This window comes from Amycolatopsis sp. NPDC003731 (assembly GCF_053586895.1).
This window is the reverse complement of sequence record NZ_JBSFNC010000067.1, coordinates 1-46,407: the sequence shown is the minus strand read 5'-3', so window position 1 is coordinate 46,407 and position 46,407 is coordinate 1. Positions and strand designations below refer to the sequence as shown.

Annotated in this window: 37 protein-coding genes and 2 pseudogenes; 21 read left to right on the top strand and 18 right to left on the bottom strand. The window is 68.0% G+C overall.

Annotated features, from left to right (window positions below):
- From ACWDN5_RS25940 to ACWDN5_RS25925, 4 genes are all read right to left on the bottom strand, one after another.
- The coding region (locus tag ACWDN5_RS25940; protein ID WP_449678086.1) for an alcohol dehydrogenase catalytic domain-containing protein at nucleotides 1-309 on the bottom strand (309 nt) is incomplete at its 3' end.
- A gap of 304 nt (nucleotides 310-613) precedes the next feature.
- Nucleotides 614-1,090: a MarR family winged helix-turn-helix transcriptional regulator gene (locus ACWDN5_RS25935; RefSeq protein WP_449678085.1), complete on the bottom strand. Its 477-nt coding sequence runs from the start codon at nucleotides 1,088-1,090 to the stop codon at nucleotides 614-616.
- Nucleotides 1,091-1,460: 370 nt separating this feature from the next.
- Nucleotides 1,461-2,354 (bottom strand): AfsR/SARP family transcriptional regulator, encoded by an 894-nt coding sequence (locus ACWDN5_RS25930; RefSeq protein ID WP_449678084.1) that lies wholly within the window; start codon nucleotides 2,352-2,354, stop codon nucleotides 1,461-1,463.
- A complete protein-coding gene (locus tag ACWDN5_RS25925) occupies nucleotides 2,341-3,234 on the bottom strand; it encodes an SDR family NAD(P)-dependent oxidoreductase (protein WP_449678083.1) in 894 nt (297 codons plus the stop codon). Before ACWDN5_RS25925 ends, ACWDN5_RS25930 begins: the two co-directional genes overlap by 14 nt.
- A gap of 101 nt (nucleotides 3,235-3,335) precedes the next feature.
- Between ACWDN5_RS25925 and ACWDN5_RS25920 the strand changes: the two genes are divergently transcribed.
- The 4 genes from ACWDN5_RS25920 (at nucleotide 3,336) to ACWDN5_RS25905 (ending at nucleotide 6,762) form a co-directional block, all read left to right on the top strand.
- The gene (locus ACWDN5_RS25920; protein ID WP_449678082.1) at nucleotides 3,336-3,953 is read left to right on the top strand and encodes a TetR/AcrR family transcriptional regulator; all 618 of its coding nucleotides are present in this window, start codon (nucleotides 3,336-3,338) and stop codon (nucleotides 3,951-3,953) included.
- A gap of 53 nt (nucleotides 3,954-4,006) precedes the next feature.
- Entirely contained in the window at nucleotides 4,007-4,732 is a 726-nt protein-coding gene (locus ACWDN5_RS25915; RefSeq protein WP_449678081.1) for an SDR family NAD(P)-dependent oxidoreductase, read from the top strand.
- A 128-nt stretch (nucleotides 4,733-4,860) separates the two neighbouring features.
- Nucleotides 4,861-6,048, top strand: a complete 1,188-nt coding sequence (locus ACWDN5_RS25910) for a CE1758 family FMN-dependent luciferase-like monooxygenase (RefSeq protein ID WP_449678080.1) — start codon at nucleotides 4,861-4,863, stop codon at nucleotides 6,046-6,048.
- Nucleotides 6,049-6,051: 3 nt separating this feature from the next.
- Nucleotides 6,052-6,762, top strand: coding sequence for a CE1759 family FMN reductase (locus ACWDN5_RS25905; RefSeq protein ID WP_449678079.1), 711 nt, complete (start codon nucleotides 6,052-6,054; stop codon nucleotides 6,760-6,762).
- Between the two features lie 4 nt (nucleotides 6,763-6,766).
- Here the strand turns inward: ACWDN5_RS25905 and ACWDN5_RS25900 are convergent, their stop codons facing one another.
- Nucleotides 6,767-7,276, bottom strand: a complete 510-nt coding sequence (locus ACWDN5_RS25900; RefSeq protein ID WP_449678078.1) for a MarR family winged helix-turn-helix transcriptional regulator — start codon at nucleotides 7,274-7,276, stop codon at nucleotides 6,767-6,769.
- An 86-nt stretch (nucleotides 7,277-7,362) separates the two neighbouring features.
- Here ACWDN5_RS25900 and ACWDN5_RS25895 point away from each other — a divergent pair, with 86 nt between their 5' ends.
- From ACWDN5_RS25895 to ACWDN5_RS25870, 6 genes are all read left to right on the top strand, one after another.
- Nucleotides 7,363-7,953 carry an NADPH-dependent FMN reductase gene (locus ACWDN5_RS25895; protein WP_449678077.1) on the top strand — a complete coding sequence of 197 codons (591 nt, stop codon included), beginning with the start codon at nucleotides 7,363-7,365 and terminating at the stop codon, nucleotides 7,951-7,953.
- Nucleotides 7,954-7,970: 17 nt separating this feature from the next.
- Nucleotides 7,971-8,366 carry an ester cyclase gene (locus ACWDN5_RS25890; protein ID WP_449678076.1) on the top strand — a complete coding sequence of 132 codons (396 nt, stop codon included), beginning with the start codon at nucleotides 7,971-7,973 and terminating at the stop codon, nucleotides 8,364-8,366.
- Nucleotides 8,367-8,377: 11 nt separating this feature from the next.
- Nucleotides 8,378-8,833, top strand: coding sequence for a nitroreductase family deazaflavin-dependent oxidoreductase (locus ACWDN5_RS25885; protein WP_449678075.1), 456 nt, complete (start codon nucleotides 8,378-8,380; stop codon nucleotides 8,831-8,833).
- Between the two features lie 37 nt (nucleotides 8,834-8,870).
- Entirely contained in the window at nucleotides 8,871-9,803 is a 933-nt protein-coding gene (locus ACWDN5_RS25880; protein ID WP_449678074.1) for an NADP-dependent oxidoreductase, read from the top strand.
- A gap of 18 nt (nucleotides 9,804-9,821) precedes the next feature.
- Nucleotides 9,822-10,145: a GNAT family N-acetyltransferase gene (locus tag ACWDN5_RS25875; RefSeq protein ID WP_449678073.1), complete on the top strand. Its 324-nt coding sequence runs from the start codon at nucleotides 9,822-9,824 to the stop codon at nucleotides 10,143-10,145.
- Between the two features lie 183 nt (nucleotides 10,146-10,328).
- Nucleotides 10,329-11,153: an alpha/beta fold hydrolase gene (locus ACWDN5_RS25870; RefSeq protein ID WP_449678072.1), complete on the top strand. Its 825-nt coding sequence runs from the start codon at nucleotides 10,329-10,331 to the stop codon at nucleotides 11,151-11,153.
- Between the two features lie 194 nt (nucleotides 11,154-11,347).
- Here the strand turns inward: ACWDN5_RS25870 and ACWDN5_RS25865 are convergent, their stop codons facing one another.
- Nucleotides 11,348-12,355, bottom strand: coding sequence for a right-handed parallel beta-helix repeat-containing protein (locus ACWDN5_RS25865; protein WP_449678071.1), 1,008 nt, complete (start codon nucleotides 12,353-12,355; stop codon nucleotides 11,348-11,350).
- A gap of 13 nt (nucleotides 12,356-12,368) precedes the next feature.
- Nucleotides 12,369-14,288 carry a hypothetical protein gene (locus ACWDN5_RS25860; RefSeq protein ID WP_449678070.1) on the bottom strand — a complete coding sequence of 640 codons (1,920 nt, stop codon included), beginning with the start codon at nucleotides 14,286-14,288 and terminating at the stop codon, nucleotides 12,369-12,371.
- 323 nt (nucleotides 14,289-14,611) lie between these two features.
- Between ACWDN5_RS25860 and ACWDN5_RS25855 the strand changes: the two genes are divergently transcribed.
- Genes ACWDN5_RS25855 through ACWDN5_RS25845 form a run of 3 tightly spaced genes read left to right on the top strand, consistent with a single transcriptional unit; the run spans nucleotide 14,612 to nucleotide 17,873 of the window.
- The gene (locus tag ACWDN5_RS25855; RefSeq protein ID WP_449678069.1) at nucleotides 14,612-15,280 is read left to right on the top strand and encodes a DUF998 domain-containing protein; all 669 of its coding nucleotides are present in this window, start codon (nucleotides 14,612-14,614) and stop codon (nucleotides 15,278-15,280) included.
- Complete coding sequence (locus ACWDN5_RS25850) at nucleotides 15,277-16,308, top strand: radical SAM protein (protein WP_449678068.1); 1,032 nt, start codon at nucleotides 15,277-15,279, stop codon at nucleotides 16,306-16,308. The genes ACWDN5_RS25855 and ACWDN5_RS25850 overlap by 4 nt, the downstream gene beginning before the upstream one ends.
- On the top strand, nucleotides 16,308-17,873 hold the full coding sequence (locus ACWDN5_RS25845; RefSeq protein WP_449678067.1) for a B12-binding domain-containing radical SAM protein: 1,566 nt from the start codon (nucleotides 16,308-16,310) through the stop codon (nucleotides 17,871-17,873). The genes ACWDN5_RS25850 and ACWDN5_RS25845 overlap by 1 nt, the downstream gene beginning before the upstream one ends.
- Before the next feature lie 12 nt (nucleotides 17,874-17,885).
- Here ACWDN5_RS25845 and ACWDN5_RS25840 read toward each other — a convergent pair whose 3' ends face one another.
- The 7 genes from ACWDN5_RS25840 to ACWDN5_RS25810 all read right to left on the bottom strand — a co-directional run bounded on the left by ACWDN5_RS25840 (nucleotide 17,886) and on the right by ACWDN5_RS25810 (nucleotide 27,486).
- Complete coding sequence (locus ACWDN5_RS25840) at nucleotides 17,886-19,280, bottom strand: SMP-30/gluconolactonase/LRE family protein (protein ID WP_449678066.1); 1,395 nt, start codon at nucleotides 19,278-19,280, stop codon at nucleotides 17,886-17,888.
- The gene (locus ACWDN5_RS25835; RefSeq protein ID WP_449678065.1) at nucleotides 19,277-21,127 is read right to left on the bottom strand and encodes a ricin-type beta-trefoil lectin domain protein; all 1,851 of its coding nucleotides are present in this window, start codon (nucleotides 21,125-21,127) and stop codon (nucleotides 19,277-19,279) included. The genes ACWDN5_RS25840 and ACWDN5_RS25835 overlap by 4 nt, the downstream gene beginning before the upstream one ends.
- Before the next feature lie 181 nt (nucleotides 21,128-21,308).
- Nucleotides 21,309-22,325 (bottom strand): SLAC1 family transporter, encoded by a 1,017-nt coding sequence (locus tag ACWDN5_RS25830; RefSeq protein WP_449678064.1) that lies wholly within the window; start codon nucleotides 22,323-22,325, stop codon nucleotides 21,309-21,311.
- Between the two features lie 104 nt (nucleotides 22,326-22,429).
- The gene (locus tag ACWDN5_RS25825) at nucleotides 22,430-23,137 is read right to left on the bottom strand and encodes an alpha/beta fold hydrolase (RefSeq protein WP_449678063.1); all 708 of its coding nucleotides are present in this window, start codon (nucleotides 23,135-23,137) and stop codon (nucleotides 22,430-22,432) included.
- Between the two features lie 124 nt (nucleotides 23,138-23,261).
- On the bottom strand, nucleotides 23,262-24,104 hold the full coding sequence (locus ACWDN5_RS25820) for an alpha/beta hydrolase (RefSeq protein ID WP_449678062.1): 843 nt from the start codon (nucleotides 24,102-24,104) through the stop codon (nucleotides 23,262-23,264).
- A 127-nt stretch (nucleotides 24,105-24,231) separates the two neighbouring features.
- Nucleotides 24,232-24,684 (bottom strand): hypothetical protein, encoded by a 453-nt coding sequence (locus ACWDN5_RS25815; protein WP_449678061.1) that lies wholly within the window; start codon nucleotides 24,682-24,684, stop codon nucleotides 24,232-24,234.
- 39 nt (nucleotides 24,685-24,723) lie between these two features.
- A complete protein-coding gene (locus ACWDN5_RS25810; RefSeq protein ID WP_449678060.1) occupies nucleotides 24,724-27,486 on the bottom strand; it encodes an AAA family ATPase in 2,763 nt (920 codons plus the stop codon).
- A gap of 408 nt (nucleotides 27,487-27,894) precedes the next feature.
- Between ACWDN5_RS25810 and ACWDN5_RS25805 the strand changes: the two genes are divergently transcribed.
- The 6 genes and pseudogenes from ACWDN5_RS25805 (at nucleotide 27,895) to ACWDN5_RS25780 (ending at nucleotide 32,216) form a co-directional block, all read left to right on the top strand.
- On the top strand, nucleotides 27,895-28,299 hold the full coding sequence (locus ACWDN5_RS25805) for a (4Fe-4S)-binding protein (protein WP_449678059.1): 405 nt from the start codon (nucleotides 27,895-27,897) through the stop codon (nucleotides 28,297-28,299).
- Nucleotides 28,300-28,441: 142 nt separating this feature from the next.
- Nucleotides 28,442-29,062: pseudogene (locus ACWDN5_RS25800) on the top strand (NADPH-dependent F420 reductase); the annotation flags it as partial.
- Complete coding sequence (locus ACWDN5_RS25795; protein ID WP_449678058.1) at nucleotides 29,062-29,406, top strand: UBP-type zinc finger domain-containing protein; 345 nt, start codon at nucleotides 29,062-29,064, stop codon at nucleotides 29,404-29,406. The pseudogene ACWDN5_RS25800 and the gene ACWDN5_RS25795, both read left to right, overlap by 1 nt.
- Before the next feature lie 78 nt (nucleotides 29,407-29,484).
- Entirely contained in the window at nucleotides 29,485-30,027 is a 543-nt protein-coding gene (locus tag ACWDN5_RS25790; protein ID WP_449678057.1) for a hypothetical protein, read from the top strand.
- A 689-nt stretch (nucleotides 30,028-30,716) separates the two neighbouring features.
- Nucleotides 30,717-30,905: an excisionase family DNA-binding protein gene (locus ACWDN5_RS25785; protein ID WP_449678056.1), complete on the top strand. Its 189-nt coding sequence runs from the start codon at nucleotides 30,717-30,719 to the stop codon at nucleotides 30,903-30,905.
- A 69-nt stretch (nucleotides 30,906-30,974) separates the two neighbouring features.
- On the top strand, nucleotides 30,975-32,216 hold the full coding sequence (locus ACWDN5_RS25780) for a tyrosine-type recombinase/integrase (protein ID WP_449678055.1): 1,242 nt from the start codon (nucleotides 30,975-30,977) through the stop codon (nucleotides 32,214-32,216).
- 202 nt (nucleotides 32,217-32,418) lie between these two features.
- Here the strand turns inward: ACWDN5_RS25780 and ACWDN5_RS25775 are convergent, their stop codons facing one another.
- Together ACWDN5_RS25775 and ACWDN5_RS25770 are read right to left on the bottom strand one after the other, a co-directional pair.
- Nucleotides 32,419-36,123, bottom strand: coding sequence for a YobI family P-loop NTPase (locus ACWDN5_RS25775; RefSeq protein ID WP_449678054.1), 3,705 nt, complete (start codon nucleotides 36,121-36,123; stop codon nucleotides 32,419-32,421).
- Nucleotides 36,124-36,654: 531 nt separating this feature from the next.
- Nucleotides 36,655-37,191 carry a hypothetical protein gene (locus ACWDN5_RS25770; RefSeq protein WP_449678053.1) on the bottom strand — a complete coding sequence of 179 codons (537 nt, stop codon included), beginning with the start codon at nucleotides 37,189-37,191 and terminating at the stop codon, nucleotides 36,655-36,657.
- A gap of 328 nt (nucleotides 37,192-37,519) precedes the next feature.
- Between ACWDN5_RS25770 and ACWDN5_RS25765 the strand changes: the two genes are divergently transcribed.
- A complete protein-coding gene (locus ACWDN5_RS25765; RefSeq protein ID WP_449678052.1) occupies nucleotides 37,520-37,927 on the top strand; it encodes a hypothetical protein in 408 nt (135 codons plus the stop codon).
- Nucleotides 37,928-38,136: 209 nt separating this feature from the next.
- Here ACWDN5_RS25765 and ACWDN5_RS25760 read toward each other — a convergent pair whose 3' ends face one another.
- Together ACWDN5_RS25760 and ACWDN5_RS25755 are read right to left on the bottom strand one after the other, a co-directional pair.
- Nucleotides 38,137-42,102 carry a hypothetical protein gene (locus ACWDN5_RS25760; protein WP_449678051.1) on the bottom strand — a complete coding sequence of 1,322 codons (3,966 nt, stop codon included), beginning with the start codon at nucleotides 42,100-42,102 and terminating at the stop codon, nucleotides 38,137-38,139.
- 882 nt (nucleotides 42,103-42,984) lie between these two features.
- The gene (locus ACWDN5_RS25755; RefSeq protein ID WP_449678050.1) at nucleotides 42,985-44,676 is read right to left on the bottom strand and encodes a DUF2079 domain-containing protein; all 1,692 of its coding nucleotides are present in this window, start codon (nucleotides 44,674-44,676) and stop codon (nucleotides 42,985-42,987) included.
- A 339-nt stretch (nucleotides 44,677-45,015) separates the two neighbouring features.
- On the opposite strand from ACWDN5_RS25755, the pseudogene ACWDN5_RS25750 reads away from it, so the two are divergent.
- Nucleotides 45,016-46,407: pseudogene (locus tag ACWDN5_RS25750) on the top strand (PA14 domain-containing protein); the annotation flags it as partial.

Below are 46,407 nucleotides of genomic sequence, written 5' to 3'. Positions count from 1 at the left end.
GATGACGGTGTAGTCGGCCATCGCGGCGCGGGGCGCGAACCCGATCACCGGGTCGCCGACGGCGAAGCCGGTGACGCCCGGGCCGAGCGCGGCGACGACGCCGGAGAAGTCGTGCCCCTGGCCCATCGGGAATTCCGCCGGCCACCGCTGGGCGTACACGCCTTCGCGGATGCCGACTTCGGCCGGGTTGAGCGAGGCCACCACGACCTGGACGAGGAGCTGTCCTTCGGCGGGGTCGGGGCGGGGAAGGTCGACGACGGACAGGACTTCGGGGCCGCCGTAGCGGGTGAACTGCACTGCTCGTGGCATGGGGTCTCTCCTGGTCCGGGAACGTGGTCAGATCGAAACGAGTGGGCCGTGCCCGCCGAGAGGGTGTTCTCGACGGCCGTGCCCGCTCACTTGCTGCTGTGGTCTATTCAAAGCAAATGCATGAACGTTCACGTATTACTGGCAGTTCTGTGCCCTGCGTCGTCGCCGGTGATGGGCGGTGCGCTGGTCCTGTTGCTGCTCGCACCCGGACGGAGTCTCAGTGCGATGGGCGCGCTGGACTGTCCCGGGCGCTACGTGCGCTCAGACCCGGGTCGGCGCGCTGGGCCCGGCCTCCTCTCCGGGCTCAGTCGCCGGTGGTTTCCAAGTGGCGGCGCAGCGCCGCCGTGAGCTTCTCGACGCCCGCGAGCTCCTCGGCAGTGAGTGCGTCGACGAACAGCTCGCTGATCGCTTGCAGGTGGGGCTCGGCTCCGCGGCGCAGCTCCGCGGCCCCGGTCTCGGTCAGCACGATCTCGGCCGCGCGCAGGTCTTTCGCGCTGCCCTCCCGGGTGACGAGGTCTCGACTCTCCATCCGCCGCAGGTGGTGGGAAAGCCGGCTGCGCTCCCAGTCGCACACGTCGGCCAGTGCCCCCGACCGCAGCCGGTGCCCCGGCGCCTCGTGCAAGGCGAGGAGAACCTGGTAGTCCGCGGGAGACAAGATCGATTCGCGCTGCATCCGCCGCGCCATCCGCGTCTTGAGCCGTTCCGCGGTTTCGATGAAGTCCCGCCAGATCCGCAGCTCGTCACGCGACGGCCGGCGCCGCTGTGCGCTCGCCTCGCTCATGCCCTCACCCCGTAGTTGACCCGTCAGTTGCTGACGTGTCAACAATAGCTCCGTGGGGTTGACGCGTCAATTACTCACGAGACGCGCTGCGGAGCGGTTGCCCCCGGGCGAGGCTCTTGCCCGCGCCTCGCGGCCTTGCATGCGCGCGGTCGTTGGCCGCACCGTCACGTCGTGGTCGGGGCTCGGGCTTGCCGGCTGTGCCGTCTTGCGGAGTCCACGCTCGGACCTTTCCGGCGATGGGGAATGGGCGATTCGATCGGACTCGTGTCAGTCGATCGGGGACCAGCGGTGTTCCGGCGGTGAACCATGGTGATCACAGTGGCGGATGCATTCGGTGGCAGTGTCCGTCAAATGACCGGAGGGGCGACGGTCACAGGGCACGGGCCGCGTCCGGTCCTGCGGACGGTCCGCACCGGCAGGCGCGGTCGCGGTTTTCGCTCGGCCGTGGCCCGGTCGTCGGCTGTGTCCCGGCCGGAAGCAGGGCCGGGTCGGCGGCGAGGATGCGCTGGTGCATGGCGCGCAGCCCGGGGCCGGGTAGCAGGCCGAGCTCGCGGTCGAGCAGGGAACGGATGCCGGCGAAGACCTCGAGCGCGTCGGCCTGGCGGCCGGACCGGTAGAGCGCGAGCATGAGCAGTTCGTAGGGCCGTTCTCGCAGCGGCTGCTCGTCGATCAGTTCGGCGAGGGTGTCGGGGACCTCGGCGTGCTGTCCGGACGCGAGGTCCGCGGCGGCGAGGTCTTCGACCACGGCGAGGCGCAGCTGGTGCAGCCGTGCTCGTTCACCTTCGACGAACTCGCCGTTGGCGCCGGTGAGCGGTGTGCCCCGCCACAGCCCCACAGCAGTACGGAGCGCCGCGGCTTCCGACTGCCTGTCACCGTTTCTGCGTGCCGCGCGGGCGCGGGCGCGCTGATGTGCCAGGTCGATCAGGTCGGAATTGTGGGTCGGGATGGCGTGCAGGCCGCGCGTCGATTCCAGCACCGGGATGGGAAGCGCCTTGCGCAGGCGCGAGAGGTAGGTCCGGATCACGGCTGCGCCGGCGGCAGGTGCTCCCGCACCCCAGAGCGCGGCCACCAGGTCGTCGGTGGTTGCCGGTTTACCGTCTCGCAGCAGCAGATTCGCCAGCACGGCTCGTTGCTGCGGGGTGCCGAGGTCGAGTTCGGCCCCGCCGTACCAGGCCCGGACCGGGCCGGGGATCGCGAACCGCGGAACCCTGGCCGCTACCTGGGGTGGCGGCCAGGGCGCCGCGGACTGTTCAGGCGAGTGCACGGCTGAGCAGTTCCTCGGACGCGGCCATGAACTTCTGCACGTGCTGCGGCGTCATCGTGGTCGAGGGGCGGATCGGGCGGGCCTTGCGGTCGAACATCAGCCCACTCCGCCCGTCGAGGTCATCGGTGAACAGCAGCGGCACGATCCGCGTGGCGTAGGTCTGCGGCGACTGGGCCAGCAGGCCGACGAGCGCTTCGGTCACCTTGTGGGCGAGGCTGCCTTCGCCGAGGTAGTTCGCGCGGATGCCGGTCTTGATCAGGCCGGGGTTGAGCCCGAAGAAGGCCGGTCCGGCCGGTGTCGTGGCTTCGGTGATGGTCAGAGCCTCGTTGGCGGCGACGGTGTTCATGTGCGCGCTGTTCTGGTCGTAGCTGGTCAGCGCGTTGAGGTCGGCGGGGTTGCCGACCTGGTCGCCGCCAGGGCCGGCCATGATGAACACCCGTGCGCGGGGCGCCTCGCCGAGACGGGCCGTGCCGATGCGGTCGCGCAGTCCCTGGAGGATGGCGTAGCGGCTGAGGTAGCTGACCGCCATGTCCCGCTCGACGCCGTCGGCGGTCTCTTCGCGGATCTTGGCCGCGGTGATGCCGTTGGTGAACAGGACGACGTCCTGCGATTCCGCCGGCAGCTCGTGTCCGATCCGCGCCGCGTCCTGCATCGAGGACAGATCGGCCGCCACGAAGTGCAGTCGCGCGTGCGAGGCGTCACGCAGCGTGCGCCCGACGACCGTGACGTCGGCGCCGCGCGCCAGCGCCTGCTGGGCGATGGCGCGGCCGAGGCCGTTGGTGCCGCCGATGACGGTGAGGTGCTTGCCGGCCAGGTCCAGCTGGTCGACGGAGGTCGAACGAACGACGGTTTCACGGTCCAGCGTGCCGAAGGCTCCCATGACTGCCATCCCTCTCAAGTGCGATGTGGAGTGAGTGTGTTGCTCACCGTCACAGAACCGGGGGATCCCCCGTTTTATTTCTCCGCCAGTACGCTGAGGCCGTGGAAGATCTCGACTTCATCGGCGAAGCCCCACGTCGCGAACGGGTGGACGCGGCGCGGAACCGGCGGGCGCTGGTGAGCGCCGCTCGCGCGATGCTGGCCGAGGTGGGCGCCGACAAGATCACCCTCGACGGCCTGGCGGAGCGCGCCGGCCTGGGCAAAGGCACCGTGCACCGGCACTTCGGCACCAAGGCCGGCATCTTCCTGGCGCTGCTCGACGACGAAGAAAGTGACTTCCAGCACCGAGTCCTCAGCGGTCCTCCGCCGCTGGGGCCGGGCGCGGACCCGGTGGACCGGCTGATCGCGTTCGGGCGAGCCCGGATCGAGTTCCTCGTCGAGCACCACGTGCTCGCGCGCGGGGCGATGGGAGCAAGCATCTCCGGCGGGGCGCCCCACGCGGGAATCTGGCCCGCGCACATCCGGATGCTGCTCCGCCAGGCCGGACTGCCCCCGCTGGACCTCGACAGCCTGAGCGTGCAGCTCGCCTCGGCCATGGAAGGCCCGGGTCTGCTCTACCTGTCCCTGCCCGACCAGGCACACGTCGACCAGCGGATCCTGCGGCTGGCCGACAGCTGGCAGCTGCTCGTGGACAACCTCATCGCGGGGCTGCGGCGATAGCCGTCCTGCGGCACGTATGCGTTTCGTCAACGCCGCGCTGGTTGCGTGGAGACATGGCATCGCAGCAGAGAACAGCTCTGGTCTCCGGTGGGTCGCGTGGCATCGGCGCCGGCATCGTCCGCAGGCTCACCGCCGACGGCATCCACGTCGCGTTCACCTACGTCCACTCCCGGCAGCGAGCCGACGAACTGGCCGCGCAGACCGGCGCGCTCGCCATCCAGGCCGACGGCGGTGACCAGGGCGCCATCGAAGAGTCGGTACGCCGCACCGTCGAGCGGTTCGGCGGCCTGGACATCGTCGTCAACAACGCCTTCGCCGCCGAAGTGCACCCGCTCGCGCAGTTCCCGCTGGAGGCGTTCGACCGCATGCTGGCGGTCAACATCCGCGGAGCCTGGATCGCGATCCAGGCAGCCGAACCTCACCTGGGCGAGGGCGGGCGGATCATCAACATCGGCAGCGTCTTCGCCCAGCGCCAGCCGCCGGGCGCCATGCCGGGCATCGCCGCCTACAACCTGACCAAGGCCGCGCTCGAAGCCATGGCCCGCGGGCTGGCCCGTGAGCTCGCTCCGCGCGGCATCACCGTCAACACCGTCCTGCCCGGCGCGGTCGACACCGAGGCGCTGCCCGCGCACATGGCCGAGCAGATGTCCCAGTGGGCTCCGGCGGGACGCCTCGCCACCACGGCCGAGGTGGCCGACGCGGTGTCGTTCCTGGCAGCGGAAGGCGCCGCCTTCGTCACCGGCGTCAGCCTGCCCGTCGACGGCGGCTTCGGCGCGTAGCAGCCCACGCCGCCAAACGATTGACGCTTCAATATTGACGCGTCAATCGTTCGGGGTTATGGTTGACGCGTCAGCAACTGACGAGTCAACTACCTGGCGCTCGACGCCGGAAGGGGAGGCGGATCATCATGGAATTCGGGATCATGGGTGTGGCCGACATCGAGCCGGACCCGAACACCGGCTACACCCCCAGCGAGCACGAACGCATCACCGGCGTCATCGAGTCGGCGTTGTTCGCCGAGCAGGTGGGCTTCGACGTCTTCGCCTTCGGCGAGCACCACAACCCGCCGTTCGCGGCGTCCTCGCCGGTGGCGCTGCTGTCCTACCTCGCCGCGCGGACCGAGAAGCTCACGCTGTCCACCTCGACCACGCTGATCACCACCAACGACCCGGTGCGGATCGCCGAGGAGTACGCCTACCTGCAGCACCTGGCCGGCGGCCGCCTGGACGTCATGCTCGGACGCGGCAACACCGTTCCGGTCTACTCCTGGTTCGGGCAGAACATCCGCGACGGCGTCGAGCTGGCCCTGGAGAACTACAACCTGCTGCACCGGCTCTGGCGCGAGGACGTCGTGGACTGGGAAGGCAAGTTCCGGACGCCGCTGCAGGGATTCACCGCGACACCGCGCCCGCTGGACGACGTGCCGCCGTTCGTCTGGCACGGCTCGATCCGCACACCGGAGATCGCCGAGCAGGCCGCCTTCTACGGCAACGGCTTCTTCGCCAACCACATCCTGGCGCCCAACGCGCACTTCAAACGGCTCGTCGACTTCTACCGCACCCGCTACGAGCACTACGGCCACGGCCCGGCAGCCCACGCGATCGTCGGCCTGGGCGGCCAGGCGTTCGTGGCGAAGAAGTCGCAAGACGCCTGGGCGCAGTACCGGCCCTACTTCGAAAACTTCTCCGCCTTCCGCGGCGCCAACCTCGAGCAGTTCGCCGCCGGCACGCCGCTGAGCATCGGCAGCCCGCAGGAGATCATCGACAAGACCCTGACCTTCCGCGACAGCTTCGGCGACTACCAGCGCCAGCTGTGGGCACTGGACATCCTCGGCCTGCCGCACGGTGTGCTGATGGACCAGCTGGAGCTGCTCGGCACCGAGGTGCTGCCCGTCCTGCGCAAGGAGTTCGACAGCCGCCGCGCACCCGGGGTACCGGGCACCCCGACCCACCAGAGCCTCGTGAAGGCGAAGTACGGCGACGCCGAACCGCGCCAGCCACGCCCCAACCCCAACCGCGGCGACAACCTCTCCGGTGTGTCGCCCTATCAGGACAGCGACGCGGCCACGCCCGCGAACTTCCCCCAGGAGGTGTGAGTCATGACCGACAAGACTCCAGCGAACCCGCTCCGCGTCGTGGTGCTCAGCGCGGGCGTAAGCGACCCGTCGACCACGCGGATGCTCGCCGAGCGCACCGCCGCGGCGGTGATGGACCGCCTGCGCACCGGCGACCAGCAGGTCACCGCATCGTTCGTCGACCTCGCGGCGCTGGCCGCCGACATCGGACAGTCGATCGTCTCCGCCGACCCGGTCGCGACCGTCCAGCACGCGATCGAACAGGTCGGCGCCGCCGACGGGCTGATCGTCGCGACTCCTGTCTACAAGGCCGGGATCAGCGGCCTGTTCAAGTCCTTCGTGGACCTGCTCGACAACGACCTGATCGTCGCCAAACCGGTCATCCTCACCGCGACCGCGGGAACGGCCCGCCACGCGATGGTGGTGGACGAGCAACTGCGTCCCCTCTTCGCCTTCCTGCGGGCGATGCCGGTGCCCACCTCGCTGTTCGCCGCACCCGAAGACTGGGCGGACCCGGCACTGAGCAAGCGGATCGAGCGGGCGGCCGTGGAGTTCGTCGCACTCGTCCGGGCGCGCGTCGCCGACACGATCACCGACGCGGCGTGGAAGGGCTACCAGCACAACTTCAACGGCAACGCGACCCGCGCCGAGAAGACCGCCGACGACCTCGACTTCGACACCCGGCTGATGCGCCTGGCCGCAGGAGGACCCTCCCTCGCGGACGCCAGACCGTGACGGGCTACGTGCTCTCGCGCAGCGCCTTGCGGATGGACGGTGCCAGCGGCAGGTCGCTCGCGCTGAGCGCCGCCACGATCCGGGTCGCGGTGTTCTGCAACTCCGACCGCCCAGTCCGCCCGAGCCCGTCGAAGACCAGCTTCCGGACGGTCGCCACGTGACCCGGCGCCGCCTGCTCCATCTTCGCCCGGCCGGCCTCGGTGAGCACCGCGTTGGTGAACCGGGCGTCGTCGGGATCGGTGTGGCGCTCGACCAGGCCACGCTTCTCCAGCCGCGCGACCAGATGTGAGATCCGGGACAGCTCGGCGCTGGTCAAGACGGCCAGTTCGGTGAGGCGCCGCCGGCCCGAGGGCACCTCGGTCAGCCCCGCCAGCACGTAGTACTCCAGATAGCTCAGCTGCGCGTCACGCTGCAGCTGCGCGTCCAACGCGACAGGCAACAGAACCAGCGCCGCGTGCAGCGCGCGCCACGTGCGCGCCTCGTCCGCGGTCAGCCAGTCGGGTTCCTCCGTCACCGGGTGAGCCTACGCCCGGTGGATCTTCGGGAGCCAGGCTGATAGAACTACGTGAACGTTCATGTAATCAACTCGAAGGATCACCGATGTCTGCTCTGAAGATCGCTGTCGTCCTCGGCAGCACCCGTCCCGGCCGCAACGGCAAGGCCGTCGCCGACTGGGTCCTGGCCCAGGCCGCCGGCCGCACCGGCGCCGAGTACGAGCTGCTGGACCTGCTCGACTACCCGCTGCCGCACCTGGACGAGCCGGCCTCGGCCAAGGCCGGCCCGGACCTGTACTCCAAGGACCACACCAAGGCGTGGGCCAGCAAGGTCGCCGAGTACGACGCGTACGTGTTCGTCACCCCGGAGTACAACCACTCCACCTCCGGCGTGCTGAAGAACGCGATCGACTTCCTCTACAACGAGTGGAACAACAAGGCGGCCGGGTTCGTCAGCTACGGCGGCGTCGGCGGCGCGCGGGCCATCGAGCACCTGCGCGGCGTGCTCAGCGAGCTGCAGGTCGCGCACGTGCAGCAGCAGGTCAGCTTCTCGCTGTTCACCGACTTCGAGAACTTCAGCGCCTTCAAGCCCGCCGAGATCAACGCCACCTTCGCCCAGGTGCTGTTCGACCAGCTGGAAAGCTGGGCCGGCGCGATGCGGTCGGTGCGCGAAGCCGCCGCGGTCGCGGCCGTCTGACCCGCCGCCGACAACCCGTGTCCCCCCACAACGCGTATGAGTTCTACCGTCGCTACCTCGACCTGCTCAACAACCGGCAGTTCGACGAACTCGGTGAGCTCCTCCACGAGCAGGTCACCCGCAACGGCATAGTGGTCGACCGCGACCAGGTCATCGCCGACATCCGCCACACCACCACCGAAGCGGTCCCCGACCTGGTCTGGACCCTCCGCGACGTCATCGCCGTTGACGACCGCCTGGCCGCCCGCCTCACCGACACCGGCACACCGGTGGGCGAGTGGATCGGCATCCGCCCCACCGGCGGCTCGTTCGAAATCGACGAAACCGTCTTCTACCGAATCCGCGACGGCCGCATCGACGACATGTGGTACGTCGTCGACACCATGACCGCACAGCGGCAACTCGACTCTTAAGGAGCATCGTCATGCCTCTGCACGGCGAGTACTCGCCACCGACGTTCGACCTGGCCCGCGAGCAGGTCGAAGCCTTCGAAGCGCACGACGGCGCCGGCGACACCGGCAAGAACCCGGCCGGCGCCCCGATCATCATCCTCACCAGCGTCGGCGCCAAGACCGGCAAGCTGCGCAAATCCCCGCTGATACGGATCGAGCACGACGGCGTCTACGCCGTGGTCGCCTCCCTCGGCGGCGCCCCGACCAACCCCGCCTGGTACGCGAATCTCACGGCCAACCCGCACGTCGAACTGCAGGACGGCGCGCACAAGCACGACTACCTCGCCCGGGAAGTCGACGACGAGGAGTACCAGGTGTGGTGGGAGCGGGCGATCGTCGTCTGGCCGGACTACGTCGAATACCAGAAGAAAACGGACCGGAAGATGCCGATCTTCGTGCTCGAGCGGATGGCCGGACAACCCGACTGACCCACCCGACCACCGACCCGGCAGCCAGGAGGCGATCGTGCCCAGAGCAGTGCAGTTCACCCGTTACGGCGGACCCGAAGTCCTGTCCGTCGTCGATGTCGCCCGCCCCGATCCCGCCGAGGGACAGCTCCTCGTCGAGGTCGTGGTGGCCTCGCTCAACCCGGCCGAGGTCGGCATCCGCGAGGGCGCCTTCGCCCGGGTCTGGCCGGCGGAGTTCCCGATGGGCCAGGGGCACGACTTCTCCGGCGTGGTCGCCGGGCTCGGCCCGGGCGTCACCGGCTTCGCCGTCGGCGACCCGGTGATCGGGTTCGCGCCTCGCGCCGCGATGGCCGACTTCACCGTCGTCGACGCGAACACCGCGGCCACGCTTCCCGCCGGAATCGACTTCGCGTCCGCCGCGACCATTCCCGCCTCGGGTGCCACCGGGTGGGCGGGCGTCGCGGCGGTCAAGCCGGCTGCGGGCGAGACGGTGTTCGTGTCCTCGGCATCGGGTGGTGCCGGGGTGTTCACCGTGCAACTGGCCCGGCTCACCGGTGCCCGCGTCATCGGCGGCACGTCGCTGCGCAACGCGCCGCGCCTGCACGACCTCGGCGTCGAGCCTGTCGCATACGGACCTGATCTGGGTGCCCGGCTGCAGGAGCTGGCTCCCGACGGGATCGACGCGGTCATCGACACCTTCGGCGGGGGGTACGTCGACCTCGCCATCGAGCTCGGCGTGCCCCCGCACCGTATCAACACGATCGCCGACTACGCAGCGGTGCAACGCTACGGTGTGCAGGCCCGAGGCAACGGGGACGCCATGGCACCCGGCATCTGGGCCGAGCTGGCGCAGCTGATCGTGTCCGGGAAAGTCGTCGTGCCGCTCGAGGCCGAGTACCCGCTCGAGGAGATCCGCCGCGCCTACGTCGACGTCGCCACCCGGCACGGGTTCGGCAAACGCGTCGTCCGCCTCCGCCCCGACCCTAGCTAACCCCCCGCAGGAGAAACCATGAGCGACATCGACGTGCGGGACAACCCCGCTCAGCACCGCTACGAGATCACCGTGGACGGCGCACTGGCGGGCTTCGCCGTCTACTACCTCGAAGGACAGCGGATCGTGTTCGTCCACACCGAGGTAGCACCCGCCTACGAGGGCCGTGGCCTGGGCAGCAAGCTGGCCCGCCACTCCCTCGACGACGTGCGCGGCCGGGCACTGCGGGTGGTGCCGCTGTGCCCGTTCTACGCGAGCTGGATCGCGGCCCATCCGGACTACCGCGACCTGGTCGGCGCCGGCGTTCACCCCCGGTCTGTACTGCAGAAACACGAGGAGTGAGCCGAACCCGCCGCATGGTCACGGAGTGTCGGTAACCCGACGATTCCGTCATTTGACGGGCGTTACGGCGCCGCGGCTACGGCCACGATGGTCACTGTCGAACAAGGCGGCTTGCGGAGATTCCGGGAGCCACCGTGACCGCAACGAGGCCATGCCTCACCTTCAGGGACGGAGACCACGCCGATGCCGACCATCACCACCACCGATGGTGTCGAGATTTTCTACAAGGACTGGGGCACCGGCCAGCCGATCGTGTTCAGCCACGGCTGGCCCCTCTCGGCCGACGACTGGGACACCCAGCTGCTGTTCTTCCTGCAGCACGGCTACCGGGTCGTCGCCCACGACCGGCGCGGGCACGGCCGCTCCACGCAGGTCGCCGACGGGCACGACATGGACCACTACGCCGACGACCTGGCCGCGGTGACCGCCCACCTCGACCTGCACGACGCCGTCCACGTCGGCCACTCCACCGGCGGTGGCGAGGTCGTGCACTACATCGCCCGCCACGGCGAGTCCCGCGTGGCCAAGGCCGTCCTGATCGCGGCCGTGCCGCCGCTGATGGTGCAGACCGACGCCAACCCCGGCGGCCTGCCCAAGAGCGTGTTCGACGACCTGCAGGCCCAGCTGGCGGCCAACCGCTCGGAGTTCTACCGGGCGCTGCCGTCCGGGCCGTTCTACGGCTTCAACCGGCCGGGCGTGGAGCCGTCGGAAGCGCTGATCCAGAACTGGTGGCGTCAGGGCATGATGGGCGGCGCGAAGGCCCACTACGACGGCATCGTCGCGTTCTCCCAGACCGACTTCACCGAGGACCTGAAGAAGATCACTGTGCCGACGCTGGTCATGCACGGCGACGACGACCAGATCGTGCCCTACGCCGACTCGGGCCCGCTCTCGGCGAAGCTGCTGAAGAACGGCACTCTGAAGACCTACGCCGGGTTCCCGCACGGCATGCCCACCACCCAGGCAGACACGATCAACGCCGACCTGCTCGAGTTCATCCGGTCCTGACGCGAAGACCGGACTCGGCCATGCCCGGGTGCCGCAACGGACCCAGGCCCGTCGCGGTGAGGACGCCGGCCACGGATCCGGCTCACCGCGCCGGCGGTGGTAACGGCTGCAGGGCTCCCCATCGCTGGCGTTCCCCGCCGGACGCTGGACCAGATCGCCTCGCCGCCCTCCTCGGAGGACGGCGAGGCGATCGGTCAGCTGCCCGGGGTGAGGGGCGTTTTCGACACTCCCTTGCCGCCGGTGGCGGTGTTGGACGCGCCGATCACGTTCGGCGACTTCTGGGAGATGCAGCTGCTCTGGTTGGTGGCGTTGATGCCGTAACCCTGGGCGTTGGTCAGGGTGAAGGTGTTGCCGGTGAAGATGTTGCCGCAGCCGGTCTTGGCCCAGACGTTGTGCGTCTGGAAGCCATCGAGGTACGGGTTGGTCACCTTGTTGCCGGTGATCCGGTAGCCGTCGCCCTTGACGTCGATGGTGGAGTCGCCGGAGTTCTGGTTCTTCTCGCCCGTGCCGTCGAGGGTGTTGCCCGAGATGACGCCGTCGTGGGTGCCTTCCTTGATGTCGATGCCTTCGGCCGCGACGCCGGGGCCGATCTTGTTGTCCAGTACCTGGACGTAGTTGCTCGCGTCGGGCGCGGTGCCGCCGCCGGTTCCGTAGCATTCCCAGTTGCTGTTGGCCGAGCCGAGGTAGATGCCTTCGCCGTAGCCGGGCTGCTCTTTGCCGGTGTTGTAGACCGACGAGTTCTTGATGACGCCGTAGGCGCTGCTCTTGCGGAAGTGCACGCCTTCGTAGCCGATGTCGTGGACGGTGACGCCGTCGATGGTGACGTGGGAGGCGCCGTCGAGCACGATGCCCTTCTTCGAGTCCTTGACCGTGAAGCCCTTGAGGTTCCAGTAGCTCGCGCCCTGCAGCCAGAGGCCGTAGCCGGTTTGCCCGAACGGGCAGTCGGTGTCGCCGGGGTTGAACAGCGGGTCGTGCAGGACGGCCTTGGCGCTGCCGGTGAGGGTGATCGGCGCGGACGCGGTGCCGGGTTTGGTCGCCACGAACGCGCCGCTGTAGTCGCCGTCGGCCAGCACGATCGTGTCGCCCGGCTTCGCCGCGGACAGCGCTGCCGATAGCTGGGTGGCGGTGGCGACGCTGATCGTCGTCGCCGCGGGGTGCACGAGCTGCCCGGCCAGGGACAACGCTGCCAGTAGCTTGATCATCAGGTGACCCCTTTCAGCCGATGTTCTTCAGGAACAGGGACTTGGCCGTGCTGGTCTTCGTGTCGTCGACGCCGTGGCCGTTCGTGTAGTCCTTCTGCTCGTTGTGGGCCCAGTCCGTGATCGGTGTGCCGCCGACGTCCAGGTGGCGGAACCTGGAGCCGTCCCAGCCGAACTGGTAGATCTTCGCGTGGTCGGCGTAGTACGGCGTGTACGCGGCGGCGGCGGTGATCTGCTTGGTCATGGTGTTGTTGAAGAACACGTTGCGGGGACCGGAAGATCCGGACCACTTGACCGCCTTCTGCCCGGTCGACCAGTAGATCGGGAACCACGTCGATTCGTCGGGCCCGTCGCCGCCCTCGCCGCCGCAGTGCGCGGTGCAGTTGCCCGAGCGGTGGGCGTAGGAGACCTTGTTCGTGTTGTTCTCGAACAGGTTGTTGCGCTCGTAGCCGCCGTGGATGTTGAAGTCGGAGTCGATGTCGTTGCCGATCACGACGTTGCCCGACGCCGACCACTGGAAGGTGAAGTGCCGCAGGTCGCGGGTGGTGTTGCCGGCGTAGAGCGAGTCCCAGACCCGGGAGCCGCGGAAGTAGCCGTTGCCGCCCTTGCCCTTGTTCCACGAGCCGTCCAGCTCGTTGTTCACGATCTGCAGGTTCTTGGCCTCCTCGGTGACGATCGGGTGTGAGCCGGTCATCGTCGCGTGCGTGTTGCGCACCCAGGAGTTCGCCGCCCACTTGAACACGATGCCCTGCATGGCCAGCGACGGCGCCAGGTTGCCGTAGTTGTCCTTGGCCTGCGCCTCGGTGATGCCCGGCGGGGCCACCTGGCCGAACGTGAAGTCCTCGAAGCCGACCCCGACCACCGGATCGACGATCGGCGACGCCTTCGACGCGTAGACGCTGCCGTCGATCGCAGGTGAACCGTCCGAAGTGGAGTCGACCGGGACGTCGTACTCGAGCGGCTTGTCGATCGAAACCGTGTGGTTCGTGGTGTCGATCGCGGTGATGGTGAACCACTGCTGGCGCATGTGCAGGTTCTCCAGCGGCCACGTCGTGGGGTACGCGCTCATCGACTTGTAGAAGTCGATCGAGTTCGCCGCCCGGATGTTGATGAAGCCGCCGACCTTCATGTTCGTCGTTTTCGCGCTGGTGGCCAGGTAGACGGTCTTGTCACCGGTCCGCGCCGCGAAGCCCTTGTCACCGGGCTTCTCGCGCAGCTTCGCGCCGGCCTTCCAGTGCACGTTGATCGTGCCCTCGAAGATGTCCTTCCGGTTGGCCGGGGCGGACTTGTAGTCACTGGCGTAGCTCGGGTCGACGCCGCGCGACTGCACGCGGAAGAGGCCACGGCCCGGCCACAGCCAGCCGCCGGACGCGTCCCCGTAGTTCATGTTCTTCTGGTCCCACTGGTCGCCGTCCGGCGTGAGCACGTCGTACTCGGTGTTCTTGTCGGGGGCGTAGACGAACTTCGTCTTGTCCGTGCCGGCGCCGCGCAGGATCAGGTAGTTCGCGTCGACGTGGATCTCGTGGGTGACGTTCAGCGTGCCGGCCGGGAAGGTGATCAGGCTGAGCTTCGTGTAGCTGCCCGACGGCGAGCACGACGCATGAATCTTGTCGATGGCGGCCTGGATGCCGGCCGTGTCATCGACACCGTCGTCGGGCTTGACCTTGTAGGTGCTCGCGAGCTGGGCCGCGGTGATCCGGCAGCTCGCGCTGGGGTTCACGGCGTCGGCGCCCGGCAGGTTCAGCCCGCCGCGGAAACCGGCCTTGCTCCAGTCGTAGAGGCCCGGCACCGGCGCCGCGCGGTTGCCGGCCGAGGTGTCGAGGGTGGTCAGCGCGCCGGGGCCGGGCGAAGCGGCGGCGGACCACGACGGCCCGGTGACGCCGATGGTGGCGCACAGGAGAACCGCGAGGGATGCGGCTGTTTTGTGGCGTGACAAAGAGACCTCCGGAAGATGGGGGGACGCGGGCCACCGAGCGGGTGGCCGGTGCTGCCCGAGTCGCGGGCGACAGGCGGGCTGAGACGTCAGCGTTTGCTGGATTTCCTGCCCGCGATGAGGGCGGGGGCGAAGGCCGGTCTGCTCAAAGCTCCTCCATGGCTTGCTGGTTCACACCAGGACTGCGTGAAGGCGGCGGTGAGGGAAACGCTACAGCGTGCCTGCGCATTAGTAAAGTTACTTTCCAAACTAAGGGTCGTGGAGACCGTCACGGGGCCAGTCATTTGACGGGCGCTAGGCGCTGCGGGCCCGGTGAGAATCACGGCATGTCCGTCGTGAGCTCGCCGACTTCACCCACGCCGGAAACGGTGCACGGGCCCGACGTCGGCCCGTCGTGGCCCCGGCGTGTCGGATTGTCGCTGACCGCCGTGGGTGCGCTGGTCCTGATCGCGATGGACGTCTTTCCACCCACGATGCCGTGGAACCCGCTGCGCGACACCATGAGCCAAGCGCAGTGGGGCGCGGGGAAGTGGGCGTTCCGGCTGGCCGTCGTCGGGGTCGCGCTGGGATCAGTGGCCGCGCTGACGGCGACGGCGTTCGGACTCGGTCGCCGCCTCGGCTGGGCCGTCGCCGTGCCGGCCGGGATCTGGCTCGCCGGGCTGGCGGTGGTCACCGCGACGGTGCCGCACGTCCCCGGGACACCGCACCGCGTGGCCGGATCCGTGCACGAAGCCGCGACAGTCATCGCCTTCGCGGCACTGCCGGTCGCACTCGTGCTACTCGGCCGGCAGCTCACGAGGTCGTCGCCGAGGCGCGGGCGGCTCACCCAGGCGTCGGTGATCGCCGCGTCCTCGGTCCTGGGGGTGATGGTGGTGTGGTGGCTGATCGCCTTTGCCGCGGGGGTTCCGTGGGATCGGTCCGCTCCGGTCGGGCTGCTGGAGCGGCTCCTCGCGGTCGCCGAACTGGCGGGGGTCTTCGCGGTGGTACGGCCGTGACGAGACTGGCGCACGACTCGCCTCCGGTGGTGACGCGGTGGCAGAAGCAGCGCGCGAACCTGGACCGGCGCCGGCGCTGGATCGCCAACGCCGGACGTGGCCTGGTCGATCCGACCCGGCCCATCCTCGTGCACCTGGTGCCCATCCGCCGCTGCAACCTGGCCTGCGCGTACTGCAACGAGTACGACAAGACCTCGCCGCCGGTCCCGCTGGATGTCCTGTGCAAGCGCATCGACGAGGTTGCGCGGCTCGGCGCCTTCGGGATCGGGTTCAGCGGCGGTGAGCCGACGCTGCACCCGCAGCTGGACGAGCTGGTCCGGCACGTGCGTGCGCGCGGGATGATGGCGGGCCTCATCACCAACGGCTACCGGCTCAACCCCCGGCGGATCTCCGCCATGAACGACGCGGGGCTGGACTACCTGCAGATCAGCATCGACAACGTAGAACCCGACGAGACCTCGATGAAGTCGCTGCGCGTGCTCGACCGCCGGCTGGACTGGCTGAAGACCTACGCCACCTTCGACGTCAACATCAACTCGGTGGTGGGTGGCGGAATCAGGAATCCTGACGACGCCTACACCATCGCGCTGCGGGCGCACGAACTCGGCTTCTCGACGTCGGTCGGCATCATCCACGACGGCAGCGGGACTTTGCGTCCGCTGTCGGCCGCCGAGCGTGAGGTGTACCGGAAGATCCGCCGGCTGTCCCGCGGCGGGGCTGCGCTGCTCGGACAGGCTTTCGCCACCGGCTCTTTCCAGGACAACCTGGCCGAAGGACGGCCCAACGACTGGCATTGCCGTGCGGGAGCGCGTTACCTCTACGTCGACGAGGCCGGGATCGTGAGCTACTGCTCGCAGCAACGCGGAACGCCCGGGGTTCCCGTCGCGGAATACACCCTGGACATGCTGCGCGAGCACTTCCGCACACCCAAAGCGTGCGCGCCGCTGTGCACGGTGACTTGCGTGCACCGGGTATCGGAGTTCGACAAGTGGCGGGCAGCCGCGCCACCTCGAGAGGGAGGGGACTAGTGCCGGGCCGGAAGAAGATCATGGTCGTGTGTGCGAGCCTGCACAGTGACCGCGTCGCACAGCGCAACCGGCATTGGCTGCAGCCGTCGGCGGGTTTGCAGGTCGCCTCGCAGATCGACCCGAGCAAGTACGACGTCACGCTGTATCACGAGATGTGGCACGGCCCGCTCGGGGTGGACGTGCCTGCCGCCGATCTGGTCTTCCTCAACAGCCTGCAAATGGACTTCGACCGCCAGCGGCAACTTGCTTACCTGTTCAAGCGCAAGGGCGCGGTCACGGTCGCCGGGGGCAGCATCTGCACCCAGTTCCCGGCGTTCGCCGGCCAGTTCTTCGACGTCGTGTGCTCGGGCGGTGTCGACAGCGTCCAGGACGTGCTCGCTGACTTCGAGCGCGGTGAGCTGCGGCCCGTGTACTACTCGCCGCAGACCCGGCTTACCGACTACCCGATCAACTACCGGCTGCTCACCGACAACGGCATCGGTGGCCCGCTGCACTTGATCGAGGCCTCCCGCGGCTGCAACTTCCGCTGCGACTTCTGCGTGATCCCCGCGGAGAACGCACGCCACACCCGGTTCGGGGTGGACCGGGTGATGGAGATGATCGACAACGCCATCGCGGCCAGTCCGCCGATGTCGCTCAAGTGGCTGTACCCGTCGATCTCCTTCATTGACAACAACTTCGCCAACAACCGCGCCTACGCCCGGGACCTGGTCGCCGCGCTCGGTGCACATCGCCGGGTCCGGGCGTGGGGTGCTCTGATCACCCAGGAGACACTCGGGGACCACGAGCTGATCGCCGCCATGGCGAAGAACAAGTGCCGGACCTTGTTCGCCGGCATCGAATCGCTCGACCCGGAGTTCCTGGACGCGCACAACAAGCGGCAGAATACCCGCAGCGCTGGTTCACTGCTCGCGGACGTCGCGTTCGCGCAGCGGCAGGGGATCGCGCTGACCTACGGCTATCTCTTCGACCCCCGGATGTCCTCGGTCGAGCGCATGACCGAGCAGATGCGCGCGCTCGTCCGCAACGACGCGTTGCCGTTCCCGTCGTACTTCTCCTTCGTCGCGCCGCTGGCCGGCACTCCGCTCTTCTGGGACAGCCTCGGCCGCAACGAGCTGCGGCCGGGTCTTCGGCTGCGCGACCTGGACGGTATGTCGATTGCCTACCGCGACTGCGTCAGCTCCGAAACCGAGCTTTCGGAGTTCGCGCGGAAAGTCCACAAAGATCCCGCCGCGCTCATCGGCGGCCGGGAACTCGCGCGCAAAGCGCGCAAGGGTGTGCTGAAGTCCCACGGATACCAGCCGATCGCGACCCTGGCGTCGATGGTCAACAGCCACCGGGTCCTGCGGCTGTCCCGCAGGTCGGCCGAGGATCCCGGACGCAGCTATCTCGGCGGTGACGACGTCCTCGACCCGCAGTACACCTGGTGCCCGGCCGATCTGTCCGAACCGGACCGCCGCCGCTTCTTCGACCCGATCCGGATCACCGAAGCCGACGGCAGTCCGTCCCCCTGGCTTCAGGACGCCCGGCCGCCGGACCGGAAACTGCATCTGCCCTCCGCCTGATCTCGAACGGGCTCAATAGGGCCAGCCCGGTACGTTCAGCTGGATGCTGTAGAGCGCGAAGTTTCCGCTGTCGCCGCCGCCGGACGGTATGCCGGAGGTGATGTACAGCGTTTTCCCGTCCGGGCCACCGAAGGCGGCGTTGGTGGCGTTCGGCCCGGCGGAGATCGTGCCGAGCGACTGCCCGGACGGGGAGTAGACGTGGACGATTCCGTCGCCGTAGGTCACCTGGTAGACGTTGCCCGCGCAGTCGACCGTGCCGCCGTCGGTGCCCGCCAGTGACGCGAAGTCGGTGCGGGGGCCGGTACTGCCGTCGGCGTTCACCGGGTAGCGGTAGATCCTGCCGGTGGCGTTTCCGCCCACGTACAGCGTTGTCCCGTCCGGGGACAGCTCGATCCCGTTCGGCTCGCGGATCGTGTCGTCGATCAGCGAGACGACGCCGTCGCGCACCCGGAAGACGCTGGTCTTGCCGCCCATCTCGTCCGGGCGGTCGGCGCGCTGGAAGTCGGGGTCGGTGAAGTAGACGGTGCCGTCCGGGCCCTGGGTGAGGTCGTTCGGCGAGTTGAACCGCCGGCCCTGGTAGCCGGCCGCGACCGTGGTCCGCTGTCCGGTCGCCAGGTCGTACGCGGAGACGGTGCGTTGGTCGTGGGTGGCCGCGAGGATGGACTTGCCGTCGCGGCTGAGCGCGAGCCCGTTGCTTCCCGCGTTCGGGATCACCGTGGTGAAAGTTCCCGTCGCGGGGGTGTAGCGCAGTATGTCCGATGGCTGGACGTTCTCCTCGCCTGTCCCGTTGTGCATGTTCGTCAGCAGCAGGCTCTGGGTTGCCTTGTCCCAGGTCGGTCCCTCCAGGAAGTTGTAGCCGTCGCGGATCTTGACCGCGGTGAGGTGTCCTGATGGCAGCGGTGGCCCGAAGGGCCCCTCCGGGCAGAAACCGGTCGCGGGGACGGTCGTGCCGCCCGGCAGCGTCCACCGCTGGTTCGTCCCGCCGGTGCAGGTCCACAGCTGCAGCAGCGTGCCGTCTGCCGAGGACACTCCGGTGGCGTCCAGGCACTTCCCGGATGCGGTGTTGACGAGGACGCCGTTCTGAGACTTCCATTGCTGGGCGCCGGTGCCGTTGCAGTCGTAGATCTGGACTGCCGCGCCGTCGGCGCGGGAACCGCCGGCCACGTCGAGGCACGTGCCGGATGCCGCGGTGATCGTGCCGTCGGAGCGGGTCGTCCACTGCTGTGCCGTGCCGCCGGTGCACGACCACAGCTGCACCCGCGTGCCGTTGGTGCCGGCCGGGACGTCGAGGCACTTGCCGCCGATGCCGGTGATGGCGCCGGTGCTCGCCTCCGCGGCCGGGGCGGCGATCGCCACCCCGGCCAGGCAGAGGACCGCTACGGCGATCCGTCCGAAGTGGGCCTTCACGCGGGGACCGTCCAGCGCTGGTTCGGGCCGCCGGTGCAGGTCCAGATCTGCACCTTGGTGCCGTTGGCCGTGCCGCCGCCGGTGACGTCGAGGCACTTGCCGCTGCCGGCGTTGACCAGTGAGCCGTTCGCGCCGGTCGACCACTTCTGGTTCGGGCCGCCGAAGCAGTCCCACAGCTGGACCGCCGTGCCGTCGGCGGTGCCGCTGCCGGTGACGTCGAGGCACTTGCCGAGGCCGCGGACCGTTCCGTCGGTGCCCAGAGTCCACTGCTGGTTTGGGCCGGACGTGCAGTCCCACAGCTGCGGCCGGTTGCCGTTGACGGTGGAGCCGTCGGTGACGTCGAGGCACTTGCCCAGAGCCGAGAGTGTGCCGGTGCGCCCAGTCGGCGGTGGGGTGGTGCCACCGGTGCCGGGCCAGGTGAACGTGGCCATCGAGCCGCCGGGCAGGGAGTAGCCGAAGGACTGGCCGCCGTAGGAGACCTGGAAGTTCTGCGTGCCGCCGCTGTTGAATGCGACGAGGACGATCGTGCCGTCGGGGTTGCGGAAGGCGACGTTCTGGATGCCGCCGTCGCCGTAGCCGGTGGAGTCGATCCGCACGGCGCCGGGCTGGACGAACTTGCTGAGGTGGCCGAGGACATAGTACTCGGCGTTGTAGGTGACGTTCGATCCGTTGGTGGTGACGACGCCGGTGCAGTTGGTGCAGCTGCCGATGACCGGGCCGTGGTTGCCGTCCAGGGCCAGGTTCCACAGCGCCACGGACTTGGCCCAGTTGCGAGTGGCGCCGATGGCGAGGTTGATCCCGTGCCAGCGCAACGTGTCCCGGAATGTGCTGGCGTCGTCGCCGGAGGAGGTGCCGGAGCACTCGGTGAAGAAGATGTCCTTGTTCGGCTGGGCGTTGTGCACGACCGACTGCCAGTTCGGGGTGTCACCGCCGTAGCAGTGCCAGGCGGAGCCGGCGACGTTGGTGCCGGCACCGTTGTTGACCTGCTGGGGGTAGTCGACGTCGTCCCAGTTGTGGTCGTAGCCGAGAATCTTGGCGTTCTGCCCGGCCGCCCGCAGCTTGGGTGCGAGGGTGTTGATGACGTTGACCTGCTGCCCCGAGGACATCGGCATGCCGGGGTAGCCGGGTGGGGAGAACTTGGGTTCGTTCTGCACACTCAGGTAGTCGATCGGCGCGCCGGCGGCGCCGTAGGCCTGGGTGAACTTGACCAGGTAGTCGGCGTAGGTGCCGATCTGGCTGTCGTTGAGGTTGCCGCCGATGAGGTTGTTGTTGTTCTTCATCCACGCCGGTGCGCTCCACGGCGTGGCCATGATGGATAGTTTCGGGTTCAAAGCCTTGGCCTGCTTGACCAATGGCAGGATGTAGGCGTTGTCGTGGGCGACGGAGAACCGCGACAGGCTCGGGTCGGCGGCGCCGTCGTCGTAGGTGTAGAAGCTGCGCGAGAAGTCGGTCGCGCCGATGGGCTGGCGCAGGAAGCTCAGGCCCACGCCGGTGCTGGGGTTGAACAGGGCGTTCATGATCTCGTCGCGGCGTGGGGAGTTGGAGACGTTCCACGCGGCGGCGTCGGTGAACGACGCGCCGAACCCGACCATGGACTGGTAGGTGGAGTTCGGGTTCACGGTGATCACTGGGCCGCTGCCTCCGCCGCCGAAGGTGACGCTTCCCTGTTGCCGCAACAGGTTCGAGCGGTCAGCGGTGGTGAGCCAGACGTTGGCGGTGGTCGCGGCCTGCGCGATGCCGGCCGGTATCGCGAGCAGGGATCCCGCCGTGGTGGCACCGACGAGGGCCGTTGCGGCGGCCACCTTCCACCGCCGGCGTGGTGTCCGCCGGTGGTGATCGTCTGTCATCGAAGACATACCGCTCCTCGGAAGCTAGGGAGCGATCGCCGCACGGGTGCGCGGGATCGGCTCGTCTGCTGCCACAGTGGCGGCTGTCAGGCAGTGCGGGACAGCACCTCGTCGCGAGGCCGGCACCCACCCTGAGCCGGGCGGGTGATCGACTGATCGTAAAGATGGTTTACTTGAACTGTCAAGTGATCCGCGGGTGATCCGCCGCCCGGCGACTCGTCGTCCACACCGATCGGGCGGCGATGACGCCGATGACGATCGTGACGAACACCAGTAGTGCACCGGTGAGCGGGACCCAGCCGGCCGGCCGGACCAGCTCGAGCCACTCTTCGGCCAGCGCCACCGCGGCGGCCAGCGGGAAGGTGAAGGACCAGAACCCCAGAGTGAAGCGCAGTCTGCGGTAGCGCGGCACCATCGCGGCTTGCACCAGCACCAGCAGGACGCCGAGGCCGGCGATCGCCTGGGCGACGGGGTCGGCGACGTGCCCGTGCAGGGAGAACCAGGCGATTCCGGCGACCGCGGGTGGGGCCAGGAGGATCGCCGTGGTGGGAACGAGGGCGTCCGGCAAGGGGGAGCGGAACGTGAGGCGCAGGAGGACCATCGCCGTCAGGGTGATGGCGAAGAACGTCCCGACGCCGAACAGCGCCCACGCCAGACCGTGGTAGCCCACCACGTGCGCCACATCGGCGCCGACCAGTCCCGGCGCCACTGTCGGCAGCAGGTATCCCGGGTGCAGGGACTCGAGTTCGAGCCGTCCCACGAACCACGTGGCGAACAACCAGGCGGCGAGGAGTGCGGCGGCCGCCAAGGCGAGCAGGAACAACACACGTCCGCCGGCGGGTGACCACGTGAAGAGGTCCGCGGCGAGCAGCATCGCGGTGACCGGGGCCAACGCGGCGATAGGGCCTTGTGCGGGGTGCCGCAGTTGGCTGCTCAGCCGTTCGCCGCTGCGCGCGCCGCGGACAAGGTGGGCAATCAGCAGCGACATCCACGCGATCGCCGCGAGGGCCCAGAACGCTTGGGGGACCAGCCGTGGCAAGGCCAGGGCCGGGGCGGCTTCGGTCCATGCCTCGGCCAGGCCGGCGAGGCCGAAACCGATGGCCAACGTGGTCAGCGGCAGCCGCGCCGGTGCCGGGCGGGAGCCGGTAGTACGGGGGTGGTCAACGGGTATTGGCGGGGAATCCAGCGTGCTGGTCATGATGCTCTCCGAGTGCGACATCACCCCGTCCGGACCGCGGCATCGCGGCCCGGACGGGCCGGCACCGCAGGTAGCGGTGCGGTTGCGGGAACGAGGACGGGGGTTCAGGCGCCGGCCGCGCGCAGCACGAGATCGGCGACCTCGGCCGGGTGCGAGGCGAACACGGCGTGGGAGGCGCCTTCGATGCTGACGACCTCGCCCTTGGCCCGCTCGGCCATGAAGTGGTGGGCGGCGGCCGGGATGTTCTTGTCCGCCTCGGCGATCAGGAAGTAGCTCGGGATCCCGGCCCAGGCCTGCGGGCCGTCGGCGGCCTCGTTCAGCGCCGCGGCGGTGATCGGCCGCTGGGTGGCCGCCATGACCCGGGTCGTCTCCTCGGGCACGTCGGCGGCGAACTGCTGCCGGTAGAGCTCCTGGGCGACGTACATGTCCTGGTTGCCGTCGGGCAGCGGGACCGGGCGGAGCGTCTCGGCGAGGGTGCTGCCGGGGAACTGGCCGGACAGGTCCGCGGCGCTCTCGCCGGCTTCCGGGGCGAAGGCCGCGATGTAGACCAGGGCCGTGACGTTGTCGGTGCCCGTGGCGGCCTTGCTGATGACCATTCCGCCGTAGGAGTGGCCGACCAGGACGACCGGGCCGTCGATGGTGTCGACCAGGGCGCGCAGCTGGGCCGCGTCGTAGGCCACCGAGCGCAGCGGGTTGGCCGCCGCGACGACGCGGTGTCCCGCGGCCTGCAGGCGCTCGACGACCGGACCCCAGCCGCCGGACTCGGCGAACGCGCCGTGCGACAGGACGATGGTCGGCTTGGTGGTGGCCATGGTTTCCTCCGTGAGGATCGGGGTTTTCGTTCGTGCTGATGGAAACCATGGTTGTCCGGACGGCGGGGGAGCAGCGCCCGTCAGATGACCGTGACCGTGACGGTCGCCGGGTGACCAGTCGCCGTCAGGGGAGGTCGGCGAGGAGTTCGGCGACGCGGCCGGGGACGGACAGGAACGCCGAGTGCGACGCGGTGAGCTCGATGACCGTCGTGGGGTTCGCGGGGAAGGCCGCGTCGGCCTGGCTGATGAACAGCCGCTGCAGCGGAGCCGGGATGGTGCGGTCCTCGGTGCACACCACGTAGGTGCGGGGCAGCGATCCCCAGCCGTGCTCGGTGAGTTCCGTGCTGTCGGTGACCATCGCCAGTGGCGCGTCGCAACTCAGCAGCGCGGTCGCGGCCGCCGCGGTCGGCGGCTCGACGTCGCCGTAGAAGGCCTCGCGGATGGCGTCCTGGACCGCGGGGTCGGGACTGCGGGGGTCGATCCGCAGCGCGCCCGTGGCGGCCGGGTCCCCGACCAGCAGCGGCATGAACCGGTTGCTGCTGCCCTCGGGCAGGGACGGGTAGGCCAGGCAGGGAGTGTTCGTGGCCGGCATGTAGGCGGCGAGGTACACCAGGTGGGCGACGAGGCCCGGCTCCCGCTCGGCCGCCCTCGTCAGCACCGCGCCGCCCATGCTGTGGGTCACCACCGACACCGGGTTGCCCCGGCCGGCGCGGGACAGCTGGGCGATCAGCAGGTCGGCGGCGGCGTCGAGCCCGATCCCGGCGACCGGTGACGGCTCGGTGGCGAAGGCCGCCGGGTCGAACGGGCGGCGGTTCGCCGCGACCGGGGCTTTCGCCAGCAGCCCGTGCGCCGCCATGTCGACCGCGACCGCCGCGCGGCCACGCGCGGCGAGCTCGGCGACGACGTCCGTCCACGCCCACGAGCCGTGGTAGAAGCCGTGCAGCAGGACGATCGGCGCATCCGCCATGGGCCCACACCTCCGAAACGGTTCAGCACCGGACGATACGGGAGCCGGAACGCGGACAGGCGGGTCGCTCACCGTGGTGAGTGACCCGCCTGTCTCCGGACCGGCGTGCGGAGAACCCGGTACCCCGTCACGGCTCGGGCGGCAGCGTGTCGAGCCAGCCGCGCGTCAGCTCGGCCCGGCCGGTGGGCAGCAGGGCCGCCAAGCCGCGGGACGCCTCCTCGAAGATCACCAGGGCGCCCCCGCCGGGGTCCTCCAGCAGCAGCCACGACTGGTAGAAGCTCAGCTGGTCGCCGACCGCGGCCCAGCCGAACCGGGTCGGCGGGACGAACTCGCCGACGATCCCGTCGAAGGTGTGCGGTGGGGACACGACCACGAACCGGCTGCCGACGGCCAGGTCGCCGGCGATTTCGGTGCGGTCCACCGCGCGCTGCCACTTCGGCCACTCCTCGACGGCGGCCAGCTTCGCGAAGACCACGCCCGTGGGCGCGGAGGTCCGGCGCCGGTGGTGGACGAAGCTGTCGCACCGGTCCGGCCCCCAGCCGGGGGGCCAGTGGATCCCGGGATGCGGGTCTGGGTTCATACGTCCAGGGTCACCGCGCCCGCCCGGCGACAGCACCCGTCACATGACTGTCGTGTCCACCCGCTCGTCCTGCTCGTAGGCGGTCAGCGCGTCCCGCAGCGCGGCACGCGAGGTGATGCCCAGCTTGGGGAAGATCTTGTACAGGTGGTCGCCGACGGTCCGGTGGGAGATGAACAGCTTCTGCCCGATCTGCTTGTTGGTCAGGCCGGCGCCGGCGAGCTCGGCGATTTCGCGTTCCTGCGGGGTCAGCTCGGCCCGGCCCTCGGGCGCCGACCGGCGGGTCAGGCCAGTCGCGCGCAGCTCGTTGGCGGCGCGGTCGCGCCACGGGTCCGCGCCGAGTGCCGCCAGCGCGTCGTGGGCGAGGGTCAGCTGTTCGCGCGCCGCGCCGGTGTCCCGCAGCCGGCGCAGCCGCACGCCGTACGCGAGGCGCACCCGGGCCACGTCGAACGGCCACTGGTCCGGGTTCGGGATCGCCAAGGCCGCGTCGAACAACGCGCGGGCGTCGTCGTCCTCGGCCGCCAGCGCGCCGGCCGCGGCGCTCAGCAGACCCAGCCGGGGCGACACGGTGTCCAGGTGAGCTTCGCGAAGGGTGGCGGCGTGCGCGGCCGCCTCGGCGCGGCGTCCCGTGTGCAAGGCGGCGTCGACGAGGTCGAAGCCGGCCCACAGCGCGGTGGGCCGGTACGGCGCGAGCTGCCCGGCCGGGCTGAGCCGGGTCGCGTGGTGGTAGGCGGATTCGTGGTCGCCGGCGGCGATGTCGGCGAGGGTGCGCGCCTGCAGAGCGAAGTAAGTGACGCCCGCGGCCTGGTGGGCGCCGGCCCAGCGGATCGTGTCGTCGGTCAGCTGCCGGGCGGCCTCGACCCGGCCTCGCGCGGCCGCGACGAGCGCGTGCACCCAGTCGAAGTACCAGCGGAAGAACCGGAACCCGTGTTCGGCGCACACGACGAGTCCCTCGTCGGCCCACTCACCGGCCTCGGTCCAGCGGCCACCGTGGAAGGCGTCGAGCGCCAGGTGGATCAGCGCGCCGAGGTGCCGCCGGGCCGAGCCCTTGCCCTGCCGGCGGGTTTCGGCCAGCCGACGTTCCGGGGCACGCAGGCGGTGCAGCCGGTCGGCGAACAGCGCGGCGGTGCCGATCCGGACAAGCTGGGTCGGTTCCGGGTCGGTGCCCACGGAGTCGATCAAGCCGTCGAGGGTGGCGATGTCTTCGGCGGAGGCGCGGGCGGGGTCGGTGAAGATGACCGCGTTCACCCGGGTCACCGGGGTCGGCGCCGGTTTCAGCCGGTCGACCAGCGCCCGGTACGCCTGCCCGGCTTCCTCGGTGCCCACCCACCAGCTGATCAGCATCAGGCTGTGCATGGCCTCGGCCAGGACGGGGTCGTTCGCGTCGAAGCCGTGTTCGCCGGCCTCGATCGCCCCGGCCAGCAGCCGGTGGGCCGTCGTCACGTCGCTCTCGGAGTTGATCAGCAGGTGCGCGGCGGCCGCGGCGGCGTGCAGCGAGTGGGTCTCGAGGGATCCGGTGCGCTGTGCGTCGCCCAGCAGCCTGCTCGCGGTGGCCATCTCCCCGCCGGCTTCCGCGCCGATGTAGGCGGCTTCGGCCAGGCGGCGGCTCAGGTCGGCGGCCGCGGGGCTGAGCTCGGCCGCGCGGGTCAGCGCGGTGACGGCGCCGAGGGCGTCACCCTGGCGGAGCAGGGCCCGGGCGGTGTCCTCCAGCTGCCCGGCGATCTGTTCGTCCGGACCGACCGCGGATTCGGCGAGGTGCCGGACCCGCCGCTCCGGGGTATCGACGACGGCGGCCAGCGCGCCGTGTGCCCAGCGCCGGTCCCGTTCCGAGGCCGCCTCCACGACGGCCGCGCCGATCAGCGGGTGGCGGAAGCTCGGCCGCCCGCCGCTGAGGTGCACCAGCCGGCTCTCCTCCGCCGGGGCGAGGTCGTCGAGGTCGCAGGCGCTGCCGCCCGCCGTGCGCAGGCGCGCCGGGTCGGTGGTGCCGCCGAGCGCGCCAAGCAGCAGCATCAGCCGGCACCGCTGCGGCAGGTCGCGCACCCGGGAGGTGAACATCGCCTGGAGCCGCTCGGACAGGGGCAGGACCGCGGGGAGCGCGGTGAAGTCGGTGCGCTGGTCACCGTCCAAGGCGGACGGCAGTTCCAGCAGGGCCAGCGGGTTGCCGGCCGCTTCGGCGAGCAGCCGTTGCCGCACCGCGGGCGCCAAGTCGGGAAACCGGCGGTCGACCAGGGTCCGGGCCGCGGCGGTCGGCAGCGGCGGCAAGACGACCTCGGTCAGCCCGCTGTTGCGGAAGAACCCACGCTCCGCGGACCGGCAGGCCGCCAGGAACACGATCGGGCTGCCGACCAGGCGGCGGGCCACGAAGCCGAGCACCTCGGCACTGGCGCGGTCCACCCAGTGGAGGTCGTCGACGACGAGCAGGATCGGGTTTTCGGCCGCGGCGGCGCGCAGGCACAGCAAGGCGGCATTGGACACGACGAGCCGGTCGGGGACCTGGCCGATCTCGAAGCCGAGCGCGCACCGCAGGGCGGTGCGCTGTCCGGGGTCGAGGGTCGTCATCTCGTCGCCGAGCGGGAACATCAGCTGGTTCAGCGTGGAGTAGTTGACGTCGGCCTCGAACTGCACGCCGGCGGCCCGCAGGACGCGAACGCCGCGCTGGGCCTCGCCGTCGGCGAATTCGTCGAGCACCGCTGTCTTGCCGACGCCGGCGTCGCCGACCACCAGCACGGCCCCGCCCCGCACGCCCGCGCCGTCGAAGAAGTCCCGCAGGGACGTGATGTCGTGCTCTCGGCCGATCAGCTCCACCGGTCGATCCTCCAAAAGTACGGCGGCTTCGGCAAGGGGGCTCGTTCGTGACATCCACTTGCTCGCGACGCCGGCGGTCACAGCACCGACAACCGGGTCGGCGGGATCCAGCACGTGCCTCCGTCTCCAGCCTCGCCGGACCTCGGCGCCCGCCTCGACCACGGCGAGTCGCGCTGACGCCGCGGAGTCACTGCGAGCGCCGCCGAACCTGCGCCGACAGCTCCCGCCCAGGCAGCCTGTCGAAGCCGGGCTGGTCAGCGCTGTCCGCCACCGGCCGAACCTGGCTCTGCGTGATCTCCGTGTACTACACTCGCCACAATACATGAACCTTCACGCGATGAACCGAGGGATGATCATGTCCCCTTGTGACGACCACGCTCGCCGGCGGCACCTCGGCGCGACGCCGCGATGAGTCACCCGACGCCCAAGTCCTACAGCGGATCCGACATCACTGTCAGCTTCGACGGCAGCCGCTGCCTCCATTTCGCCGAGTGCCTGCGCGGGCTGCCGGCCGTGTTCGACGTCCAAGCGCGCCCCTGGATCACCCCGGACAACGCCGAGGCTGACGCAGTCGCCGAGGTGGTGGAACGCTGCCCCAGCGGCGCGTTGCGCTACACACGACGTGACGGCACCGACGAACGTGCACCCGATCCGACTGTCGTGACCGCGACCGACCACGGCCCAATCCTTATCCGCGGCAACCTTGTCCTGACCGGCGCCGACGGCGAGCCTCACCAGGACACACGTATGGCACTGTGCGCGTGCGGTCGGTCGACAAGACGTCCCTTCTGCGACAACGCGTGCCACCGCTGAGGGCATCCGGTAGCCGCACCGCGAGTGAACCTCCCTCCCGGTCGACGCTGGACTGAAGTCCCCGCGGGCGCACGACCGTCGTGCTCCGGTCATATGACTGGTGTGAGCGCCACCTTCCTCCTGACAACATCGGTGGTGTCCGAAAGAGACGAGGGAGAGGACGGGGATGCAGGTCGGGATTCTGGGAGCGGGTGCGATCGGCTCGGCGTTCGCGCGCCGCCTGGCCACAGGCGGCCACGAAGCGATCTTGAGTAACAGCCGAGCGCCCGAGACGCTCGCCGGTGTGGTAGCCGAGATTGGCCCCGGGGTGGTCGCCGGTACCCGTTTCGACGCCGGGCGAGCGGAGATCGTGGTGCTCGCCGTACCCCGGGATCAGGTCACCGCAGTGCTCAACGACCTGACGGACTGGGACGGGCGCATCCTGGTGGACGCCACCAACGACTTCGCCGCGCCGCCGCTCAGGCCCGGGCAGGTCACCTCCAGCGAACACGTTGCCGCGCTTGCTCCTGGCGCACGCGTTCTCAAGGCCCTGAACCATCTGTTCGCGGCCGATCTCGCGGCAGATCCCCGGCAGGCGGGCGGACGACGGGTGCTGTTCGTCTCGGGTGACGACGATGCGGCAAAGAAAGCGTTCATCGCTGTGCTGGACGACCTCGGGTACGCACCGATCGACCTGGGCGGACTGGCCGAAGGCGGCAGGCTGCACCAAGCACGCGGAGGACCGCTGGTCGGCCAGAGCCTCGTCAGCTTGGCAGCCGAGTGATGGAAGGCATCGACGCGAGTCAGGCTCCGAGCGGCACCGGGTGCGTGGAGTGCGAGCAGACGCAGAGCTGGTGGTTCCACCTACGGCGCTGCGCGCAGTGCGGGCACGTGGGCTGCTGCGACTCGTCGCCAGGACAACACGCCAGCAGGCACGCTGCGCAGACCGGACATCGATTCGTGCGGAGCTTCGAGCCGGGGGAAGAATGGTTCTGGGACTACAAGGTACAAGTGATGTTCGAGCGCGGTCCCGAGCTCAGCGGACCGCCGCACCATCCATTGGACCAGCCCGCACCGGGCCCAGCCGGCAGAGTCCCGACCGACTGGATCGACCAGCTGCACCAGTGAAGGAGCCGGGTAAGGCGGCGTTACCGGCGGTGACCTTGCGGAGGTCCGGCGCAGGGAATTGCGGTCGGCACGGTCAGCGTGGCTGTTCGATCGACGTTGCCGGTGATCCGGTTCCGCAGCCACGAGAGCCTGCGGCGACCGGACGACGCTCGGCACGAGGCCCTGGAGAAGGCGTTGTTGGAGATGGCTGAGTCTGCGGAGGAAGCCGCCGACGAGGGCTGGCTCACGGGCGACGGCGACCGGGATCGTCCGGCTGAAGCAGCCGAGGCTGCACAGGGCGTACTGGAGAACCAGGTCGCGCGTGCCCGAGCGGAGGGCATCGTCAACGACGCGCGCGGGCTGGCGCTCCTCGCTGAGCAGGACGTCGCCGCCCAATTGCTTTCCGCCGCGCGAGCGACGGCGTGGGCTGCTGCGCAGGCCGGCGACCGTGCTGGCATGGATGCCGCCCGGGAGCGGGTGATTGCGGTCCAGGCCACGTTCGCCAGGGTGACAGCCGAGGCAGTGCAGGAAGTAAACGGAATTCCTGAGACGCAGCGCGAGCGGGTGGCGGAACTTATCGTGCAGTTCCGCCGCGCCTGGGTGGCAATGGACGCCGACCCCGACACACGTCGACCCGGTTAGCAGCACGGGGTACAGCCGGAGTTGGTGTCCAGGTCCGCGCCTGCCTCGGACACAGGGGGCAGGTGCCAGCTTCGTACTTGCAACGCGACCTTATGCCCCAAAAGGTTGTTGACGCCGGGGCAGCGGCCAAGTCGACTGCGGCCGTGGTGCCGGCTGACCGTTATCTGGGCCGGCGCCTGCGCAGGCCAGAAGCAACGACCTCAGCCGGTGCTAGCCCATGCCGACTCAACCACGCAGAACTCTGGGGACCGGTCGTCGTGGTCCGTGCATCTGGATGCCGGCGGGCGGTCTGTGGCCGGGAATTTCACCGTTGGGGTCAACGCCTCGTTGGCCTCATTCAGGTGCGGGAGGTTGTTGTGGCGTGGGTGGAGCAGTGTGGCAGCAGGTCGTGGCGGGTGAGGTATCGACGGCAAGGTTTCGGTGTTCGTTCGGTGTCGGATTTGGCTCGCGGCGTGATGCTGTGGCTTATGCCGCCGGGTTGGAGGTGGATCGGCGTCGGCGGGTGTGGATCGATCCGGCCGACAGCGCGGTGACGGTCGCTGAGTGGACAGGGCGGTGGTTCCGGTCGCTGGATCTGGATCCGCGGACGGCTTGTACACGTCCGCCTCGTGGACGCACCACCAGAACGAAGACCCGGAGTGTCGTGCCGTCGCGGCCATGTGGTGGCCGAAATTAAGGAGATACTTGCCATGAATGAGGAGCCACTGTCGCGGCGCGCCTGGACGCCGCGGGAAGTCGCGACACAACTGGGAATTCCTTACGAGACAGTGCTCGGCTTGATTCATAAAGGCAGTATCAAGTCCCTGAGGGCAGGGCGCTATTACCTGGTGCCTGATTTCGAATTAGACCGCTACCTGCACTCGTGTCAAGGATGCTAGCGTCAACGTCGATCAACAATTCGCAGCGTTCGAATAGTCTCGTGCGTGGGTCTCTGAAGGAGTTCTGCTGTGGGCAGGTTGTCGACACCGATCGGCGCCTACGGCGTCATCGCGGTCGAGAAGCTCCCCAAAACCAAGAGGCAGGGTGTGCGCTACCGCGCGAGTACCTACTTCAGGAAAAGCGACGGCACCCTGCAGCGAGTGCGCCGACAGGCGGTCGGCAAAGACCTGGCCATTAAGCGGCTGAAGGAAGCTCTCGGCGACCTCACGACGAAGTCGACCGACGGAGAAATAAGCCGGTCGACCCGCTTCGAGAAAGTAATCACTCTGTACCTTGATGAGTTGGAAGACGAGGCAAGCCTGGGAAATTTCTCCCCGACTTCCGTCCGGCTCTACCGCAGTGTGCTCAAGAACTGGGCGGCTCCGCCGCTGGGGCAGCTGCAGTGCTACGAGGTAAACGTCACCCGCTGCAGCAAGGTGATCAGAGAGGCCCGAAGGAAGAAGAGCTACGACACCGCGAAAACCCTGAAGGCCGCGATGTCGGGCGCGTGCGACTACGCGGTCAGGCACGGGGCTATGGAGGAGAATCCGGTCCGCAAGATCGGCCGGATGACGCGCAACGGCGACCAGAAGAAAGTGGAAGCGCTCACCTTCGAACAGCGCGTCGACCTTCTCGCGAAGCTACGCGCGTACGCCCTGACCCGCCAAACCGACGCCCGCGGCCGACCCCTCGGCCCCCGCGGCCAGCTCTGGCTGGACCTGGCCGACCTGATGGAGATCATGCTCGCCACCGGCGTCCGGATCGGCGAAGCTTTAGCGGTCTTGGGCACCGACATCGACCTCGACGCCAAGACTGTGGCGGCGACCCACCACATTATCCGCGTCGCTGGAGCCGGTCTGGTCCGCCGTCCTCAGCGCAAGGGCAACCAGGACGAGCTCATCCTCGGCATACCAGCGTGGGCCCTGCCGGTTCTGCGTCGACGCAAAGTCGCGGCTGGGGACGAACCGATCTTCGCCTCGTTCGCCGGCGGCTTCCTCGACCCGTCGAACGTCATCAACCGGCTCAGCGAGGCGGTGACCGCGGTGGGGTACGAGTGGGTCACCAGCCACGTGTTCCGCAAGACGGTCGGCACCGTCCTCGACGAAGCGGGCCTGCCGACCACAGCGATCGCCGACCAATTGGGCAACAGCCGGCAGGTCGCCGAGCGCCACTACCGCAAGCGCCGCGTCGCCAACACGGATAATCTCGCTGCACTCGAGGGCATGCTGCCTGATGCCAGCAGCTCGTCGGCCCGCGAACGTCTCACATAGGGTTCTTAGCGACTTTGTCTCGGCAGATCATGTCTCTTACGCACAAGTGGTATCGGTCTTAAGCGTCATCGCACCGACTTGGCTCTGGACGCACCAGGCCTTAGTAAGCCGACGTCCGCGGCACGTTAGAAAGGTGCGCCATCTCCTGTTCGAGCACCGAAATGAATGGCTCCTGCTTGCTCCCGAAGCACGAGTCGTCTCATTAGCGCACGACGGTCACGTTGAGACGCTCCCGAACCCGCGCCCTGGTGACGACGGCCACCGCGCCCTTGCTCTTCAAGTGGGTGAACAACTTCTGGTGCGCGTCGTCGGCAGGCACGTCGAACTTGTTCTTGACGCGGGTCTGCAGAAAAGAGTACGGCTCGCCGAGCTCACAGAGCACGCCGACGACCTCCTCGGCCGGCGGCAGCGACGACCGGACGGTGAGCAACCGGACAATCAGGTCGACGTCCCTCGTAGCCGCCGCGATCCGGGCGAGCTGGTCCGGAGGAAGTCCGAGCTGCCGGCCCAACGCGTAGCGGCCGGCCGCCGCGAGCGCGGTAGTGTCAGCGTCCGGAACGTACGCCCCCAGTGCGTCGACGACCTTGTCCCGGGCCACCATGGGGACCTCACTGCTGCGCAGGAACTCAACGACGAAACCGCCGACCAGTTCGGGCGTCAAGAAATCCGTGAAACCCGAAGACTTCGTGATGGCGGGACCGATGGCCGGCCAGCCCGCTTCCCTGAACCTCAGGAATGATTCGAACGAGTCTTCGACGAGATGGTGCTCGAGCAAGAGGGCGAAGAGACCACTCTTCTCGGGTTCGATCTCCGAGGGCACCAGGTACTCAGCGAGCTGAAGGCTTTCCACCAGCTTGATGCGTTCACCGGGATCAGGGATCACCCCGGCGGCGTTGAGGATCTCGACAGCAACGTGCGCGCGATCTGCCTCCTCCTCGTCGGTGGCCAGGATGCGGCCCGCGTCGGTGATCAAGGCAGTGAGCTCTTCGTCGATCTTGCCGACTACGTCGAGGTAGGCCTTGACGTTTCGGACGCTCGGCTCGAAGAGCCGGTGCGAGACGAGGTCCTGCCAGCACGACGCCGGGACGGCGTCCAGGCGTTCCAGTCGGCTGCTCGGCGCAGCCAGGGAGATCAGGCGCTGTACCTGGTCGCTCTCCCACGTCTCCGGCACCGTGGTGAGGACATCGACGAGCGTCTCTTGGGCGACAACAGCGTGCTGTGTCGCGACGTCGGCCTCGACGGCGCTCAGGTATCTGCTCGGCCTGTCCAGGCAGAACTTGTAGACGTCCGCGTTGTCCCGGATCAGGTCGAGGCTCACCGCCCCGTCGGCTTCCATCGCCGCTCGCAGGTTGTCCGCGGTGATCTGGTAGAGCCACTCTTCGACAACTTTCCTTCGCATGTCGTCGCTGATCTTGGTCAGGTCCGGGAACACGATGCCGGCTTCTTGGACGAGCTCGAGGACTTTCACGCGGATCGGAGGCGGCTGCGAGTCCGTGAAGACCGCCATCGCCTGGTAGTGGGCGGTGATGAAGTCCCGCACCTCGTCGCCGAGTTCGTAAGCGTGGCCGCGAACCGCGTCCCGGAGTGCAGCATCGACGAGTCCGGGACGCAGGCGTTCGGGTGCCGCTTCGCCCTCGACGAGCGACGCGAAGATCGGCGACCAGCCGATGCTGCTCAGCGTGGCCGCGAACTTCGCCGGCCAGGCGCCGAGGTTGAAGTACCGCCGGAGCAACGCCTGCGCTCGGTCGTCGAAAGTGCGCGCTATGGATCGCGCGATGTCCGCCGCTCGCTCGTCGTCCTCGCCGAGGAGGTGGTCCAGCACGTCCACGTTGTAGGCGCTGACCGTCCGGACGAACTCCGGTGGAGTTTCGGCCAGGAGGTTCTTGACCGCCGCCGGACCGGAGAACTTGTACTCGACGTTCGGTGTGTTGGTCTGTACGTGCTGCACAATGAACGTGGCGACGTCGGCTCCGGAGAACCGGCCGTAAAACTGGGCCGCGTACAGGGCAAAGTTACGATCCAGGTACCCGTTCGCCACGAGTTCGACCGCCAGCTCCGAACCCATCGTCTTCACCACGATCTGCGCGAAGGTAGTACCTTCCCCATCGGAGAGGGTGAACCGTGGGTCGGCGGCAAGCTTCGCGAAGTCGGCACCCCGAAGGAAGGCGATGTCCTTGTCGATCTGCTGGATCGCAGCCTGGTTCTCATGCTCGTTGACGTCGGCCCAGCGATCGGCATCGGCGGCTTCCGGGAAGAGCGCCTGAATCCGGCTGTCTCCCCAGGTGCCAAGGTCGGACTCCTGTCCGGACTTCTTTTCGGACGAAGCGCGGATCGCAATCCTGTTCGCGTCCGTCACAGCTCGCCAGAAATCGCAGTCATGCACTTCGTCTTCCGAGTACCAGTCGGTTCCCGCCTGGAACCTTACATAATTCCAGTTCCTGATTTGCACGTGCTGAGAAAGGTCCCTGAGCATCTGTCCAAGTGCGACGAGGCGATCACCGAGCCGCTCAGCCAGCGGTCCCATCTTCTCTGGGCGTGTCGACTCTTCGAGCAACTCTCGCTTTCGCCGTTCACAGTCGTCGATCGCGGCTGCCACCAGTTCCTGACGGCGTGCGTACAGGTCATCGAGCGCGCTGCCGCGGCGCGCGATCTCCTCGAAGTCCTTCAGGTGGATGTTCTTGTAGACGACCAGTGCGAAGAGGTTGCTCGGGATCAGCCCCGGGGCGGTCCGGCCAGCCACCAGCAGCCGTTCTGCAAAGACGATGTACTCGTTGTAGATGTTCTTCAACAGCCGCATGTCCGTGACGTGCTGGGCCACCAGGGTGATGAGCTCGCGGTCGATACCGGTGATCTTGCCCGTGGTCAGCAGGTCCAAGAGCAGCTCACGGGCGTTGCGATGGGAGATGAACGGCACGACCGGGATGACGATGTCGAAGAACTTTGTGCGGTTGGCTCGCACCGTCTCGGCCTGGGCCGCGTCGATCTCGTCCCGCTCGGCGCCGAAGCTCAGCTTCTCGAAGAGGCTGTCCTTGATGGCGTAGACGAATCGGAGCGGTTTCTCTTCCGCGACTCGCTTGGCCGTGTTGTTGAGCAGGGTGTTGAACTCGCGCAGGGCTTCGAAGATGTGCGGGTCGTCGAACCGGTCCAGGTCCTCGAAGACGACGACCGCGGGCAGTTCGGTGTCGAAAAAGTAGACGATCTCTTCCAGGTACTCGTCGAAGTACGTCGACGAGCGCTGTGTCAGCTTCACCGCGGCGCCCGCCGCCGAGACGTCCGAGACGACGAAACGGCCGTAAATCACGACCCGCAGGGTGGCGAGTACGAGGATCGCGAGAGCTGCGAAGCCGGCCCCGGACAGCACACCGAGCCATCCGTTGTGGCCGGGCCCGGTGCCGGCGAGGTGAGGCAGCCAGCCGAGGAGCCCCAGTGCACCGGCGACGACCCCGACCGCACCCATCGCTTCGAGCGTCGCGCGCTTCTTGGATAACGGGACGATGCGGTTGAAGCGCGAGTACGGAAGCTTGCGAGGGGACGCTCGGTACAGGAGCTGCTTGACGAGCTCCTTCTGGATGCGGTTGGTGAGCGTCTTGGGCGTCTCCTTTGGACCCGTGACCTTGGCGTCCGGGTTCTTGGTGTCCACGTCCTTGGCGTCGGGCCCGAGCGTGGAGATCGCGATGCGCATCGTGCCGGGACGGCCGGTCACGAATTCGTCGAGCACGCTCGACTTGCCCGTGCCGTACCGGCCGGTGATCGCGATGTTGAGATTCTTCGTCTCGTCGACGGCTTCTTGCAAGTGCCTCACGTAGGTCTTGTGCTGCTCGGCTATATACGCCGGAGCCAGTGTCTGCAGGCGGAGGCCAGAGGGAATGGGTGGAGCGTCGTCCGTGGTCTCGTGGTCGCCGGTCATCCCTGGGTCCTTGCCTGCTCGGTGCTTGCTGGCCGGCACCCGCTCCACGACTGCCGGACAGCTGGATCTTCCGGCCGGGAGGGAAGCCACTCCCCGGGACACGCCGGACCGATCGGGTTTCGTTGTACCGGGAACCAGTCCAGGAAACCGTGTGTGATCACATGGTCCTCGAGAGCTTCTGCACCTATCATGACGCCCGCCTCGGGTGTCACTCCGCCAAGATCTCCGATGGCCACCAGACGGTCGACTCCGGCAGCTCGTGCCCCGGGACTCGCGGTCGCCCCGGGGCGCGCGTGCTGATCCACGTCGGCAACCGGGTTACCTTCGCGGAGTACATGCTGGCCGTGCTTCGCGTGGCCGCCATCGTCGTGTCGGTGGGTGTGCAGTCGACTGCGACGTAAACCACTGCGGTGGCGGAAGATTGGGCGCCGACGTCTTGGTAGCCGAGGTGAGCGCACGCGGAAGTTGTCGGAATCCGGGGGACCTGCGGCGGTCGCGACGTTACCGCGGCGGGCGGCTGGGGCGGCGTAGCTACTTAGTGGCGCGCGGCCGGTATGGCACCACTCCGTGGAGTTCGGGTACTGCTGCGAGCAAGCCCGGGAGGTGAACTGCGGGCTGCAGCGGTGAAGGCTTCCATCCGGTGGCCTGTTGCACGAATCCGCCCTTGTCGCCGCGTTCGTGTCTCCACAGCTTGTCCGCCACTGGCAGTTTCAGCCAGTTCAGCGGCGTGTGGTCGTCGGCGTGGCGCGGCCACGTGTAGGTGGTGAGGAAGTCTTCGTGTGTCGTGAGATTGAAGACATGGGCGGTGAACGGTGCTGCCTCAAAAGTGCTGCTCTCTGCCCCGTCGACGAACCAGCCGATGCCCACCATGCCTGGACCGTACAACTTCTCCGCGGTCGGATCGGGGAAGTAACGCTTGGCCCAAAGCTTCAGCAGATCCACGGCGTCGATTTCGGCCGGCGTGTAGTTGTCGGAGATCGGGTCGCAGTGCAGCTCCCAGCTTAAAGTGAGCCTCGACGTGCGAGTGTATCCAGTCTGCTTGTTGCTGAACGTCCACGCGTTCCTCATCAATCATACCTCCATGTCGTCGCGGCTGGTCAGCGCGCTCGACGCCAGCCGGTCGAACCACCATGCCATGGTCCGTGGTCATCGTTGCCCACCTTGGCCCATTGGTGTGAATACCGGGCTCGATGTGGCGGTCTTCTAGGATTTGACTACTGTTTGCGACTTCTTGGCTCCGGACCGCAAGGTTGTGAAGGATGTGATTCGCGACGAGGTGAAATAGTCACTGTTATCGGCGCAATGCTGCGTGAGGTAGATATTTTCTAAGCGACTGACTGGCTGCGACCGAGAACTGGTTCGGTGTATGTTCGCATGCAATGAACGAGGGGTCGGCATGATCGAGTTACTGAAGACGGTTGGTGCCTTCGCGGGATTTGCGTCACTGGGATGGCAGGTATTCGTCTGGCTTCGCCAGCGGCGCCGCCCCCCAGGTGATCTCAGGGTCACGTTGCTTGAGATTCAGGATGCACTGCATTTGGCTGTTCGGGTCGTGGACGATAGCGTCTTCCAGGATGAAGGGTGGCACGTGAATATTCGACGAATTGTCGACTATGTGCGCCGAATCGAAGATGACGAGCTTAGGCATAGGCTTGGTGGTGTTTCGATTATGATGGAGAGGCTGCACGGGGCGGGAAACTTAATTTGGGACGGGTCGAGTGCTTCGAAAGAAGGGATTCAGATGATGCAATACTATATACGTCAATCTCTTGAACGCGTTGCCTTTCTTGAGAGGCGCGTATAGATGGGAACTAATGCATAATGACTCTTATGCACACCTGCGAGTAGGTGGCCGCAGTGCAGGATGGCGCCTGTGACGTCGGCCTGGCGCGTTCGGTTCACCCTGTGAGTATGCGCCGCTGAACCTTATCTAGGTGTTGCTCGATCAGGCTGGTCGTTTTTCTCGGTCATGGCTACGACTTCTCGGTCGTGAAGACGTCACCGCTCAAAGGGTTAAGTGGTGTCCGGCGGCTCGAATCTCCATGCAACCGCCAGCTCATCAGTGATAGCCGTAACGGCGTCCGGCTCGAGTCGCAAGACGTCATTCACTGGAAATTGCCAACTGGAGGTTGACAATACTTCTGCAACCGCGCGAAGGCTACGTGGGCGAGGGCTGTGCTTGGCCACTATCAGCAACGCGTCTGCCCGTCGCTGAAGATGGGTGATGGAGGACGTGATCGCCTCGGCGCGGTCCTGGACACCTGCTTCGGCCGCAGCTCGGACTAGCCAAAGCAGTGCAAACGCCTGTTGGTCGGGCTGGGCGATGGAGCGAGCGATCGTCTCGGCGTGGTCGTAGTTGCCGGACTTGGCCACGACGCTGGCCAGCGACACCAGCGCCTGCGCTTGCTTGTCGGGTTGGGTGATGGAGCGCGCGATTGCCTCGGCGTACCCATGATTGCCGGCCTTGGCGACGGCTGTGGCCAGTGACGCGAGTGCCTGTGCCTCCTTGTCGGGGTCGGTGATGGAACGGGCGATCGTCTCGGCGTGTTCAAGGTCGCCGAGGTCGCTCGCGGTCCCAGCCAATGCCGCGAGCGCCGACGCCTGCCGGTCAGGATGGACTACGGAATTGATGATCAACTCGGTGTGGCCGAGCAGGCTACGCGCGTACGGCCGGTCGCCGGCTCTCGCTACGTTGCCAGCCAGCAACGCCAGCGCCTCGGCCTGTTTGTCTGGTTGAGCGATGGAGTGGGCGAGCGATTCGGCGCGTCGGTAGTCGCCACCTCCCGACATCCTGACGAGCCCCACCAGCGCATCGTCTTGCCTTTCGGGCGGGGTTATGAAGGAGACGAGTGTTTCGGCGCGGTTATGCTCGCTGCGTCCCGCTGCCGACCAGGCCAGGAACTCCAGCGCTCGTGCCTTTTGGTCGGGTTGGGTGATGGAACGAGCAATCACCTCGGCATTTTGTTCGTCACCCGCGCTGGCTAGTGCTATAGCCAGCGACGTGAGTGCCGATGCCTGCGTGCCGCGGCCGGTGATGGAACGGGCCACAGCCTCGGCGCGGTGAAGGATGTTGTCGGCGTGCTCATGGTGGCCGGCTCTAGCAACTGCCCCGGCCAACAGCACGAGTACCGATGTCTGCTGATCGGGTCGAGTGATGGAACGGGCCACAGCCTCGGCGCGGTGAAGGATGTTGTCGGCGTGCTCATGGTGGCCGGCTCTAGCAACTGCCCCGGCCAACAGCACGAGTACCGATGCTTGCTGGCCGGGCTGCGTGAAGGAGTGGGTGACCTCTTCGGCGAGGCGGAGGATCTTGTGGGCCCGTTCGTGCTCTCCGGCTTTGACCACGATCCCGGCCAACAACACTAGGGCTGATGCTTGGCGCTTCGATCGGGCGATCATGCGAGCGATCGCTTCGGCGTGGTCGTGGTCACCTGCTTCGGCAGCCGCCTCGACTAATGATGCGAGCGCGGATGCCTGTTGGTCAGGCTGGGTGATGCTGTGGGCGATCGCTTCGGCGCGCGTTCGGTCACCGGTCCGCGCTACTACCCTGGCCAGCGATGCGAGCGCCAGTGCTTGCTGGTCAGCGTGGGTGATGGATCCAGTAGCAGCCTCGGCTTGCTGCAGGAGGTCGCGTATGCGCTCGTGGTTAGCGGCGCTGATCAATGCCTCGGCGATCGACACGAGCGCCGCTGCTTGCTGATCGGGCTGGACGATGGAATGTGCAATAGCCACAGCGCGGTCGTGGTCGCCGCGCCAGGCCGTCTGCCGTGCCAACGACGCCAAGGTCGATGCTCGGTGGGAGGGTTTGGTGATCGAGCGGGCGATTGCCTCGGCGCGCTCACGGAGTCTGTTGGCGCCGTCGTGGTCGCCAGCTGTGGCTGCCGCTCCGGCTAGCCCCATGAGCGCATGTGCCCGCTTGCCGAGGTCTGTGATCGAGTTCGCAATAGCTTCGGCCCGTTCGTGGTCTCCGGCCCTGGCGACAGTCCCAACGAGTGCGACGAGCGCCTGTGCCTGTTTGTCCGGGTCGGTGACGGACCGGATGATCGACTCGGCGCCGGCGAGGTCTCCAGCCGTGGCCGCTACCCCGGACAGAAGCACGAGGGCCGATGCTTGTTTGTTGGGCTGGGTTATCAACCGGATGATTTTTGCGGCGTGACTACGTAGTTCATAGGCATGTTCACGGTCGCCTGCGCTAGCCGTCGTTATAGCAAGCATCGTTAGCGAATTTGCCTGCTGCTCTGGTGGGTCGATGGTGTACGCGATCTCTGCAGCGCGGTTGCGGTCGCCGGCGCTGGCTACCGCCGAAACCAGCGAGGCCAGCGCGAGTGCCTGCTGAGTGGGTTCGGTGATCGAGCGGGCGATCGCCTCGGCGCGGTCGTGGTAGCCGGCTTTGGCCACTGCCTGGCACACCGGCATCAGCGCCCACGCCTGTGTGCCGGGCTGGGGAATTGACCGCGCGATCGCCTCGGCATGATCGAAGACTTCACTTCCTCGCTGGGGTTCTCCATCCGTCGTCAGTGCCTGGGCGATCTGTACCCATGCCTGCGCGCGACTTTGGAGGTCAGGAATCGAGTTCGCAAGTGACTCGGCTCTGTTGAGTTGGCCTAGAGCCGCCCATGCTGCTGGTAGGTCGGTGTTGATGTTGCTGCTGCGCGCGCGGAGGTGGTCGCGGTGGATGGCTAGACGGACCATGGCGATCAGGTCCGGCTCGTCGTGCGCGGCGATGGCGTCTTGGGTTCTGGTGATCTCGGACAGGACTGCGGCATCTCCTCCGGAAACGTCGAGAATCCGATCTTGCCGGGCGGTATCGGTCGCGAGATTGGTCATGCGCTCCCACTCGCCGGCGGCTTGCAGCATGCGGAAGTACCCGCGCAGCAGATACTCCGGGGTGCCGGCTGGCCAGTGCCGTGCGCGATACTGCTCAGCCCAAGTGTGCAGGCGATCGCGGTAGCCTGCGACTCGAGCCAGACCGAGCATCGTCAATGCGGCGACCTGCAGCTCTTCGTGTCCAAGGAGGAAAACGTCCGGCCCGTCAGAGCGGAAATGACTGTCTCGGGCAGTGAAGCTCCGCCCTGTCACGGTTCGTAGCTGATCGTTGACGTCCCATGGTGACCAGCCGGTCAACTCAGCCAGGTCGGGGGCGGACAAACCACCGCCCGCCGCGGCTACGAGCCCCAGTAGGTCTTGTTCGGCGACCGAGCCGCGCAGTAGCCGCTTCAGTTCGCGCTGCGTGTCCTCCTGAATCTCGCGTGCTTCCGCTGAGGGTCTCAACGATCGAATGGTCGTCTTGTCCCGGAGCGGGTGGTAGCTGGGCACATCAGTCGGGATCGGTGGGTTTGGTCGGCCAGTCACAATGACCCGCATCCCGAACGGTGGCTCCGCAGGTAGCACCGCCGCAACGCTGTGAGAGTCCGGCCCGTCGTGCACTCCTCGATCTTCGTCTAGACCGTCCACCAGCAAGACGAACTGCTCGCCGCGGCGGTCGCACGCTTCGGCTGCCTCGGCGAGTAGTCCCAGCAGATGTGCTTCCCGGTTGGACTCGGTCAAGAACGGTGGGAGTGCCTCGCCCAGCAGTGCCAGCAGCTGCTCCATCACGTTGTCGATGAACGCGCTGCGATCGTTCTGGGCCGCCAGCCGGGCGGTGATGAAGAAGGACACCATCCGCACCCCGGCGGGGGGATGAAGGACGAACCAGGACACCAAAGCCGATTTGCCTGACCACGGTCCTGCCCGCAGCCACTGGTAGGTCCCGGCCGTTGCGGGCGAGGTGCAGAACTCTGCCAGCTCATTCAGCTCGGCGTCCCGGCCCAGCAGTTGGGGAGGAGCGATTCGCTGGACTTGCCGGCGATACCGAGTTTTGACTGGAATGCCGGTCAGCAGGTTGACGTCGCCGACGTGGACGCCCGAGTTGGCATACCCGTGCGTCGCAGTCGCGGCGCCGCTGCCCGTCACCGTGATCCGTTGTCTGCGATCCGTCATCCCTCACCCACTACGCCAGGCACTGACGTCCATCGATCGCGTGCTTCAGTCCAGCTGCACTCCGCTAACGGCGTCTCCGCCCCCGGCCGCCTCTGCATCGCCAGTACGTTCTACCCGAATCGAGTCGTGACCGGGCGTGCCGGTGACGCCGGTGACCGCATGTCCCCCGGAAGTCGCTTTTGCCTTGCCGGTGTCGGTAACCACGATCGCCTTGCTGGTTCTGGGCGTCCGTACCACAGCCCACACTGCGACGCCGACAGCGGCGACAGCTCCCAAAGCCGATACCGCTGTCGCGACCTTGTTGGCGTCCTCCCATCGCGCGATCGCGATCCACGTACCCAGGCCGGCCACCAACACGCAGGTGACAAGCAGCGCGACACGTCCAGCAGTCATACTCGATCAATCGCTGTAGGTTCCTGGATTGCAACATGCCGGACGGTGCTGATAGGCGCCGTCGTCGAGCTCAAGGGTGGCGTCGCGTTACAGCTGACCACGCAGACGCGTCAGCGCTTACGTGGGGAACGCTGCGGCCTACGCACGGCCGCGACCGGCGCTGACTGTCGAACTAGGGGGCGATTTAAGGGCGAAATTGCAGGCCGAACGAGGTCGACTGGCGTCGACTGAGAGCATGAGCGATTGCAAACATCCCAGCTAGATCGACTGACGTCGACTCCAAACGACTCGAACCAATAATCCGGAGGCGAGGTGCTCTCTGTGGAGACACGGTGAGGTGACTGGAGATACTCTGAGGGCGACGTCAACAGACCTCGACTGGAGGGCCAAGGGGCGCGGTGCGAGTAGGGGCTCGTGTACCCAGAGAGTCCTCGGCTCCGCTACGACTCGGCGTTCTCGTTTGTGGACTGCGTCGTCTGGGGTGGTACCTCAACTGATTCGGTAGAGGTGGCCATCCTGGACGGCGAGAACGACGAGTGGGGAGTTTGTCGGACCTGCTGTCGCCTGCCAAGACGTGGCGCCTGCTGGGGCTGTTGAGCTCTGAATGGCAGTCAGGGGTAGTCCGGTGATGCCGCCGCCGGTCACCGTGCCCGTGGAATCGGTGATGAGAATGCAGCCTGGCGGAGTTCCGTTGAGAACTGCCCAGCCGGTGATGATGGTGTCTGCGCCGGCGGTAGGGGAGTCCGTGGCCCCGTGTGCGGTTCCCGGGCCGTCGTGCGGCATCGGTTGTGCGGTGGCGAGGTCGACGTGGCTACCGAGTTCGGTGCCGCCGCAGCCGAGGGTGAAGTCGTCGGTGAACGGGTACGCCCGCAATGCGCGGGCGGCGGGTGCGGCGCCGCGTTGGATGTGGAGGGCGTCCAAGGCGGCGGGCGCGTCGACGCGAAGCGCGATGGCGGACAGGGTGAGCGGTGCGTAGCTGCGGCGGACTTCATCGGCTTTGCCGCCGCCGATCGCATGCGTGATCAACGCGAGGGTGACGATGCCGGCGACGAGGTAACGCTGTGGCCACTGTGGACGGTGCAGGGTGGCCAGGACGAGCAGTGCGATGGTGGCGAGTGCGGCGACGAGTACATAACGGCTGATGAGGCCTACGTTGCCTCCCGGGACGTTCGTCGTCGTCCGGCCGAGCGCGAGCATCAACCCCAGCGCGAAGGCGTAGCAGGCCACTCCCGCCCATCCGGCGTCTGCGCTGGCCGACTCGCGTAGGCGGTCCCCGATCGTCCGATTGAGCAGCAAGCCGAGCAGTGTGATCGTCAGGCCACCCACGATCACCGCGACGACGGCGATGTCCACTGACCACAATCCGCCGATGGCTGCGGCGACGACGGACAGGCGTCCGTCCGGGTCGAACGCCGCCGTCGCCCCTGACTGTGCCCCGGCGGGTTTGGTGAGCCACCACGCAACGACGATCACGACGCCTGCCGCCGCCGGGATCACGATCCGTGGTCGGGATTCCTTGCGCAGCCACATGATGAAGGCGACCACGAACCAGATCGGCAACGCTGCTCCGAAACTGAGACACGCGACAACGGCAGCTCCTGAAGCGAAGGCGAGGTGGCCGCGGTGGGCGCAGGCGATCGCGATCGTGCAGAAGGTCACGGCGGGCACCCAGCTGATGCCGTTCGTGCCCTGCAGCCACAGTTCGGTGGCGTGGGAGCTGAACAGCAGCCACGCCATGCCCGCGGTCAACGCGCCGCGGGCTGTTGGTGAGAGCTGTCGCGGCAGCATCGAACGCAGTGCCAGCACCGCGACGGCCAGCAGAGCGATGGTCAGGACCGTCAGGACGCGGTTGTCGCCGCCGAACCACGCCGCGTCCGCGTAGAACAACAGCGAAGGTACGACGAACGGCTGGTCGAGGTGGTAGGTGAACACTTGGCCGAGCAGGAGGTTGCCGCTGTCGTCGGTGATCTTGGCGAAGACGTGCCAGTAGTCGAGCAGCACGTGCATCCGCGGCGCGCGCACCGCGGCCAGCAGGGCCAGGCCGATCGGGACGGCCGCGAACAACCACCACGCGACCACGCTCGGCCGCCACGACGCGCGGTCGCGGGCCGGCGCGGCGATGCGCGGGATCGGCGCGGTGACGTCCGGTCCCTGGGTGTCGGCGAGCGCTGGCTGGGTCATGGATCTCCTGCCGGAACGGATGGCTGCGGCCCGGCGATGGCGGGACCGGCAGGCATCGTAACCGGCGGCTTTGGCGCGCCTGCAAGGCGGTGACCTGGCCTTTTACTGGATCGGTGATCGCTTGGCAACTGTGGGTTTCGTCTCACCGAACCTGTGTAACAGCTGTGAATCCCTGCCGATGATTGCTGCGGGTGAGGGGCGAGGACTTCCCGACCCCTGGGTAGACCGGGCACGAGGTGCGCGGCGAGCCGGGTAAGACCCTGCGGCGGCAGCTGTGTCCCGCGGGGCCATTAGGGGCGACCGCGGCGGGGTGCCGGGGTCGCTGGGGGAGGTACTGGCGTGCTGCGTTTGTCGCGTCTTGTCCATCTGGTCCGCTGGGTCAGGGCACTCGTGCTCGTCCTGACGATGACCCTGCTGCTCGGCAGCACTGAAGCGATCGCGGCACCGCTGCGTCTGACCGAGGCGCCCAAGCCGATCGACCCGCGTGAGGTCGGCCTGCTGCCATCGGCCACACCTGCGCCGGTGGCCCCGCAGGCGCCGTCGAAGGCGGATTTCGCAGCACAGAGCCGGTTGGACGGCGGGGCGGGCACGCACTTCGACCCGCAGCGCTCGACGCCGGTGTCGCGGACGATGTTCAGCACCGAGTACGTCAACGCCGACGGCACGCATTCGGTGCGGCAGTCGAACCAGCCGATGAACGTGCAGGACGAGCACGGCCAGTGGCAGCCGGTCCAGACCACCCTCGAGACGGATCCGGCGACCAAGCGCGCCGACGCCGACAACCACCCCCTGAGCCCGTCGCTGGCCACCAAGGCCAACGACGCCGCGGTGCTGCAGGTCGAGTCCGGCGGCCACACCGCCGGCTTGGCCCTGGACCAGGCGGCTCCGACGGCGGCCGCGGTGAAGGGCGACTCGGTCACCTACCCCGAGGTCGCCGCCGGCACGGACCTGGACTACGAGGTCACCCCGGGCGCGGTCAAGGAGACGATCAAGCTCAAGCGGCCCCCGGCCGACGGGCGCTCGTCGTGGAAGTTCAAGCTCACCACCGGCGACTTGACGCCGAAGCTGGCGACGAACGGCGCCGTCACCCTCGCCGACAAGGCGGGCGTGGTGAAGATCGTGCTGCCGCCGATCGAGACCTGGGACTCCGCGGGCAACGGCGAGACCGCCCCGGCGATGACCGGCGGCATCTACACCCTGGACAAGGCCGGCGCAGACTGGTGGCTGACCGTCGCGGTCGACCCCAACTGGCTGCGCGACCCCAAGCGCGTCTACCCGGTGTCGGTCGACCCGACCTTCACCTACGGGGTCACCGAGTCCCACTCCTACCGCTCCGACGGCACGAACTGTGACGCCTGCGGCCTGCGGATCGGCAACAGCCAGGCCAAGGGAGACACGTACAACCGCAGCGTCTTCCACATGGACTACTCGCCGCTGTTCGGCAAGACCGTGGTCGGCGCGCGCATGGACCTCACGCGCAACACCAGCGTGGCCGGCTCGCTCAAGACGTGGAACGCGAACCTGTACCACGCCTCGGCGTTCAACTTCAACGGCGTCGGCGGCTACATGACCAGCGCGCTGGTCGGGGACGTCGGCAGCTTCGTCGGTGAAGGCATGACCGGGTTCATCCGCGACCGGGTCAACGCCCGCGACGGTTCCGTGTTCTTCATGATGATCGGCGCCGAGAACCCCGGGACGTGGACGTACAAGAACCTCAACGCTCGCGGGCGA

Excerpts from the sequence above, each read along its gene's own strand:
- ACWDN5_RS25830 (WP_449678064.1), bottom strand. The coding sequence starts at position 22,325 with ATGACCAGCACGCTGGATTCCCCGCCAATACCCGTTGACCACCCCCGT.
- ACWDN5_RS25865 (WP_449678071.1), bottom strand. The coding sequence starts at position 12,355 with ATGATCAAGCTACTGGCAGCGTTGTCCCTGGCCGGGCAGCTCGTGCAC.
- ACWDN5_RS25905 (WP_449678079.1), top strand. The coding sequence starts at position 6,052 with ATGACCGACAAGACTCCAGCGAACCCGCTCCGCGTCGTGGTGCTCAGC.
- ACWDN5_RS25835 (WP_449678065.1), bottom strand. The coding sequence starts at position 21,127 with ATGACAGACGATCACCACCGGCGGACACCACGCCGGCGGTGGAAGGTG.
- ACWDN5_RS25935 (WP_449678085.1), bottom strand. The coding sequence starts at position 1,090 with ATGAGCGAGGCGAGCGCACAGCGGCGCCGGCCGTCGCGTGACGAGCTG.
- ACWDN5_RS25815 (WP_449678061.1), bottom strand. The coding sequence starts at position 24,684 with ATGAACCCAGACCCGCATCCCGGGATCCACTGGCCCCCCGGCTGGGGG.
- ACWDN5_RS25885 (WP_449678075.1), top strand. The coding sequence starts at position 8,378 with ATGCCTCTGCACGGCGAGTACTCGCCACCGACGTTCGACCTGGCCCGC.
- ACWDN5_RS25760 (WP_449678051.1), bottom strand. The coding sequence starts at position 42,102 with ATGACGGATCGCAGACAACGGATCACGGTGACGGGCAGCGGCGCCGCG.
- ACWDN5_RS25925 (WP_449678083.1), bottom strand. The coding sequence starts at position 3,234 with ATGGGAGCCTTCGGCACGCTGGACCGTGAAACCGTCGTTCGTTCGACC.
- ACWDN5_RS25775 (WP_449678054.1), bottom strand. The coding sequence starts at position 36,123 with ATGACCGGCGACCACGAGACCACGGACGACGCTCCACCCATTCCCTCT.
- ACWDN5_RS25805 (WP_449678059.1), top strand. The coding sequence starts at position 27,895 with ATGAGTCACCCGACGCCCAAGTCCTACAGCGGATCCGACATCACTGTC.
- ACWDN5_RS25765 (WP_449678052.1), top strand. The coding sequence starts at position 37,520 with ATGATCGAGTTACTGAAGACGGTTGGTGCCTTCGCGGGATTTGCGTCA.
- ACWDN5_RS25825 (WP_449678063.1), bottom strand. The coding sequence starts at position 23,137 with ATGGCCACCACCAAGCCGACCATCGTCCTGTCGCACGGCGCGTTCGCC.
- ACWDN5_RS25855 (WP_449678069.1), top strand. The coding sequence starts at position 14,612 with ATGTCCGTCGTGAGCTCGCCGACTTCACCCACGCCGGAAACGGTGCAC.
- ACWDN5_RS25770 (WP_449678053.1), bottom strand. The coding sequence starts at position 37,191 with ATGAGGAACGCGTGGACGTTCAGCAACAAGCAGACTGGATACACTCGC.
- ACWDN5_RS25875 (WP_449678073.1), top strand. The coding sequence starts at position 9,822 with ATGAGCGACATCGACGTGCGGGACAACCCCGCTCAGCACCGCTACGAG.
- ACWDN5_RS25820 (WP_449678062.1), bottom strand. The coding sequence starts at position 24,104 with ATGGCGGATGCGCCGATCGTCCTGCTGCACGGCTTCTACCACGGCTCG.
- ACWDN5_RS25755 (WP_449678050.1), bottom strand. The coding sequence starts at position 44,676 with ATGACCCAGCCAGCGCTCGCCGACACCCAGGGACCGGACGTCACCGCG.
- ACWDN5_RS25870 (WP_449678072.1), top strand. The coding sequence starts at position 10,329 with ATGCCGACCATCACCACCACCGATGGTGTCGAGATTTTCTACAAGGAC.
- ACWDN5_RS25785 (WP_449678056.1), top strand. The coding sequence starts at position 30,717 with ATGAATGAGGAGCCACTGTCGCGGCGCGCCTGGACGCCGCGGGAAGTC.
- ACWDN5_RS25895 (WP_449678077.1), top strand. The coding sequence starts at position 7,363 with ATGTCTGCTCTGAAGATCGCTGTCGTCCTCGGCAGCACCCGTCCCGGC.
- ACWDN5_RS25910 (WP_449678080.1), top strand. The coding sequence starts at position 4,861 with ATGGAATTCGGGATCATGGGTGTGGCCGACATCGAGCCGGACCCGAAC.
- ACWDN5_RS25915 (WP_449678081.1), top strand. The coding sequence starts at position 4,007 with ATGGCATCGCAGCAGAGAACAGCTCTGGTCTCCGGTGGGTCGCGTGGC.
- ACWDN5_RS25795 (WP_449678058.1), top strand. The coding sequence starts at position 29,062 with ATGGAAGGCATCGACGCGAGTCAGGCTCCGAGCGGCACCGGGTGCGTG.